The sequence below is a fragment of the Sulfuriferula multivorans genome (assembly GCF_003851125.1).
Classification (GTDB): Bacteria; Pseudomonadota; Gammaproteobacteria; order Burkholderiales; family Sulfuriferulaceae; genus Sulfuriferula; species Sulfuriferula multivorans.
In genome coordinates, this window is the sequence record NZ_BGOW01000010.1 from 1 (window position 1) to 57,671 (window position 57,671).

General features: G+C 56.1%; 46 protein-coding genes (1 of these 46 running past the window's edge). 25 read left to right on the plus strand and 21 right to left on the minus strand.

Annotation, left to right across the window (positions count from 1 at the left end):
* Window positions 1-120, plus strand: a 120-nt coding sequence (locus EI185_RS18430; protein WP_189836303.1) for an IS3 family transposase, incomplete at its 5' end; no start/stop codon positions are given.
* Between the two features lie 121 nt (window positions 121-241).
* Here EI185_RS18430 and prsT (EI185_RS05655) read toward each other — a convergent pair.
* From prsT (EI185_RS05655) to EI185_RS05685, 7 genes are all read right to left on the minus strand, one after another.
* Window positions 242-3,034 carry an XrtA/PEP-CTERM system TPR-repeat protein PrsT gene (prsT, locus tag EI185_RS05655; RefSeq protein ID WP_124704160.1) on the minus strand — a complete coding sequence of 931 codons (2,793 nt, stop codon included), beginning with the start codon at window positions 3,032-3,034 and terminating at the stop codon, window positions 242-244.
* Window positions 3,035-3,069: 35 nt separating this feature from the next.
* On the minus strand, window positions 3,070-5,853 hold the full coding sequence (gene prsT / locus EI185_RS05660; protein ID WP_189836304.1) for an XrtA/PEP-CTERM system TPR-repeat protein PrsT: 2,784 nt from the start codon (window positions 5,851-5,853) through the stop codon (window positions 3,070-3,072).
* 245 nt (window positions 5,854-6,098) lie between these two features.
* Window positions 6,099-7,451 carry a PEP-CTERM-box response regulator transcription factor gene (prsR, locus tag EI185_RS05665; protein WP_124704162.1) on the minus strand — a complete coding sequence of 451 codons (1,353 nt, stop codon included), beginning with the start codon at window positions 7,449-7,451 and terminating at the stop codon, window positions 6,099-6,101.
* On the minus strand, window positions 7,448-9,553 hold the full coding sequence (prsK, locus tag EI185_RS05670) for an XrtA/PEP-CTERM system histidine kinase PrsK (RefSeq protein ID WP_124704163.1): 2,106 nt from the start codon (window positions 9,551-9,553) through the stop codon (window positions 7,448-7,450). Before prsK ends, prsR begins: the two co-directional genes overlap by 4 nt.
* A gap of 19 nt (window positions 9,554-9,572) precedes the next feature.
* Window positions 9,573-10,919: a TIGR03013 family XrtA/PEP-CTERM system glycosyltransferase gene (locus tag EI185_RS05675; protein WP_223247695.1), complete on the minus strand. Its 1,347-nt coding sequence runs from the start codon at window positions 10,917-10,919 to the stop codon at window positions 9,573-9,575.
* Window positions 10,920-11,237: 318 nt separating this feature from the next.
* The gene (locus EI185_RS05680; RefSeq protein WP_124704165.1) at window positions 11,238-11,858 is read right to left on the minus strand and encodes a nucleotidyltransferase domain-containing protein; all 621 of its coding nucleotides are present in this window, start codon (window positions 11,856-11,858) and stop codon (window positions 11,238-11,240) included.
* 5 nt (window positions 11,859-11,863) lie between these two features.
* Window positions 11,864-14,209 carry a penicillin-binding protein 1A gene (locus tag EI185_RS05685; protein ID WP_124704166.1) on the minus strand — a complete coding sequence of 782 codons (2,346 nt, stop codon included), beginning with the start codon at window positions 14,207-14,209 and terminating at the stop codon, window positions 11,864-11,866.
* Between the two features lie 208 nt (window positions 14,210-14,417).
* On the opposite strand from EI185_RS05685, the gene EI185_RS05690 reads away from it, so the two are divergent.
* From EI185_RS05690 to EI185_RS05725, 8 genes are all read left to right on the plus strand, one after another.
* Window positions 14,418-15,494, plus strand: a complete 1,077-nt coding sequence (locus EI185_RS05690; protein ID WP_124704167.1) for a pilus assembly protein PilM — start codon at window positions 14,418-14,420, stop codon at window positions 15,492-15,494.
* Entirely contained in the window at window positions 15,491-16,075 is a 585-nt protein-coding gene (locus EI185_RS05695) for a PilN domain-containing protein (protein WP_124704168.1), read from the plus strand. Before EI185_RS05690 ends, EI185_RS05695 begins: the two co-directional genes overlap by 4 nt.
* Window positions 16,072-16,695, plus strand: a complete 624-nt coding sequence (locus EI185_RS05700; protein ID WP_124704169.1) for a type IV pilus inner membrane component PilO — start codon at window positions 16,072-16,074, stop codon at window positions 16,693-16,695. The genes EI185_RS05695 and EI185_RS05700 overlap by 4 nt, the downstream gene beginning before the upstream one ends.
* Window positions 16,692-17,195: a pilus assembly protein PilP gene (locus EI185_RS05705; protein ID WP_124704170.1), complete on the plus strand. Its 504-nt coding sequence runs from the start codon at window positions 16,692-16,694 to the stop codon at window positions 17,193-17,195. Before EI185_RS05700 ends, EI185_RS05705 begins: the two co-directional genes overlap by 4 nt.
* A 14-nt stretch (window positions 17,196-17,209) precedes the next feature.
* Window positions 17,210-19,432 (plus strand): type IV pilus secretin PilQ, encoded by a 2,223-nt coding sequence (locus tag EI185_RS05710; protein ID WP_124704171.1) that lies wholly within the window; start codon window positions 17,210-17,212, stop codon window positions 19,430-19,432.
* Between the two features lie 98 nt (window positions 19,433-19,530).
* The gene (locus EI185_RS05715) at window positions 19,531-20,058 is read left to right on the plus strand and encodes a shikimate kinase (RefSeq protein WP_124704172.1); all 528 of its coding nucleotides are present in this window, start codon (window positions 19,531-19,533) and stop codon (window positions 20,056-20,058) included.
* Between the two features lie 4 nt (window positions 20,059-20,062).
* A complete protein-coding gene (locus tag EI185_RS05720) occupies window positions 20,063-21,379 on the plus strand; it encodes a polysaccharide lyase domain-containing protein (protein ID WP_124704173.1) in 1,317 nt (438 codons plus the stop codon).
* 10 nt (window positions 21,380-21,389) lie between these two features.
* Window positions 21,390-24,677 carry a VanZ family protein gene (locus EI185_RS05725; protein WP_189836305.1) on the plus strand — a complete coding sequence of 1,096 codons (3,288 nt, stop codon included), beginning with the start codon at window positions 21,390-21,392 and terminating at the stop codon, window positions 24,675-24,677.
* Here EI185_RS05725 and EI185_RS05730 read toward each other — a convergent pair.
* Entirely contained in the window at window positions 24,633-25,718 is a 1,086-nt protein-coding gene (locus EI185_RS05730; RefSeq protein WP_124704175.1) for a VanZ family protein, read from the minus strand. The genes EI185_RS05725 and EI185_RS05730 overlap by 45 nt on opposite strands.
* Before the next feature lie 77 nt (window positions 25,719-25,795).
* On the opposite strand from EI185_RS05730, the gene EI185_RS05735 reads away from it, so the two are divergent.
* Both EI185_RS05735 and EI185_RS05740 read left to right on the plus strand, forming a co-directional pair.
* On the plus strand, window positions 25,796-26,761 hold the full coding sequence (locus EI185_RS05735; RefSeq protein ID WP_124704176.1) for an acetyltransferase: 966 nt from the start codon (window positions 25,796-25,798) through the stop codon (window positions 26,759-26,761).
* A 10-nt stretch (window positions 26,762-26,771) separates the two neighbouring features.
* Window positions 26,772-28,448 (plus strand): bifunctional sulfate adenylyltransferase/adenylylsulfate kinase, encoded by a 1,677-nt coding sequence (locus EI185_RS05740; RefSeq protein WP_124704177.1) that lies wholly within the window; start codon window positions 26,772-26,774, stop codon window positions 28,446-28,448.
* Between the two features lie 81 nt (window positions 28,449-28,529).
* Here the strand turns inward: EI185_RS05740 and EI185_RS05745 are convergent, their stop codons facing one another.
* From EI185_RS05745 to ubiE, 6 genes are all read right to left on the minus strand, one after another.
* Window positions 28,530-29,330 carry a PEP-CTERM sorting domain-containing protein gene (locus tag EI185_RS05745; protein ID WP_124704178.1) on the minus strand — a complete coding sequence of 267 codons (801 nt, stop codon included), beginning with the start codon at window positions 29,328-29,330 and terminating at the stop codon, window positions 28,530-28,532.
* A 487-nt stretch (window positions 29,331-29,817) separates the two neighbouring features.
* Window positions 29,818-30,600 (minus strand): PEP-CTERM sorting domain-containing protein, encoded by a 783-nt coding sequence (locus EI185_RS05750; protein WP_124704179.1) that lies wholly within the window; start codon window positions 30,598-30,600, stop codon window positions 29,818-29,820.
* A gap of 222 nt (window positions 30,601-30,822) precedes the next feature.
* Complete coding sequence (locus EI185_RS05755) at window positions 30,823-32,229, minus strand: high affinity choline transporter 1 (RefSeq protein WP_223247696.1); 1,407 nt, start codon at window positions 32,227-32,229, stop codon at window positions 30,823-30,825.
* Window positions 32,230-32,250: 21 nt separating this feature from the next.
* Window positions 32,251-33,774, minus strand: coding sequence for a ubiquinone biosynthesis regulatory protein kinase UbiB (gene ubiB / locus EI185_RS05760; RefSeq protein ID WP_124704181.1), 1,524 nt, complete (start codon window positions 33,772-33,774; stop codon window positions 32,251-32,253).
* Window positions 33,774-34,370 (minus strand): ubiquinone biosynthesis accessory factor UbiJ, encoded by a 597-nt coding sequence (locus EI185_RS05765; RefSeq protein ID WP_124704182.1) that lies wholly within the window; start codon window positions 34,368-34,370, stop codon window positions 33,774-33,776. The genes ubiB and EI185_RS05765 overlap by 1 nt, the downstream gene beginning before the upstream one ends.
* Window positions 34,370-35,104 (minus strand): bifunctional demethylmenaquinone methyltransferase/2-methoxy-6-polyprenyl-1,4-benzoquinol methylase UbiE, encoded by a 735-nt coding sequence (gene ubiE, locus EI185_RS05770; RefSeq protein WP_124704183.1) that lies wholly within the window; start codon window positions 35,102-35,104, stop codon window positions 34,370-34,372. The genes EI185_RS05765 and ubiE overlap by 1 nt, the downstream gene beginning before the upstream one ends.
* Window positions 35,105-35,250: 146 nt before the next feature.
* On the opposite strand from ubiE, the gene phoB reads away from it, so the two are divergent.
* Window positions 35,251-35,943 carry a phosphate regulon transcriptional regulator PhoB gene (gene phoB / locus EI185_RS05775; protein WP_124704184.1) on the plus strand — a complete coding sequence of 231 codons (693 nt, stop codon included), beginning with the start codon at window positions 35,251-35,253 and terminating at the stop codon, window positions 35,941-35,943.
* Between the two features lie 68 nt (window positions 35,944-36,011).
* Complete coding sequence (gene phoR / locus EI185_RS05780; protein WP_124704185.1) at window positions 36,012-37,319, plus strand: phosphate regulon sensor histidine kinase PhoR; 1,308 nt, start codon at window positions 36,012-36,014, stop codon at window positions 37,317-37,319.
* Window positions 37,320-37,361: 42 nt separating this feature from the next.
* On the opposite strand, the gene EI185_RS05785 is transcribed toward phoR, so the two are convergent.
* Window positions 37,362-37,772: an HIT family protein gene (locus EI185_RS05785; protein ID WP_124704266.1), complete on the minus strand. Its 411-nt coding sequence runs from the start codon at window positions 37,770-37,772 to the stop codon at window positions 37,362-37,364.
* A 281-nt stretch (window positions 37,773-38,053) separates the two neighbouring features.
* Between EI185_RS05785 and EI185_RS05790 the strand changes: the two genes are divergently transcribed.
* Entirely contained in the window at window positions 38,054-39,430 is a 1,377-nt protein-coding gene (locus EI185_RS05790) for an APC family permease (RefSeq protein WP_223247697.1), read from the plus strand.
* Window positions 39,431-39,446: 16 nt separating this feature from the next.
* On the opposite strand, the gene EI185_RS05795 is transcribed toward EI185_RS05790, so the two are convergent.
* A complete protein-coding gene (locus EI185_RS05795) occupies window positions 39,447-43,277 on the minus strand; it encodes a DUF3683 domain-containing protein (RefSeq protein ID WP_124704186.1) in 3,831 nt (1,276 codons plus the stop codon).
* A gap of 224 nt (window positions 43,278-43,501) precedes the next feature.
* On the opposite strand from EI185_RS05795, the gene EI185_RS05800 reads away from it, so the two are divergent.
* Together EI185_RS05800 and EI185_RS05805 are read left to right on the plus strand one after the other, a co-directional pair.
* Window positions 43,502-44,029, plus strand: a complete 528-nt coding sequence (locus tag EI185_RS05800; RefSeq protein ID WP_124704187.1) for a DinB family protein — start codon at window positions 43,502-43,504, stop codon at window positions 44,027-44,029.
* Window positions 44,026-44,421 (plus strand): carboxymuconolactone decarboxylase family protein, encoded by a 396-nt coding sequence (locus EI185_RS05805; protein ID WP_124704188.1) that lies wholly within the window; start codon window positions 44,026-44,028, stop codon window positions 44,419-44,421. Before EI185_RS05800 ends, EI185_RS05805 begins: the two co-directional genes overlap by 4 nt.
* A gap of 45 nt (window positions 44,422-44,466) precedes the next feature.
* Here the strand turns inward: EI185_RS05805 and EI185_RS05810 are convergent, their stop codons facing one another.
* Window positions 44,467-45,213: a type 1 glutamine amidotransferase domain-containing protein gene (locus EI185_RS05810; protein WP_124704189.1), complete on the minus strand. Its 747-nt coding sequence runs from the start codon at window positions 45,211-45,213 to the stop codon at window positions 44,467-44,469.
* Entirely contained in the window at window positions 45,213-45,398 is a 186-nt protein-coding gene (locus EI185_RS05815) for a hypothetical protein (protein WP_124704190.1), read from the minus strand. The genes EI185_RS05810 and EI185_RS05815 overlap by 1 nt, the downstream gene beginning before the upstream one ends.
* 41 nt (window positions 45,399-45,439) lie before the next feature.
* Here EI185_RS05815 and EI185_RS05820 point away from each other — a divergent pair, with 41 nt between their 5' ends.
* The 4 genes from EI185_RS05820 (at window position 45,440) to EI185_RS05835 (ending at window position 48,245) form a co-directional block, all read left to right on the plus strand.
* Window positions 45,440-45,952 (plus strand): TlpA disulfide reductase family protein, encoded by a 513-nt coding sequence (locus EI185_RS05820; protein ID WP_124704191.1) that lies wholly within the window; start codon window positions 45,440-45,442, stop codon window positions 45,950-45,952.
* A gap of 2 nt (window positions 45,953-45,954) precedes the next feature.
* Complete coding sequence (locus tag EI185_RS05825; protein WP_124704192.1) at window positions 45,955-46,533, plus strand: DinB family protein; 579 nt, start codon at window positions 45,955-45,957, stop codon at window positions 46,531-46,533.
* 147 nt (window positions 46,534-46,680) lie between these two features.
* Window positions 46,681-47,088: a CopD family protein gene (locus EI185_RS05830; protein WP_124704193.1), complete on the plus strand. Its 408-nt coding sequence runs from the start codon at window positions 46,681-46,683 to the stop codon at window positions 47,086-47,088.
* A gap of 5 nt (window positions 47,089-47,093) precedes the next feature.
* On the plus strand, window positions 47,094-48,245 hold the full coding sequence (locus tag EI185_RS05835; protein ID WP_124704194.1) for a THUMP domain-containing class I SAM-dependent RNA methyltransferase: 1,152 nt from the start codon (window positions 47,094-47,096) through the stop codon (window positions 48,243-48,245).
* 6 nt (window positions 48,246-48,251) lie between these two features.
* Here EI185_RS05835 and EI185_RS05840 read toward each other — a convergent pair whose 3' ends face one another.
* From EI185_RS05840 to EI185_RS05850, 3 genes are all read right to left on the minus strand, one after another.
* Window positions 48,252-51,047, minus strand: coding sequence for a bifunctional diguanylate cyclase/phosphodiesterase (locus EI185_RS05840; RefSeq protein WP_124704195.1), 2,796 nt, complete (start codon window positions 51,045-51,047; stop codon window positions 48,252-48,254).
* A gap of 245 nt (window positions 51,048-51,292) precedes the next feature.
* Complete coding sequence (locus EI185_RS05845) at window positions 51,293-52,420, minus strand: PilT/PilU family type 4a pilus ATPase (RefSeq protein ID WP_124704196.1); 1,128 nt, start codon at window positions 52,418-52,420, stop codon at window positions 51,293-51,295.
* Window positions 52,421-52,440: 20 nt separating this feature from the next.
* Window positions 52,441-53,484: a type IV pilus twitching motility protein PilT gene (locus EI185_RS05850; protein WP_124704197.1), complete on the minus strand. Its 1,044-nt coding sequence runs from the start codon at window positions 53,482-53,484 to the stop codon at window positions 52,441-52,443.
* Window positions 53,485-53,517: 33 nt separating this feature from the next.
* Between EI185_RS05850 and EI185_RS05855 the strand changes: the two genes are divergently transcribed.
* From EI185_RS05855 to EI185_RS05875, 5 genes are all read left to right on the plus strand, one after another.
* Complete coding sequence (locus EI185_RS05855; protein WP_124704198.1) at window positions 53,518-54,201, plus strand: YggS family pyridoxal phosphate-dependent enzyme; 684 nt, start codon at window positions 53,518-53,520, stop codon at window positions 54,199-54,201.
* A 16-nt stretch (window positions 54,202-54,217) separates the two neighbouring features.
* Window positions 54,218-55,024: a pyrroline-5-carboxylate reductase gene (gene proC, locus EI185_RS05860; protein ID WP_124704199.1), complete on the plus strand. Its 807-nt coding sequence runs from the start codon at window positions 54,218-54,220 to the stop codon at window positions 55,022-55,024.
* A 61-nt stretch (window positions 55,025-55,085) separates the two neighbouring features.
* Window positions 55,086-55,661, plus strand: a complete 576-nt coding sequence (locus EI185_RS05865; RefSeq protein WP_124704200.1) for a YggT family protein — start codon at window positions 55,086-55,088, stop codon at window positions 55,659-55,661.
* A 12-nt stretch (window positions 55,662-55,673) separates the two neighbouring features.
* Entirely contained in the window at window positions 55,674-55,973 is a 300-nt protein-coding gene (locus tag EI185_RS05870; RefSeq protein WP_124704201.1) for a DUF167 domain-containing protein, read from the plus strand.
* Window positions 55,974-55,975: 2 nt separating this feature from the next.
* Window positions 55,976-57,671: the 5' portion of a dynamin family protein gene (locus EI185_RS05875; protein WP_124704202.1), read on the plus strand. 272 nt of this gene lie beyond the right edge of the window; the window shows 1,696 of its 1,968 coding nt (coding positions 1-1,696); it begins with the start codon at window positions 55,976-55,978; its stop codon lies beyond the right edge, outside the window.

The following is a 57,671-nucleotide window of genomic DNA, read 5'->3' on the forward strand; positions in this document are numbered from 1 at the left end:
GGTCAGTGCTATGGCAGCCGCCGCCTGGTGCATGCGTTGCAGGCGCAGGGCATGACCATGGGTCGGCACCAGGTGAGCAGCCTGATGCGTGAAGGGTCCTTCCAGGCAATTTTGACTTAGCGGTCGAGGGGCTCGGATGCTATCGCATCTCGCCCACACGAGGGTTTAATCAAGCGTTGCACTTGGGATTTGAACTCGCGGGCTCTATCTGGGCGTGCTCCAGTTGGAAATCCAGGCCTGTTCAGAGACTCTTGAGCAACGCTTTGGCCGCTTCTGCCTCGGGGAATTTCTGGGTGTCGGCGAGTAATTGTTCCAATTCTTTCCGAGCCTGGGTCTTGTCTCCGGTACGGACCAGCGCTGCGGCGTGGTGGTAGCGGAAGGATGCCACTTTGGGTGCCTTGGCAACGGCTTTGCTCAGCAATTCCAGACCGCGCGGGGCTTGCCCCTGCTTTACCAGAATCCAGCCCAGGGTGTCCTGAATGGCTGGGCTGTCTGGGGCAAGTTTCAAGGCCTGCTCGGCCGTAGCCAGTGCTCTATTGTCTTGTTCGCGCTCGTATAAGCCAGCCAGGTTATTCAGAACGAGTGCGTTATTTGGGGACTGCCGCTGGATTTCCTGGTACTGGGCGATGGCCTCCTTATTTTGGCCACGAAAAATGTAGTACTCGGCAGCGTAGGCTCGCACCACGTTGTCGCTGGGATGCTGTTTGAGCCAGGCGTTGAGGAGTTGCCCGGCAAGCGCGTTTTTGCCAACAAGAACGTAGACACGGTTTAGCTTGATGAATTCGGTCGATCCGGCACCTTTATCCAGCGCTTGCTCATAAGCCTTGATTGCTTGAGGAAAATGTTTCTGGGCAGTCTGAATATCGCCTTCACGGTCGAATCCCAATGGGGATTTGGGTTGTAGAGTCTGAATTTGGCGGGCAATCTGCAAAGCTGCTTCGAGTTTGTTTTCGGTCAGATTCAAACGGAGCAGTGTATCCAGAGTTTGCGACCGGTTCGGTTGGAGTTGTAGAGCTTTCTGTAAGCTTGTTCTGGCATCTGTCAGGTTCTTGTTGGCAATTTGGGCAAACGCTAGATGCAAGTAGGCATCTGGAGATTGCTCGTCCATTCTCGTTAGCTTAGTGAAAGTAACGATGGCGTTGGTTATATCATTGGTAGTCAGTTGTGTGGCGCCCAGCAAATTGAGTGCCCCTGGATTGTTAGGATTAGCATTAACCGCCTCTTTTGCTAAGGCCAATGCTTTCTGGGGTTGATTCTTGGTCAGGTAATACTGGGTGAGTGCGGCACGGGGTGGGATGGCTTCGGGGTGTGCTTTGGAAGCTTTTTCCAACCAACCGACGTAGGCATTTTCCTGTTTATTGATGGAGGCCAGCTCTGCCAGGGCCATCATGGCTTGTAAGTTGTTTTTATCAATGCTCAGGATGCTTTCAAAGCGTTTGCGCGCTGCGGCAGGGTTGTTCGCCTGTATATCAAGTTGCGCTAAATTTTCTGCTGCAGGGAAGAAATCAGGTTTGATCACCAGTGCCTGTTCGAAACTCTTGCGCGCATTGACCACGTCATTTTTGCCCAGATAGGCGCCGCCACGCAAATTGTAGGTGGTCGGATTATTAGGTTGTTTTTTGTCCAGCGCTGCGATGGCTAGCAGTGCGCGATCATACTGTTTGTCGCGTATCAGGCTTAGGATCAGCAGCGTGTCTGCATCGCGTGCACCGGGGCCGGTGCCGCTATCCAGCGCAGCGGCGGATCCCAAGTCTGCTAACGCGCGTTCTGTTTCGCCGCTGGCTAGGAGACTTACTCCTAAACCGGTACGAATAGCAGCATTTTTTGGGTCAATTGCGGCGGCTTTCTCCAGGAGTTGTTTCGCTTTCGTGTATTCCTGTTCCTGTAGATAAATACCACTCACCAGCGCCAATAATTGTGGGTCATTTGACTGTTCTGGATTAAGCGGCTGCAAGGTAATGAGTGCTTGTTTGTTCTGGCCGAGTTTGGATTGCGTGACAGCTAGCAGCTTGAGGGCATATGCGTTGCCGGGTGTTCGTTCGAGGACTTTGCCAAGTTGGTTTGCAGTTTGTTCGTAAGAACCCAGAGCATAGTTCACAGCACTGGAAAGCAGCAGACTGGGTAGATGGTCCGGGGCGATTTGGAGCGCTTCTTGTAGTGCATCGCGTGCTTCCGGGTATTTATTTTGTTTAAAGGCCAATAAAGCTTGTGTGTATTTGGAAAGCAGCGAGTTTGGCGCTATCTTGCGTATGCTCTCAATATCTCTTCGAGCCGTGTCCAATTGTCCGAGCGTGATATTGATGAGGGCGCGGTTTTGTAGTGCTTCCAGATTATCCGGTTCGATTTTCAGCGCGCTGCTATAAGCAGTCAGCGCACCTTGCGTATTTTTATTGAGTTGTTCCAAATCACCAATAAATATCCAGGTCTTGGCCTGTCTGTCATTGATCTTGAGTGCGGTATCGAGCAAGGCTTTGGCTTTGCTCATGTCTTTATTTGCCACCGCGCATTGCGCTAGCCCCCAATAAGTCGATGGATTACTCGTATCGGTATCGAGTGATTGCTGAAACAGATTACACGCCTCCTGCAATTTTCCTGTCCTGAGCAAGGCTTCGCCGCGCATTTGATAAATGCGTGCCAGGTTGGGTTTGGAAGTTGTGTCGCCCGGTTGAATTTCGGCCAGTACTCGATCGTATTTTCCCATCAACATCAAGGCTTCGCCCAGAAGGGGTTTGATGGTTTCCTGGCGTACACCCAGTTTTTGAGCTTTTTGAAGTTCGTTTTCGGCTTCCGCACCCATGCCGGCTTTCAGGTAAATTTCTCCGAGTAGCAGCCTGGCTTGCGGGCTGTTGGGATTTTTCTGAAGTGCATTTTTCAGTTCAATCACGCCTGTCTTTAGATCGCCTTTGTCCTCAAAATCCTTTGCGCGCTGGATGAGTTGCTGCTCGGTCAGGTTGGCGTTATGGTCGCAGCCTTGCAAGGTGGACGTGGTTAATAATGCAAGGATCAAAGCCGACTGGAATGGTTTAAGTAACATGTTCGTTCCCTGAAAAGATTCTTGAATCTCGGTAGTTAATTTGTCTTGCCTTGCAGTTGCTTGAGTAGCGTACGCGCCTCAGACTCGTGTGAAAATGCGGCACCGCTAGCGAGCAGGCGTTCCAGTTCACTACGTGCACGAGCAGTGTCGCCGGATTTTGCCAGTGCCTGGATGTAGTGGTACTCGATTTCAGTGCTGTCAGGTGACTTCGACAACGCCTGCCGGAATAGTTGTATGGCGCGCCCGGTTTGCCCGCGGGTCATCAATATTTCGGCTAGTGTATCCATAACGGCGGTATTGTCGGGGGCAAGCTTGTAGGCGCGTTCGGCATAATCCAATGCTCTTGCGTCGCCGGCGCGCTGCAGGCTCCATGCGTAGTTGTTGAGGATCAAAATGTTGTTGGGGGATTTTTCCAGCAATGTGGCGTAGTTGGTATTGGCTAGTTTGTAGTTGCCGCGCTCCATGGCGCTCTGCGCTAAATAGGCGCGGCTTGCGGCATCATCGGGGTGCGCCTTGAGCCAGACAAGCAGCCCGGCATCCGCCTCAGCGGCTTTGCCGGAAAGCACTTTGGCGTTGTGGAGTTTAACGGCCAGCGGACCACTGTTTTGCAGGCGCCAGGCGGTTTCGTATTTTTGCAGTGCCAGTGCGGGCTGTTTTTGCATCAGCAGTGTATCGCCTTCCAACACCCAACCAACAGGGGCACGCGGCAGTTGCTGTTGTACCTTGTGTGCCATCTGGATGGCCTGATCGTAGTGTTTGCCCTGAATGTCGAGGGCAATCAGTGCGGTCTGGGCATCAAGGAAATCAGGCTTGATCTGGAGTGCACGATTGAGCGCAGCGCGCGCTTTATCGGTTTGTTTGAGCGCCAGCTGTGCATTGGCGATCCGAACCTGAACCGCGGGGGATTGCGGCGCCATTTCGGCCAGTTTCTGGAAGCTGGCGAGAGCGTTGTCTTTATCGCCTGCCGCCAGTTGGGCGTTGCCGAGCATATCCAGTGCGGCCGGGTTACCGGGATTGGCAGTGCGGGCTTCTCTGGCCAGCACCAGGGCTTTGGAGAAGTCGTTTTTACGCAGGTAGTAATCGGCCAGCAGCAGACGCGGCTGCAGCGCATCGGGCGCAGTCTTGGCAGCCCGTTCCAGCCAGCTCAGGTAGTCCTTTTCCTGTCCTGCCCGGGCGGATAGCTGGGCCAGTGCAAGCATAGCCTGGGCATTGTTGGCATCGTGCTGGAGCAGCGTCTCGAAGCGCTTGCGTGCGGCGGCTGGGTTGTTTGCCTGCAGGTCGAGTTGCGCAAGATTGGCAGCCGCCGGAAAAAAATCCGGATTGATTGCCAGCGCCTGCTCGAAACTCTTGCGTGCGTTGCTCAGGTCTTTTTTGCCCAGATACGCGCCGCCACGCAAATTGTAGGTGATTGGGCTGTTGGGCTGCTTTTTGTCCAGATCGGCGATGGCTTGCAGGGCGCGGTCGTACTTTTTGTCACGCATCAGCGTCAGGATCAGCAGCGTGTCGGCTTTGTGCGCGCCGGCTCCAGTATCCAGGGTCGCGGCGGATTCGAGGTCGGCCAGCGCGCGGTCGGTGTCGCCACTGGCGAGACGGCTCACGCCCAAGCCGGTGCGGATGGAGGCGCTCTTGGGGTCGATGGAGGCGGCTTTTTCCAGAAGCTGGTTGGCTTTGGTGAAATTATTGGTGTGCAGATAGAGGTCACCGGCCAGCGCCAGCAGCTGGGGGTCGTTCGATTCCTCCGGTTTGAGTGGTTGCAAGGTTGCCAGTGCCTGCGCACTCTGGCCCAGTTTGGCCTGGGTGGCGGCCAGCAACTTGCGCGCATAAGCGTTGGCAGGGGCTTTTTCCAGCACCTTGCCGAGCTGGCTTGCGGCCTGTTCGTAGGAGCCCTGCGCATAGTTGACTGCGGCAGACAGTAGCAGAGCAGGCGGGTATTCTGGCGCAGATTTCAGCACCTCCTGCAGGTTGTCGCGCGCTGCGTCGAGCTTGCCACCACGGAAATCCACCAGCGCCTGCATATAGCGCACGGAAAGGTTGTTGGGGTTGAGTTTGCGCGCCGCTTCGATTTCCTGCCGGGCTTCCGCGAATTTATTGCTCGCCAGATAAATGGAGGCAATGCTGAGGTGGGCAGCGGAGTTGGTTGGATCGCTTTTGATCGCCTCGCGGTAGGCAGCAAGCGCGGCTTCGGGTTGGTTTTTCAGGCGCAGCAGATCCGCTTTCATTAGCCAGGCGTCCCGGTCCGTGGGCGCCAGCTTCAAGGCATTCTCGATTTCGCCGAGGGCGCTATCCAGGCTGCCTTTGGCGGCGGCGATGCGTGCCAGTCCCAAATGCGCCGAAGCAGAGCTGGGTGCCGCTTTGAGCGCTTCGTTGAACAGTTTTCCGGCTTTGTCGGGTTCATTCAGACCCAATTCCGCGTTGCCGCGGGCAACGAGGATCTGCGCCTGGAGCGGCCCGGAAGCACCCTGAGGCAGGGTGATTTCCTCAATCACCCGCTGGTAAGCACCTTGTCCCTGCAGCGCTTCGGCCAGCGCAACCACTACCTTGTCCGGGGAGTACCCGGCGTCGCGCGCGCGACGCAGCTCTTTTTCCGCCGAGGCGTAATCGCCGCTGCGGTTATAGGCAGTACCCAGCAGATAGCGTGCCTCGGCGTTTTTGTCATCTTTTTGCAGGACGTTCTTGAGCTGAATGATGGCGGCTTTGTCGTCGCCCTTTGCTTGTAATTGTTTGGCCTCGGACAGGTATTTTGATGTGGAATCGCCGCAAGCTGCTGTAGCGAATAGGGTCAGCAGCAATGCAATATGAAGGCGGGATATAGAGGGCACGTCAATCTCCTGGGGTATTGTTTTTTTAACTATTGGTGGTGGGTATCATGGCGGCCGGCTGCAGGAATTGTCTGAATAGTGCAGCCAAATCAGCCGGCCTCAGTGTTGCGGTAAGACAAGGCGCATAAATAACAACAGCAAGTCCAGCCGCAACATATCCATGTTTCCCTTCAAGATTTGCAGATCATGCTACCACGCCGCAACAAATGGCGTTATCGGCCATCTGGTTGATAGTCACGGAAAATTTATTTCAGGCCGCAACGGTTGATCAAGTCATACAAGGTTGGCCGGCTAACGCCCAATAGCTCCGCAGCCTGCACGATATTGCCATTGGTACGCCCCAGGGCTCGGATCACTGCGCGACGATCGGCTTCTTCACGAACCTGGCGCAGGTTGAGCGGTTCGGATTCGGCGCCACCAGCTTTCAAGCCCAGATCCTGGGCGGTGATCTGCGTGCCCTCGGCCATGATGACTGCGCGCTTGATGACATTCTCCATTTCGCGTACGTTGCCTGGCCAGGGGTGGGCTTCGATGGTTTCAATGGCGTCGGCTGTGAAGCCTTTCAGGGTGCGGTTTTGCTGAGTGCTGAATTTTTCCAGGAAGGCATGGGCGAGCAGGGCGGCGTCACCCTGACGCTCCCGTAGTGGCGGGATCGTCACGCTGATTTCACTCAGGCGGTAGTATAAATCCTGGCGAAAGCTGCCTGCCTGGATCAGGTTTTCAAGATTCTGGTGGGTGGCCCCGATCACCCGCACATCGACCGGGATTTCGCCACGTCCGCCCAGGCGCTCGATGACGCGCTCCTGCAGGAAACGCAATAACTTGGCCTGCAGAGGTTGCGGCAAGTCGCCGATTTCATCGAGGAACAGGGTGCCTTTGCTGGCGTATTCGATTTTTCCGATAGTCTGTTTTGCAGCTCCGGTGAATGCGCCCTTTTCATAGCCGAACAGCTCGGATTCGAGTAAGGCCTCGGGTATGGCTGCGCAGTTGATGGCGACAAAACGTTCACTGGCCCGGTTGGAGAGCCGGTGCAAAGCACGTGCCAGCACTTCTTTGCCGGTACCGGATTCACCCAGCAGCAATACGGTTGCGTCGGAGGGGGCGACTTTTTCCACAGTACGACATACACGGACCATGACCGGTGCGCTGGTGATAATGCCGTGCATGACTTCGCCAGGCCTTTGTTGCTGGAGTACGCGGTTCTCTTGCTCCAGACCGTGCACGCGAAACGCGCGCGCAATGATCATGTCCAGAATTTGCGGATCGAATGGCTTCTGGTAAAAATCATAGGCGCCAAGGCTGATGGCTTTGACGGCATTGACGCGATCCTGATTGCCCGTTACAACGATTACCTTGGTGGAGGGTGCGATGGCTACGATTTGTTGCAAAGTAGCGAGTCCTTCCTCGGCACTGTCGGGAAACGGTGGCAGGCCGAGATCGAGCAATACCACGGCCGGCTCGAAGCGACGGATCTGATTGAGAGCGGCTTCACGGTCGGCCGCCAGTTGTATGTCATACCCATCCAGGCTCCAGCGTAGCTGCTTTTGCAACCCCGGGTCGTCCTCGACTACGAGTAGTGTGGGTTTGTTATCGCTCACGCGATTTCTCCTTGAGTCAAATTGCCTGTTTCTCGCCGCGTGTTTTCTGCGGGGATATGGATGTTGAAAGTAGTCCCCTGCCCGGGTGTGCTGGTCACGTCGATTCTGCCGCCCAGTTCGAGAATATATTCGCGGCATTCGTAGGCGCCAATGCCCATGCCGGAGCCTTTGGTGGAATCGAACGGGCGGAACAGGCGTTCGCGGATGAAGGCGTCATCCATACCGCAACCGGTATCGGTAATGTCTATCACCGCATCGTCGTCCTGGAGCGACAGATGTACCTCAATATGCCCATCGTAGGGGGTGGCCTCTAGCGCATTTTGCAGGATGTGGCCGAGCACGCGTTTGAGGCGTTCGTGATCGGCATTGACTTCGATGGAAGCGACATCTATCTGCAGCACGGGTTTAAGCCGGTAGACATGTTTCTCGCCAATAATTTCGGAAAGCAATCCGCCCAGCTCGATTTTCTGCTCGGTCAGCACTGCCGGCTGGCCGCCCTTGAGTTGTTGCAGCAGGCGATCCATGCGCGCCACCGAGCTTTCCACGGTGCTGATCATGTCGTCCACGAACTCCGGGTTGTGCTTGTATTTCCCGGCATTGGACACCAGCAGGGATTGCTGTGCGATGAGGTTTTTCAGGTCGTGCACGACAAACGCCGCCATGCGGTTGAACGATTCGAACTGACGCGCAACGGTAAGGGCTTCCGCGGCCTCCATCTGGGCCAGGTTGGCAGCGGCTTGGCGCGCGGCGGTCTTGATCAGATCGCTGACTTCCCAGTTGAATGGGATTTTTCCCAATGAGCGACCGATAATCATGAATCCGATCAGTTTGTCGCGCACCAGTAGTGGCGCTAGCAGCCAGGCATCAGGGATGGCATTGATCCAGGCAGGCAGCTGCAGGCCTTCGTAGAGCTCGGGCTGGCTGCGATATTCATCCAGATTGATTACCCATTCGCGCTGGGTAAGAAACTCAGCCAAGGCGCCATCGACAGGTTCTTCGCCATCGGCGTGGTGCAGATTCCAGCTAACTATGCGGGTGAAGCGATGAGGTTCGCGCGTTAGCCACAAGGCGCCCGACTGGCTCTCCACCAATCCCGCAACGGCCTGGATGGCGCGCGTGCATAGCTGTTCGCCGGGGTCACCCTGCGACAGGATGCGGGTGAAATTGAGCCATTCATCGCGATAGTCGTAGGTGTAACTAAAAAAATGCTTGCTCAAAAATACCCGCACCCGTGCCCGCAGTGTGCCGGAAAATAGAACCGACAGCAGGATCACGAACGCACCGAACAGGAATGCCGCCTGCAGGATACTGCTCCATTCTCCGCCAAAGGTGCGGATGTAATAGCCTGCGCCTGCCATGATCAGCAGGTATACGCCTGCACCGAGCAGGGCTGCCGTATGGAAAAACAGTCGTCGGGATACGGTGACGCGCAGATCCCAGTTGGGATTGCGTTTGGCGGAAATGGCGATCAGCGGCACCGACAATGCATTCACAATTCCGCGTCCAGCCCAGATTTCCGCGTCAATATGTTGAAACAGCATGGCGTCGGAGTATAGGTAAAAGTCATAGACCAGCATGCCGCCCAGACCAAAGCACAGGTATTTGATGCCCCAGCGGTCCTCGCTGCGGGTACTGCGGAATAGCTGTTCCACCAATGCCATGCCAAGCACTGCCAGGATAACCCGGCTTACTGCGCCGCCGAGTAGTGTATCCAGTATCGGTAGATCAACGAGGCCCGGAAAAATACTCAACGAATCCGCCACGATACGTACTATTAGCAGCGCGCAGTATGCCAGCATGACATAGCCGGCCACGCGCAGAATGGACATGGTTTTAGGCTGCATGCCCTGGCGCTGGTTCACCAGGTCAAGAAGGAAATAAAGCCATGCGGCATCGCGCAACAGTTCTGTAATTGCGGTGAGCGAGGAGATGTGCTGGCCATGGTAAGCGTCCAGCGCTGCGAGTCCAGCCCACAATGCGCTTATCACGCTGGCAGCCATAAACATGCCGGTGCGATTGGCTCCGCGTCTCGATACTGCCATCGCGCTCAGTGCTACAAACGCAACCGATGCAAAACCGTAGCTGATCAGGGTGGCATTCATGTGGGCGACAGCGGCGGGTTTACTGACCTTTGCCCCAGAGTACAACCTGTACTGTCTGAAACAGGACCATCATGTCAAGGAACAGGGTATGGTTTTTGACATAGTACAAATCATATTGCAGCTTTTCCACCGCATCCTCAACGCTGGCGCCATACGCGTAACACACCTGCGCCCAGCCGGTAATGCCGGGTTTGACGGTGTGACGGCTGTTGTAATAGGGAATCTGCCGGGTCAATTCATCGACGAAATAGGGACGCTCGGGCCGCGGGCCAACAAAGCTCATATGTCCCATGAATACGTTAAATAGTTGCGGCAGTTCATCAAGACGCACGCGCCGAATAAAACGTCCGGTACGTGTGGTGCGATCGTCATCCTTGTTCGCCCAACGCGGTTTGCCGTCCTGTTCTGCATCGGGACGCATGCTGCGAAATTTCAAGATGGTGAATGGCTTGCCATGTTGACCTACGCGTTCCTGACGATAGAGTACCGGGCCGCCGCTTTCCAGATAAATTGCCAGTGCAGTCAGTGCCATGGCGGGCAGTGAAATCAGCATGATGACGAGACTCACCACCAGATCGAAAATGCGTTTGATGGTGTCGCGCGCGAGTCCCTGCTTGAAGCCTTCGGATAGGATGATCCAGCTGGCGTTAAGTGATTCCAGTTGCAGTTGACCATTTTCGCGCTCGAAGAATGAGGATAGCTCAATGACATTGATGCCGCGCAACTTGCATTCCAGTAATTCGCTCACTGGCAGACCGCCATCACGGCGGTCGCGTACCGCAATGACGATTTCATGGATATTGTATTTGGTGACGATTTCGCCGAGGCTGGTGGTGTCATGCAATACGCGCGCATGCTCTACATAATGGTGGTTGCCCTGCAAGGGGAGATAACCCACTATTTGCAGGCTGCGGGCCGATGACATCGACTTGATCAGTTGATCCACCTTGGCGGCACGGCTGCCACTCCCCAGCACCAGGACACGTTTCTTGAAGGTGTCGAGATTAGACCATTTAACGAATGCAATGCGGGTAAGCGTTATACCGATCAGGGCAAACAGCAGAGAAAACAGGAATGCGCCGCGTCCCAGCAGCATGTCCGGGAACAAATAAAACAGCAGGCTCATGACCACGAAACCCATTGCGAAACTGGCAATCATGCGGACGGCAACGGCACGCGCACCCGCCATCCATTCGCCGCTATACATGCCGAATACGGTCATGATCAACATCATCACCAGGGCAAACGAGCTGGCTTTAGGGAATATCGGGCCGAGTGAAGCAGGCAGGTCGCCGCTGTTCTCGATGAAACGCACGGAGATGCCTAGATAGATCGAAGCGACCATGACGGCAAGGTCCAGCCCCATTATTAATATCAAATGGGCGGGTATGTAATGTCGGAAAAATCGAATCATGTTGTGCTTGTCACCTTTGGGTTGTCCCGTTTGTATTGTGAGGTGCCGATTGTTTATTGGTTATATTGTTTTTTCAGAATGGCTACGCAGGATACGTGCCAGTTGTAAAAAATGGCGAATTGTTTTGCCCAGGCACGGTGTTTAGGAAACTCAAACAATCCCTTCGGGGCAAGAGTCTAGCGGTGCGGCGTCGTGATCTCAACTGTATGTCGGATTTCTTGACATGTTTTGTGAGGGGGGCGTCTGAATACGGGAATGCCCAATATTGGGCTATTCAATGGCGGGTAAAGCGGGCGTTACGTCGTCTAACAGTGCCTGTACTTGTGACAATTTGGCGCGTTTTGGCGTACGGCCGTCAGCTTGACCGCGGGGAACACTGCGCAACTCGTCTTCAGGATAAATGGCGATTTCCACATCCGCCGTATCCAGGTTAAGTGTGAAACTGGGGATGTTTTTTGCCCCCCCCTGCCGGTGTATCTGACGTTGTCCCTGTTTAAAGGGGATGTTGCGTTGCATCAGATACAGCTCGAATTCTTTTTCGTTGTCGGTATAGAGCTGAAGATTGATATCAGAGTGCGGTCCGGCCGTGCCATTGAGCACCGAACCGGTTAAATAGGGATGATAATCGGTGAGCATGCGCATGGTATCCAGCGCGATCTCACGCAACTCCCGTAGCCGCGCCGGGTGGGATTCGCTATGGTAGAGCGCCTGGTACGATTTGAGCGCCAGTTCGATTTCCTGATTGCCTGGCAAGTTATAGCCATCTTCCACGCCCAGCTGACGCGCAGCCTTGCGTTTGGCCAGCCCGTAATCCTGAATGCCATGCTCGGCCATTAATTGCGCAGCAAGTTGCGCCAGGCGCTCACGCAATTGATTGCGTCGATTACTCATGATGTCTAAAACACCGGGCTGGAGTCAGGTTGTGGGGTGTCCGGTTGAGGGGGCTCCGGTGTAGCAGGCACTGCCTCTGGAATGGCAGGGGCGGTGGTGAGCACTGGTACGGTCTCCTGATAAAAATATTCGTTGTAGCCCGTCTCGCCGTTCGCGACTGGCAGACCAGTGAGCGGATTGATGGTGGCGGTGACAATGCCACTGGGCACCGCGTAACCGGTTTGTGGTACATCACGCAATACCGTTCCCATGTATTTCATCCAGATCGGCAGCGCGGCCTGGGCCCCGGTTTCACCTCTGCCGAGAGTACGTGGTTGGTCAAAGCCGATCCAGGCAACCCCCACTACGCTGGGTTGGTAGCCGCTAAACCATGCATCGACCTGATCGTTGGTGGTGCCCGTTTTACCCGCCAGATCGGTACGTCCCAGCTGCATGGCGCGTGCTGCAGTGCCACGCCGCACCACACTTTGCATCAGACTGGTCATGATAAATGCGTTGCGCGGGTCGATCACCTGGTGCGGTTTTTCCGGCACGGTCTGGCTTAGTATCCGCCCTTGCTGATCTACAACGCGGGTAATCAGATAGGGGGTGGCTAAGCGTCCGCCATTGGCAAACGCGGTATAGCCCCTCGCCATCTGTAGTGGCGTGACCGAACCGGCGCCGAGCGCCAGGGTGAGATAAGGGGGCTGGCGCGCAGGGTCGAAACCGAAACGTTTTGTGTAGTCGCGCGCGTAATTAGGACCGATCGCCTGCAGGATTCGAATGGTAGGTAGATTAAGGGATTTGGTCAGCGCCTGACGTACGCTGACTATGCCGGAATAGGTATCTTCGTAGTCTTTTGGAGACCACTCCACGCCGCCGGCCTGCGCAGCCGGGATTGTAAGGGGTGCATCATCCACCAGGGTGGCGGCGGTAAAGCCTTTTTCCAGTGCGGCAGAGTAAATGAAGGGTTTGAAACTGGAGCCAGGCTGGCGCCATGCCTGGGTAACGTGGTTGAACTTATTAAGGTTGTAGTCGAAGCCTCCGACCAGTGACAGAATCGCGCCGGTTTTTGGATCGATAGAGATAAATGCGGCCTCCACGGTGGGTATCTGAACAATCCGCCAGGCGTTGGTCTTGGCATCTTTCTCTACCCGGATCAATGCCCCGCGTCGGATATCAAGCTTGGACGGGAGACCGCCAGTAAGTGCGCGCTGGGCAAATTTGAGTCCGGCGCCGGTGATGGTAATCATGCCGGAATCCTTGCTGTAAGCGCGTACCAGTTTGGGGCTCGCTTCCAGCACCACAGCGGGTTGCAAATTATGGATGACAACCGAATTCTGCAAGGCATCATCCAGCGTGGTTTCAATATTCTGGTTGTCTTCGGGTATCTGGACAGTCCCCTCCACACCGCGATAGCCGTGGCGTTGATCGTAATCCATTACGCCCTGCCACAACGCCTGGTCGGCGGCATCCTGATCGCGTTTGCGTATTGTCGTATAAACCTTCATTCCGCTGGTGTAGATGGCATCCTGGTAGCGATCGTACATGGCCTGTCGCACCATCTCGGCCACATAATCTGCGCTGACGTTTTTTGTACTCAGCGGCCCGCTGCGGATCACCAGATGCTGGTTTTTGGCTTGCTCGTATTGGGCGTCATCAATATATTTGAGTACATGCATACGGTTAAGTACGTACAACTGACGCTGACGCGCACGCTCAAAGTTGACCACCGGGTTGTAGCGTGACGGCGCCTTGGGCAATCCGGCCAGCATCGCCGCCTCGGCAATAGTGACTTTCTGCAATGGTTTGCCGAAATAGGCATAGGAAGCGGCGCCAAAACCATAGGCACGCTGACCAAGGTAAATCTGATTGATATACAGAGTGAGAATCTGATCCTTGGACAAGGCATGCTCAATCTTGATTGAGAGCAGCGCCTCATTCAATTTACGGGCGAAAGTTTTTTCGCGAGTCAGAAAGAAATTTCGTGCCACCTGCATGGTGATGGTGGAAGCTCCTTCTTTCGCGCCGCCCGACATCACGTTACTTAACGCTGCGCGCAAAATGCCTAAGGTATCCACGCCGCCGTGCTGATAAAAACGCTCATCTTCTGCAGCCAGAATGGCCTGCGGGACAAAATGAGGAATATTGGAGAGGCTGACCACGGCGCGCCGCTCCTCGCCGAATTCGGCAATCAGAGAATTATCCGCAGTGTAGACCCGCATCGGCACTTTGGGGCGGTAATCGGTAAGGCTATCCAGGCTGGGTAAGTTGGGATAAATCAATACTGCAGCAAGGACTCCCAAAGCGGCGATGAGCAGAAAAAAAGTAACCAGTGCAGCAATGAGATAGTGCCAACGAGATTTGAACATTTTGGTATCAGTAAAAAATCTTGGGTGAGGAATCTAAAGTTCCCGACATTATAGGCGTTATCAGTAGGCAAGTTAAAACACGCTTGTCGTGGGCCTGGTGTGGATTGTGGAAAGTGTAAAAACCTTTACAGCATATAAACTTGTTGTTAGCATTTAACGTGAATTGTGTATTTAGTTCCTAACTATTACATTAAAAAAGGGATTTCCATTGCAGTTCGATTTCTTCAAAGCGAAGTCTCCCCCTCTGATTGGCGTTGATATCAGCACCAGCGCCATTAAGATGGTGGAAGTCAGCGATGCAGGGAGGGGTCTGTATCGTATCGAGCGCTATACGATTGAGCCATTGCCCAAAGATGCTGTGGTCGATGGGAATATCGCCAAGCTTGACGAAGTGGCTGATGCTATCCGGCGCGCCTGGAAAGACATGGGTAGCCGCGCAAAACATGTTGCGCTTGCGCTGCCCGCTGCTGCAGTCATTACCAAGAAAATTATCCTGCCCGCAGACCTGCCCGAGCAAGAACTGGAATCGCAGGTTGAAGCTGAAGCCAACCAGTCCATTCCGTTCGCGCTGGATGAGGTGAATCTGGATTTCCAGATACTGGGCTCGGCACCGAATAATCCGGGCGAGGTGGAAGTGTTGCTTGCCGCCAGCCGCAAGGAAAAGGTAGAGGATCGCGTGGCCGCAGCTGAAGCTGCCGGGCTGAAAGTGCTGGTAATGGATATGGAATCCAATGCCAGCCAGACAGCGTACGAAGCCATGACGCACATGTTGCCCGACGAAGGGCGCGGGCAAACTGTTGCGCTGATCGATATCGGTGCGGCAACCATGCATATCATGGTATTTGTGGATGGGCAAATGATGTACCAGCGCGAACAATCATTTGGCGGTAATCAGCTGACACAGGAAATCCAGCGCCGCTATGGCATGTCAATTGAAGAAGCAGAAAAAGCCAAGCGTGGTGGTAACTTGCCGGAAAGTTATGAGCCAGAAGTGCTGGAGCCGTTTACCGATACTGTAGCGCTGGAAATCAGCCGCGCGCTGCAGTTATTCTTTACTTCCACACCGTATAGCAAGGTTGATCACATAGTCCTTGCAGGCGGTTGTGCAGCCATCCCCGGTCTGGATGAAAAGGTTGCCGGGCGTACCCAGGCCAGCACCATGGTCGCCAATCCATTTGCCAATATGGCTGTTTCAAACAAAGTACAGCCGGGCCGGCTTGCGCTCGACGCGCCTGCACTGATAGTTGCCTGCGGGCTGGCGATGAGGAGGTTTGACCCAGCATGATACGCATCAACCTTCTCCCGCATCGTGAAGTCAAGCGCGCGGCACGCCAACGCCAGTTCAATCTGTTGCTGGGGTCAGTCGCCCTGTTTGGTATCGCCATCGTTATTTTGGGTTATCTGGCGCTGGATGCTCGCCAACAGACCCAGGCAAAGCGTAATGAATATTTGAAAGTCGAAATCGCCAAACTCGACAAGGATATTGTTGAGATCAAGGGGCTCAAGGAGCAGACGCAGTCGTTGCTTGCCCGAAAGCAGGCGGTAGAGACTTTGCAAACCAACAGATCCAACGAAGTGCATTTGCTTGACCAGTTGGTGCGGTTATTGCCAGAGGGGCTTTACCTGAAATCCATCAAGCAGACCGGTAATACCATCAATCTGCAAGGGTATGCCCAGTCCAGTGCGCGCGTTTCCAGCCTGATGCGCAATCTGGAGTCATCGCCATGGCTGGAATCGCCGGCATTGATTGAAATTCATGCCGCGACCGTACAAGGTTTGCGTGCCAATGAATTCAACCTCAATGTGCAGCAGAAACAGCCACAGAGCAGCGCCGATGCCCAAGCAAAAAATGGCGGTAAATCATGACTCTAGATGACCTGAATAATCTCAACCTGAAGGATCTTGCCAATGCGCAGATGAGCGTTAAGGCGGTTCTTCTGGCGGTGCTGTTTGTGGCGATTGTTTTCGCCGGCTACTGGTTTGGCTGGAGTGGGCAACTCGATGCATTAAATACTGCCAAGCAGGAAGAGATGTCCCTGCGCGACACTTACATGAACAAAAAGCGTCAGGCTATTAACCTTGATGCTTACAAACAGCAACTCAAGGACATAGAGCGCTCGTTCGGCGCGCTGCTCAAACAGTTACCCAACAAGTCCGAGATGGATGCGCTACTGACCGACATTAACCAGGCAGGGCTGGGGCGTGGCCTGCAATTTGAGTTATTCAAGCCGGGCACAGAAAAAATCGGTGATTTCTACGCCGAATTACCAATCAGTGTGCGCCTTACCGGCAGTTATCATGATCTTGGCGCCTTTGCCAGCGACATCGCGCAACTACCGCGTATCGTTACCTTGCATGATATTGAAATCAGTCCGGAAAAAGACGGTGCCTTATCCATGAATGCCGTCGTGAAAACCTATCGTTATCTGGACGATGACGAAATTGCGGCGCAAAAAAAAGGCGCCAAGGGAGCAGCTAAAAAATGAAACGGCTCGTTTCCATTATCCTGTTATTGAGCCTCGCCGCATGCGGCGGTAATGGCTATGAAGACCTGGAACAGTTTGTCAAAAACTCGGGCAACAATCTGCGCGGCAAGGTTGAGCCATTGCCTGAGGTCAAGCCTTATCAGCCGTTTACCTATGCGGCATTTGACCTTCCCGACCCGTTCAAGCCGCGCAAACTCAAGCTATCTCAAGGTGGCGGCGGACTGCAGCCGGATATGAATCGTCCCAAAGAGCCACTTGAAGCTTACGCATTGGAAAGCCTGAAAATGGTAGGGGTACTCAAGCAAAAAGGCCAGACATTTGCAATTATCAAGGCGCCGGACAACGCAATTTACCGGGTTCATAGCGGCAACCACATGGGGCAAAATTTTGGTCTGGTTACCGCAGTGAATGACACCACCGTGAAAATAAAAGAAATCGTGCAGGACAGCGCAGGCGACTGGGCAGAGCGCGAAAGCAACCTTACCCTGCAGGAACAGTAAACATGAGGTCTACCATGAAAAACAAACTGGCTCATTTATACCAACAATTACTTGCATGTATCGCCGTCGCCTTATTCCTGGCCATGGGTATGCAGACAGTACGTGCCGCGGGAAGCGACGCCAACAGCGTACAGTCGCTTGATTATTCCACGCTGGAAGATGGCAAGCTTCTGATTAAGGTGGGTTTAAAGCAGCCCCTTAAAGCCAGTCCTGCTGGCTTTGCCATCAACAACCCGCCGCGTGTCGTGCTTGATCTGGCCGGAGCCAGCAATGGTCTTGGTAAAAATACCGTCAATGTCGGACAGGGCGCGCTGCGCGATATCAATATCGTGCAAGCTGGAGACCGTACTCGCCTGGTGTTGAACCTGTCCAAGGCTGCCCAATACACCACACGCATGGAGGGTAATGATCTGTTCATCACCCTGCAAGCATCCAATAATCAGATTACCAGCAATGAAACGCCGCGTTTCGCTGAAGGCTCGCCAAGCGCCGCCAAGCATAGTGTGCGCGACATTGACTTTCACCGTGGGTCAAGCGGAGAAGGGCGCATCGTCGCGACATTATCCGACACCACCACCGGCATCGATATTCGCAAGCAGGGTCAACAGCTGGTTGTGGATTTCCTTAATACAGACGCGCCGCGCAGCCTGCAACGCCGTCTTGATGTCAATGATTTCGCAACACCCGTAAAATATATTGAAACCCAGAGCAACGGTGGCAATGTGCGCATGGTAGTGGAGCCCAAAGGCGACTACGAGTACTCCGCTTATCAGGCCGACAACCAGTTCACCATCGAAGTACGTGCCAAACAGGAAGAATCCGGTAAAACCGGCTCAGGCAAGCCCAAGTATACCGGCGACAAGCTTTCCCTCAACTTCCAGAACGTTGAGGTGCGCTCGGTGCTGCAAGTGATTGCCGATTTTACCGGGCTTAACATCATCACCAGTGACACGGTGAACGGTAACCTTACCCTGCGCCTGAAAGACGTGCCCTGGGATCAGGCTCTCGACATCATCATGCAAAGCAAAGGTCTGGACAAGCGCGTCAATGGTAATGTGATCTGGATCGCGCCCAAGGATGAGCTGGTTGCCAAAGAAAAAGCCGAACTGGAGTCGCGTCAGGCTACCCAGGCACTGGAACCGCTGGTAGTGCGCAGCTACGAGCTGAACTACATGCGTGCCGAGCAAGCTGCCCGGGTATTGCAAGGGCAGGCCGCGGCACCGGGCGATAACGGAGAAGATGTGTCATGTTCGGCGCAAGCTCAAGGCGTCAAGGCAACCCCAGTGACAACTACGGCCGCACCAACCACAGCACCTGGTTCAGCGGGCGGAGTGAGCCGGATACTTTCCGCTCGTGGTAGCGCCTCATCCGAGCCGCAGACCAACAGTCTGATAGTCAGTGATACGCCCAGCAAACAGGATGAAGTACGCGAATTGCTCAAATTGATCGATATTCCTGCCAAACAGGTGATGATCGAAGCGCGTGTGGTGGTGGCGGATGACGGGTTCAGCCGTCAATTGGGCGTGCGCTTTGGTGTCCAGCATGGCCGCCCAGGCGACAGCGTGGGTGTTTCCAATAGCGCAGCTAACGCGGCGAATGGAATAACCTCCGGTGTAAATGGCGCGGCGCCATTTAATTTTAATTTTCCTAATGTGAATCTGCCGGGTGCGGCTGGTGTGACTGGCACGCTTGGGCTGTCGCTGATCAATCTGGGCAGCGGCAATTTGGTGAGCCTCGAGTTGTCCGCACTGGAAGCGGACAATCGCGGCAAGATCATCTCCAATCCGCGTGTAGTGACTTCCAACCAGAGACCTGCGGTCATCCTGCAGGGCACGCAGATTCCCTACATTACCCCTGGCACCGCGAACTCCCCGCCCACAGTGACATTTAAGGATGCTTTTCTGTGTCTGCTGGTTAACCCCCAAATCCTGAACAACGATTCAGTGATCTTGAATGTCGAAGTGCAGAAAGATGCTCAGGGGATCAGCGTGGCGGGGCAGCCTGCCATAGATACCAAACGGGTTAAAACGCAGGTGCGCTTGAAGAACGGTGAAACGGCAGTTCTGGGAGGTATCTTCGAACAAACTACCCGGAATGATACCAATAAGGTGCCATTGCTGGGAGATATTCCGGTATTAGGGAATTTGTTCAAAACGACGAACAAGCAGAATAGCAAAATGGAATTGCTGATATTCCTCACTCCACGCATTATCAAGGATAATATGGAATTGCGTTAAAATCTCATCCATTAAAAAAAGCGGGCATAGCCCGCTTTTTTTCGTCCGTTCAAATGGCCAGACTAGGTAGCAGCGTCAGCTTTCGCTACAATCCTGCCATGACTGATAAACATACCAATATTATTCTGGTCGGCCTGATGGGTGCCGGAAAAACGACAGTAGGCAAGTTGCTGGCCAGACACCTCGATAAATGCTTTTATGATTCCGACCATGAGCTGGTACGCCGCAATGGCGTAACGATTCCGGTGATATTCGAAGTAGAAGGTGAGGCGGGTTTTCGCAGGCGTGAAGAAGCTGTCATTGACGAATTGAGCAGCCTCGACAACGTGGTGTTGGCCACAGGGGGTGGAGCAGTATTGAGTGCGCAAACCCGAGCCTTGTTGAAGTCGCGCGGCACGGTCGTATATCTGCGCGGTGCGGTGGAGGAATTATGGCAACGTACGCGCCATGACCGCAATCGTCCGTTATTGCAAACGGCCGACCCCAAGGCGCGCTTGCGCGAGTTGTACACCGAGCGCGACCCGTTGTATCGCGAAGTGGCCGACGTGGTAATCGACACCAGCCGGCAGAACGTCAATGCCCTGGTACGCCAGCTTGAACAGAAACTTGCCGGCTTGCCGGATTAACATCGTGAAGACGGCCTGGCGCTTTGTGTGGCAGGTGATATTCATCCTCTGGGTTGGGAGCGGCGTTACGGCTGAAGCACGAATAATCAGCGCCAATCCTGCCAATTATCACGCACTGATACAGACCCTGAAGCCTGGCGATCGGCTGCAACTCGCAGCAGGCGATTATACGAACGGTCTGCCGGTACATCAGCTGGTCGGCCTGCCCAACCGTCCCATTGTCATTGCCGGGCCAGTTGCACCGGCGCGCGCGGTGTTTCATGCCCGTTCCGGCGCCAACACAGTGAGCATCGTGGATTCTGCTTATGTTGAAATCCGTGATCTGGTCCTCGACGGCGGTAACCTGCCGGTGGACGGCGTGCGAGCCGAAGGTCATGCGCATTTTGCGCATCATATTACGCTGACCAACTTGCTGATTCAGGGGCATGGCAATAACCAGCAAACCGTAGGCATCTCCACCAAATGTCCGGCGTGGGACTGGGTGATTCGCGACAATGTGATTCTCGGCGCGGGTACTGGAATGTACCTCGGCAATTCGGATGGCAGCGACGCGTTTGTCGGCGGTGTGATCGAATATAACTATATCGCCGACACGCTAGGCTACAACCTGCAAATCAAACACCAGATCGTCCGCGCCAGCGTGCCCGGAATGCCTGCCACAGCCCGGCAGACCATTATCCGCCACAACGTGTTCAGCAAGGCAAAGAATGCCAGTAGTGGCCAGTTGGCGCGCCCCAATGTGCTGGTTGGGCATTGGCCGCTTACGGGCAACGGCGTAAATGATCGCTACCTGATTTACGCCAATTTTTTCTATGACAACCCGACCGAAGCCCTGTTTCAGGGGGAAGGCAATATTGCGCTGTACAACAATATCTTCGTCAACCCGGCGGGCGACGCAGTGCATATCCAGCCGCATCACGACATTCCGAAAAATATCGTGATTGCCTACAACACCATTGTCGCCAGCGGTGACGGCGTACGCTTGCTGCATCTGCCGGATACGCCGGTGGCAGAACTGACATTCACGCATAATTTGATCTTCGCTGGCCGGGCCGTGGCAGGCCTCGTAGATGCAGGTAATCTGGCGCAGGACTATGCCAGTGCCGAGCTGTATCTGCGGCGCCCGGACGCAGCGCCGCCTGAGTTGGATGTCACGCCAATACGCCGGCTGCGTGTGTCTGCTGCACGCCTGGCCGCGCTACCCGAATTGACGCGCGACTATGCCGGACAACGCCGCAATCCGGAGGATGTGGGCGCACTGTCGAGCGCGCAGCCGTCTGCCAGCGTGCCGCTGCTGCTGGCACGGCCACGCCGAAAATAATGGAGGATTCATGAACAACAAGCCCGCGCGCAGCATATCGGTCACATATGCGGCACTGGCCTACCTGTGCTTCGTGATCTACGGCAGTCTGGTACCGCTGGATTTTCATGATGTGCCATGGGATCAGGCATTACAGCATTTCGGTGCGATTCCCTGGCTGGCGATGGATACTATTTCACGCGCTGACTGGGTCGCAAACCTGGTGCTGTATATGCCACTGGCGTTCCTGCTGATGTGGGCACAGCGTCCGCGTAGCAGTGCAGGTTATTGGGCGGCGAGCATCGTTGCCCTGACGGTATGCATAGCATTGGCGGTGGGTATTGAATTTACTCAAATGTACTTTCCGCCGCGTACTGTTTCGCTCAATGACATCGTCGCTGAAGTTATTGGCAGCGTGCTGGGTACGGGGTTATGGTTGCTGGCCGGCGAGGCCATTGCACACCGTTTCTCGCGTCTGAGTGAAGGGGGGGATGCGGCGTTGACCGCGGCGTTTGTGTTGTATCTGCTCAGCTATCTGGCGCTGAGTCTGTTCCCATACGATTTTGTGATAGCGTCGAATGAACTCGCCACGCGGCTTGCCACGGGCCGTGACAGTTGGTTCGTGTCACCTGTTGTGTGCAGTGACGCACTGCGCTGTGTTGCCAGATTGGCGGAGGAAGCCCTCGTCGTGGCGCCGCTTGGCGCATTGATGGCGCGTTGGCTGCGCGGGCCGAAGGCAGCGCGGGTGCTGGTCGCGATGAGCGCGGGTGCACTGCTGGGTATGCTGATCGAGATTACGCAATTGTTTCTGGAGTCGGGTATCTCGCAAGGCGCGTCGGTATTGACCCGCGCGCTGGGCATGGGGCTGGGGGCAGTCGTGTACCAGCGCCTGCTGGCGCATGCTTTCACCGCCCAGGTACGGCTGCAGATTCGATGGTTGGCAGCGCTCGCGTTGCCGTTTTATCTGATCGCCGTGGTGGTCCTGCAAAACGATCATCTTTCCGGCTGGCTGGGCTGGCATAATGGTTTGGCGCGGCTGCCCGAAGTGCACTTCCTGCCGTTCTATTATCACTATTACACTTCAGAGGCTCTGGCACTCTCCAGTTTGCTGATGGTACTGGCCGCTTATTCACCGCTCGGTGTGCTGGCATTTTTATGGCAATTAGGAGCGGTGCGCCGGATGGGGGCAACGGTACCGGCATTGCTTGCCGCACTGATCGCAGCGGCTGTTGAATTCAGCAAGCTGTTCCAGTCCACGCAACACTCCGACCCGACCAATGTCATGTTGGCCGCGCTGGCAGCGGCGGCAGGGTATCGCGTGCTGGTCTGGATGAACGCCTTGAACACAACTGCCCGGCACCGTACCGCGCGGCAACAGACACATGCTGCGCCAACAGCAGACAACACCCACCCAGAATCGCTCGCTCAATATCCAGATAGTCGCGGAGGCATCAATCCATTGGCCCTGGTGAGTGTCGGCATTCTGGTATGGGTGGTATTGCGCTATCCCTTGGGCAGCCTCTGGCTGGGTGGCGCCCTGCTGGCGTATGCAGCATTGTTGTGGCGCTGGCCGCGGGCTTGGTTGGTAGCGGTGCCGGCGATGCTGCCGGTGCTTGATTTGGCACCCTTCACAGGCCGGTTTTTCTTCGATGAGTTTGATTGCCTGATACTTGTCACGTTTGCTGTGGTGGGCTGGCGCCGCAATAGCGGCAGACTGGTATGGAACCTGAGTGCCGCCGCATGGTTGCTACTGGCATTGTTTACGCTATCGGTGGTGACTGCGGCGCTTGTTGGTATGTATCCATTTCCCGCGCTGGATGCCAATTCATTCAGCAATTACAACAGCCACTACAATGCGTTGCGCGTCGCCAAAGGCCTGCTGTGGATATTGCTATTGTTGCCATTGCTGCGTATGGGATTGAATCAGAATGCCGTACGAAGTCAGCGCTTGCTCACGTTGGGTGTGACGCTGGGCGTGCTGGCCGGTGGAATTTCGGTGCTTTGGGAACGCGCCGCATTTACCGGGTTGCTCAATTTCAGTGGCGACTATCGCGTGGCGGGCATGTTCTCCGGGATGCACATCGGGGGCGCATATATTGAAGCTTACTTCGCCACCGCGCTGCCGTTCGTGGTGTGGTGGACTTTGCGCAGCCGGCGTGCGCTGTCGCGCTTGTTCGGTGTGGGCGTGTTTGCGCTGGGTGTGTATGCGCTGCTGGTGACTTACGCCCGCGGCGGCTATGTGGCACTGGCACTGAGCATGGCGGTACTGGGCTTGGGATTATTGATGCGCCGTAAGGCATCCGTGCGTAGCAGTCAGATTCTGGGTGGGTTGGCACTGCTGCTGGTGCTGGGCGGGATTGCCTGGCCGGTGCTGGAAGGCCGCTTCATGCAGAGTCGCTTAGCCGTCACGCAGCAGGATGCCGGCATCCGCGCTGCGCATTGGCAAGAAGCGATCGATATGATGGATAGCGGCATCGGCACGCAGCTATTCGGCATGGGATTGGGACGCTACCCGGAGACCTATTTTTGGCGCAATGAGCAGAACGTGCGGCCTTCGAACTATCAGTTTGTTACGCAAAAAGACAATACCTGGCTGGAACTGAGCGGGGGCGATGCGTTGTATTTTGAACAAATCGTCGCCGTGCGCGCGGATCGGCATTATCGATTGAGTTTTGCCGCACGTTCACGTCAGGATCGGGCGGATTTGAACGTGCCGGTGTGCGAGAAATGGATGCAAAATTCAGCTGCTTGTGTATGGCAGAGCGTGCATGTCGGCAATACCGGCGGACAATGGCGGCACTTTGTACTGGAGGTGGATACTGCCAAATTCTCCAGGCATCCCTGGTATGCACAACGCAGTGTAAAAATGAGTTTTTACAACCCGAACCCTGGCACGCTGCTGGATGTTGATGATGTGTCCCTGCGCGACGAGGCCGGACACGAATTGGTGAAAAACGGCAGCTTTAGTGCTGGCATGGACCACTGGTTTTTTGCCGCCGACAACCATTTACGCTGGCATTTCATGGATTTGTGGCTGCAACTGTATTTCGAGCAGGGAGGACTTGGACTCGCGCTGTTTGCTGCGATGGTGATTTATGCCTGCGTTGCATTAGTGCGGCGCTGGCGCGAACCCGAGTTTCCGGCACCCGCGTTGGCAGCGGCGTTGGTGGCATTCCTGACTGTGGGTGTAGCGGACAGCCTGTTTGATGCACCGCGAATGACGTTATTGTTTTTCCTGCTGTGGGCCTGGATAGCAGTGCGCGAGAGGCCCCATTTACGGCACTCTGCGCGCAAGCGGCCTCGGGTGCAGCCACAGTAGTATCAATACCAATGCCGGCCACACCAGTGCAACCCAGGCTGCAAGCGCGGTAATGTTGAGGGGGATGGCCCCGCTGCCGCCAGAAAAAGCGCGCATTGCGTTGCTGTGCAGCAGGAACTGCAATGCCCCGGCCAGCGTCAGCAGCAAGGCCAAAAACTGCGCATGTAAACCAGCGGGTTCGCGCCTTGCCCAGAAAATCAGCAGCGCCGCCAGCACCATGCCGCTCACCATCTCGGCAGACAAGAGTCGCGGCAGTACCCAGCCTTTTAACAGCAGCGCTGCGGCGAGCAATTTGCACACCAGGACAAATCCAAAAATTGCGGCCCATCCGGATAGTTTCCTGGGCGGATGGCGCATCAGGCTGGCAATTAGCAAGCTCGCCAGAGCCCCTTCCAAGCCAAATATCAGCGCATGTAATAAATGAAACCGGTAGCCATCATTTCCGGGAATCTCCCAAAATGGCACAAAATGGGTTTTCAGATTGCCCGCCACCAATGAGGGAACATCCAGGCTCAGTTGCGATAATCCCCATAGTGCCAGCATGAGCAGACCGAAATTGCTCCACAGTCCAGGCGCCAGCCAGCGTCCGCGCCAGCCGGGCAGCAGATGCCCCGGCCATTTGCTTTCCTGCAGCAGACGGTAAAGCATCACGCCTACCATGGCACCCGTCACATTGGCCGCAATGTCCTGTGTTGCTGCGATGCGGCCAGGCAGGAAAGTCTGCGACCATTCCATCAGCAGGCTGAACAGCGAGGTGGCCAGGATTGCCCATAACACGGTGCGCCAGCGCGACAGATACAGGCGTAGCCAGGCTGCGAGCAGGTAACCCAATGGCAGATAGGCCAGGATGTTGGTAATCAGGTCGGTACGGGTAATATGGTGCGGCCAGGGTGCTGACAGGAACGCCAAGCTGCCATTCAGAGACGCACGCCAGCCGCTGAATGGATAGAGGCTGCCGTAACCAATCAGCAGCACATATAGCAGCAGCGCACCGAGCCGCATCAGGCGGGTCAAGCTTGAAGGTGAAGTGGTGTGAGACATGAGGTGATGGTAGCAGAAGCAGGTATGATATAGCGCTGCTGTAACGGTTCCAGAATAAGCCAGGGGGACGGCAAAACGTGACACAGTATTTTGATGTATTCAATGGTGATGCGGACGGCATTTGTGCTTTGCACCAGTTGCGTTTGGCACAGCCGCTGGAGGCCACCCTGATTAGCGGGGTGAAGCGCGATATCGGGCTGCTTGCGCAGGTGAGCGCGGCGGCAGGTGATGAGATTACCGTGCTCGATATTGCCATGAGCAAAAACCATGCGGCGCTTGTTGCCCTGCTCGCAACGGGCGCGCATGTGCGCTATTTCGACCACCATATTCCCGGCGACATCCCCCAGCATCCGCATCTGGATGCGTATATCGATACCGACGCCAATGTTTGTACCAGTCTACTGGTGAACCGCTATCTGGGCGGTAGTCAGTTGATCTGGGCGTTGGTTGCAGCGTTTGGCGACAACATGGCCGGCGCCGCGCGTGCAGCGGCCGCCCCGCTGAATTTGAGCGAAGCACAGCTGGATGACCTGCGCAGTCTGGGTGAATGCATCAACTACAACGGCTACGGCGACACACTGGCGGATTTGTTTTACGCGCCGATAGAGCTTTATCGTATCGTGCATACATACACCGATCCATTCGAGCTTATCCAGACTGAACCCGCTTACCAGGTACTGCGTGATGGGTACGCCGAGGACATGGCCCGAGCCCACGCCGTGCAGCCAATTCAAGTTCGCAGTAGCGGTGCCGTTTACTTGTTACCCGATGCGACCTGGAGCCGACGCGTATCCGGTGTGTTCGGTAACCGTCTGGCAACCGATTATCCCGAACGCGCCCATGCCGTGTTGACCCACAAACCCGGTGGCGGCTATGTGGTGAGCGTACGTGCACCGCAGACGACCAAGGCTTGCGCGGGTGTGCTATGCAGTAGCTTTGCCACGGGCGGGGGGCGTCGCGGTGCGGCGGGTATTAACCACCTGCCCGAAGTGGAACTGGAAGTGTTTGTAAATCGCTTTTATACGATATTCGAAAAGAATTGAGGGAGATGCTGTGGAGCAGTTGATCACGCCTTACGGCGGCGAGTTGGTGAATTTGTTGGTGAGCAGCACGCGTGCCCTGGAGCTCAAGCGTGATGCGTTCCACCTGCCGTCACTGGATTTGAACTGGCGTCAACAATGCGATCTGGAATTGTTGCTGAATGGGGGCTATGCGCCGCTTACCGGCTATCTCGGGCAAGCCGATTATCTGAGCGTGCTGCACTCCATGCGCCTTGCCGATGGCCGTGCCTGGGCACTCCCGGTTGTATTGCAAATCCACGAGACGCTGGCGCGCAGCCTGAAACTCGGAGAACCACTGGCATTGCGCGACCCTGAAGGCTTCATGCTGGCAGTGGTCATGGTGAACGAGATCTGGCAGGCGGATATCGAGCTTGAAGCCGAGCAGTTGGGCCGCGCCGCCGATGCCCCGCCAAAATGGTATGTTGGCGGTGCGGTCGAAGGTCTGTCGTTGCCGCTGCGCCACGATTTCATGGCATTGCGTCTCACCCCGGCCGAATTGCGAGCCGGCTTCACGCGGCTTGGCTGGCGCAATGTGATTGCTTATCCCGCGCGTACTCAATTGCAGCGTGCCCAGTACGAGTTTATTTTGCGTGCTGCAGTACAGAATGAGGCCAACCTGCTGATCCATCCCATGGCAGGCGGCGATCCGGTAGAGAGCGCGGATTATTTTGCCTTGGTGCGGAGCTATCAGGCCGTGATCGGCCGTTTTCCTTCGGCCACCAGCCAGTTGGCATTGTCGCCGGTGTATGTCCGCGACGGCGGTGTGCGCGATACCCTCGCGCGCGCCATCATCCAGCGCAATTACGGCTGCTCGCATCTGATTGTGGGCGGTGAACACGACGCACACGGGCAGCATCGGCGTGGTACCGACATCGTGCAGCACGAGGACTATCAGCGCGTCGCCGACCACATCACTGAAATCGGCGTGGGTCTGATCCCGTTTCCGCGCATGGTGTACGTGGAAGAGCGCGCCCAGTTCATGCCTCTGGAAGAACTCCCCAAAGGCGCGCGTGCGCTGACCCTGACCGGCGCAGAAATTCAGCGCAGGTTGCAAGCGGGCGTGAACATTCCGGATTGGTACACCTTCCCCGAAGTATTGGCAGAGATGCGCCGTAGTTACCCGCCGCGTGACCGTCAGGGCTTCACCGTGTTTTTCACCGGCCTGTCCGGAGCGGGAAAATCCACCATCGCGCGTGCACTGGGCACGCGCCTGATGGAAATGGGCGGGCGTTCGGTCACCCTGCTGGATGGCGATATCGTGCGTCGTCATCTGTCAGCTGAGCTTGGCTTCTCGCGCGAGCATCGCAACATCAATGTGCTCCGCATCGGTTACGTGGCGTCGGAAATCACCAAGAACCGCGGTATCGCCATCTGCGCGCCGATTGCACCTTATCGCAATACGCGCCGCGATGTGCGCGCCATGATTGAACCCCTGGGCGGCTTCCTGGAAGTCTTTGTCGCCACGCCTATCGAAACCTGTGAATTGCGCGACCGCAAGGGACTATATGCCAAAGCGCGGGCGGGGTTGATCAAGGAATTCACCGGGGTGTCCGACCCCTATGAGGTTCCCGAGCGGCCAGAGTTGTCGATCGATACCACGGACTTGAGTGTGGACGAAGCGGTGCAGCGGATTTTGCTCAAGCTGGAGCATGAGGGGTATTTGCGTTAATCGGGTAGCGGGTGTGATGTCATACGGGCAATAAAAAACGGCGGCCAAGGCCGCCGTTTTGCTGTCAAGGAATCTGACAGATTAAGCAGCTTGTTTGCGACGACGCGCGGCTGCAAGACCGGCCAAGCCGATGCCGAGAAGTGCCAAGGAAGCGGGTTCGGGGACGGTACCATTACCAACAGAGCCTTTCGGTACGGAGGCAAAGCGCAGGGTGCCGCCAGCAACCAAGTACTCGCCGAAACCATCACCAAAGAAGGTTACCTTGGAGAAGAAGCCGGACGAGTCGATTGCGCCGATGAAATTGTTGTAGCCATCTCCCGCAGGAATCCCGGGGTTGTCATTAGCACTCAGGGCGTTGGCTGGCAAAGTGGCAGCACCCCCGTCAAACGCAATCCACAGACCCGAGCCGGTCGCCGGTACGCCATAGGTGGACACTACATTGGCATCACGGACGGTGCCAGTACAGCAAGTTGCCCAGTCGCCAATTTCAAAGCCAAACGCGTTTACTGGCGAGCTGAAAGTAAAGGTTAAACCAGAGTTAAAACCGGGAATCGGATCAGCGCCTGTAGCGGATGGACTAATGTCCCAGATAGCTCCGGAAAGAATGCCGTAGCTTCCGGATGGAATTGCAGCCGAACCATTACTGGTACGGGTAACCGAGACGGTTGCCGCATTGCCGTTTTTATCAGTGTAGTTGTACGAGCTTTGGCCACTGACGACTTGCGAAGTCGTGACTGTTGACCCGGTGCCTGTGATCACGCTGTCAAAAGCACTGGAAATATTGCTGATCGCGCTGTTGACAATAAGCGGGGCTGCGCTGGCGCTTGCTACCATGAACATGGCCGATGCGGCAAGTGCGCTGGCTAGTACGGTTTTTCTCATAATGTAGCTCCTGAAATTAAAATTAATGGGGTCAGACACGATTACTAGCATTTCCCTAATTGCTATCGTGCTGCTTACGGTCACTGTAAAGCATTACCCATGCCAACAGAGAGGATAGTTATAAAATACCATTTAACTACAGCATGTTAAATATTAACGGTGTGGGCTCCAGCAACTAGTCTGTAAAGTTCCTAAGCGAGACTGTAAAAGTTACTGACAAACTTCTGACGACCAAGTGCGACGCTTCGGGCTTATCGAAGCCCTCACCGCACGCAAGGCAGTCCCCTACCCAATTAGGCAATTTTCAATAGCGATCAAAGATTGCACGTTGGTGTGCTGGTAAATGACACGTCACCAGTATTGGCGTGTTTCCAAGAGAGATTTAATGCAGAAAAAGGAAACGAATGGGAGAGTTGTTGCTTGGGAGGGTACCGAAAATAGAAACGGCGGCCAAGGCCGCCGTTTTGCAGTCAAGTAATCCGACAGGTCAAGCCATCTGTTTGCGACGGCGCATTACACCCAGACCGGCAAGGCCGATACCCAGCAGCGCCAGTGAGGCAGGTTCGGGAACCGAAGAAGAGATAGGCGGTGGACAAGTCGGATTGCACGTCCCTGCCACATTGTCCAGGAAGAGGGCCGAATCCAGAATTGTGTCCTTGTCATTTGTAGTAACAAATGCGATTTTATACGCGCCAGTCTGTGTCAGGGTTTTGCTATAGGTTTGCCAGCCTGAATGGCCAGAAGTGCCAACAGCAATACCTAGACCGTGAATGCTGGCCAGCACGTCGATCACGGGCGTCCCGTCCGGGTTGATGATGATCGCAAAGGACGGGTCGTTGTAAGGAATATAGTCGCGCGCTACATAATCCCAAGCCATCCCAATGCTGTCACCACTGTTGGCGTTGAAACCTTGATAGATCGCTGCTCCGTCCGTCAGGGAACCGCCACTCGAATTGGTGTTGTATGCATTAAGTGAGCCGCTAGCGAGGCCCAAAGCGGCCTCAATGCTGGATATCCCGGCACCATTGCTATTGAGTTGGGCCATTGTGGTGCCGGCGGCACCGATAGTCCAGACTGTACCGTCATACGTCGTCACACTTGTGGACGGGGTCGCAAAGACACTCCCTAGGGCTGTCCAGCCGCTTAGGGTGCCAGTTTCGAAATTTTGGTTCGCTAGCGAGATAACCGTAGCAGATGCGCTCCCTGCCGCAAACATACAAGTTGCCAATGCAACCGAAGCGGCCAGATTGTAAATTTTCAGATTTTTCATGACAAACTCCCTGCCAAATTATTAAAAGAATTAATTTTGAGTCAGGCACGAATTGCGTTGTGCAGCTCTCGCTTATACGTCAAGCATTATTCATGCCTCAATTAATTAGAAATTAAATCTTGTTTAACTACATAATGTTAATGGTTAACAATGTTAGCTCCAGTTGCTATTCTGGCAAGTATCCACGCGAGACTGTAAAAACTCCTGACAAATCCCTGACGCTCAAACGCGGCGCTTATGGCTGATCAAAGACCCCGCCAGCATTCCCGCCAAACTCATCAGCAAGCCCAATAATTGCGGCGGCCACAGGCCGTCCGGGTGGAAGATTTCCAGCAGCAGCCACGACGACACGCCCAGCGCGATGGCGAATAGCGCGCCCTGGGTGTTGGCACGTTTCCAGTACAGGCCGAACACCAGCGGGACGAAGGCTGCTACCAGGGTGACCTTGTAGGCGTTCTCTACCATCTTGTAGATGCTGGCGTTGGAGTTGAGCGCGAATAGCGTGACGATGCAGGCAAAGCCGACCACTACGGCACGCATTGCCCACAGCAGGTGGCGGTCGCTGAGATGGTCGATAAAGGGTTTGATGATGTTCTCTGTAAAAGTTACCGACGGCGCCAGCAAGGTGCCGCTGGCGGTGCTCATGATCGCGGACAGCAGCGCGCCGAAGAACATGACCTGGGCGAACACCGGCGTGTGGTTGAGGATCAGGTCGGGCAGGATGTGCTGCGGGTCTGTGCCCAGCAGTGCGTTGACCGAAGCCGGGTCAATCAGCAGTGCGGAGTAGGCCAGGAAGATGGGGATAAAGGCGAACAGGAAATACAGGCTGCCGCCCAGCACCGCCCCCGTCACCGCGATGTTTTCCGATTTGGCCGACATCACGCGCTGGAATACGTCCTGTTGCGGAATCGAGCCGAACATCATAGTCACCCAGGCGGCGACGAAAGCCAGTATGTCGCGCGTTTCCAGCCTGGGCCAGAACTGGAATTTGCCCGCCTCCTGCGCGTGGCTGACCACGTTGCCGGCGCCGCCAGCGTAGCCGCTTACCACCCAGCCGATGTAAAGCATGCCGACAACGATGATGATCATCTGGAAAAAATCGGTGAGGGCCACCGACCACATGCCGCCGAACAGGGTGTACACCAGCACGATGCCGGCGCCGATGATCATGCCGTCGTGCGCGCTGATGCTGCCGTGGCTGAGCAGCGAGAACACCAGCCCCAATGCGGTGATCTGCGCCGAAACCCAGCCCAGGTAAGACGCCACAATCGCCAGACTGGTCAGCAGTTCGACCGTCCTGCCATACCGCTGGCGGTAATAATCGCCGATGGTGAGCAGGTTCATGCGGTACAGCTTGCGTGCAAAAAACAGTCCGACCAGCACCAGACACATGCTGGCGCCGAACGGGTCGGCGACGATACCTCTGAGGCCATCCTGCAGGAAGGTGGCGGAGGTGCCGAGCACCGTTTCCGAGCCGAACCAGGTGGCAAACACGGTGGCGGTGACGATATACAGCGGCAGCGAGCGTCCGGCGACGGCATAGTCCTTGGCGCTATGCACGCGGGTTGCGGCGTACAGGCCGATGCCGATGGAGATGAGTAGGTACAGCATTACAAACCAGATCAGCATGACGTTAATTCCGCGCTCAGTTTAATGCGATAACAGGATATAACCGACCAGAGCGGCCAAAATAACAAGCAGCAGCGTGATAACGGCCAGAAGATTGCCCAAACGGATCTGTACCTTGGCCAGTTGGTGCGAGAGCGCTTCAATGGAGCTATCGCCGCGCGAAAGATAGGCGTGTGCGAGCCGAGGCAGTTGCGGCAGCAACACGGCCCAGCGCGGCCCTTCCTGACGTAATGCTTTGATCGCACCGCGCCAGCCGATCTGCTCGCTCATCCAGCGTTCCAGAAACGGTTTGGCGGTTTTCCACAAATCCAGGTCAGGGTCGAGCTGGCGCCCCAGGCCTTCGATGTTGAGCAGGGTTTTCTGTAGCAGCACCAACTGCGGCTGGATTTCCATATTGAAACGGCGCGAGGTCTGGAACAGACGCAGCAGCACCTTGCCGAAGGAGATTTCCTTCAATGGCCGGTCGAATACCGGCTCGCACACAGCGCGGATGGCGGCTTCGAATTCGTCCACGCGGGTGTCGGAGGGGGTCCAGCCTGCGTCCACATGAGCCTGTGCCACGGCACGATAGTCGCGCTGGAAAAATGCCAGAAAGTTTTGCGCCAGATAGTTTTTATCGACTTCGGTGAGCGTGCCCATAATGCCGAAATCAAGCGCGATATATTGTCCGCGCGCATTGACCTGGATATTGCCGGGATGCATGTCGGCATGGAAAAAGGCGTCACGAAATACCTGGGTGAAAAAGATTTCCACCCCTGCCATAGCGAGCTTGGGGATGACCACGCCCATCGCGCGCAGCGTGTCGATCTGGCTGATGGGCACGCCTTTCATGCGCTCCATCACCATCACCTCGGGCTCGCAATAATCCCAATAAACTTCCGGCACGATGAGCAGCTCGGAGTCTTCGAAATTGCGCCGCAACTGCGAGCAGTTGGAGGCCTCGCGCATCAGGTCGAGCTCGTCGGTGAGGGTTTTGCGGAACTCCCCCACCACTTCGCGCGGGTGCAGGCGCGGGCCATCGGCGAAGAGTTTTTCCACCAGCAGGGCGCCGGCTTCCAGCAGGCCGAGGTCGTGCTCGATCACCGCGCCGATGCCGGGACGCAGCACTTTGACGGCGGCCTCGGTGCCGTCCTGCAACACTGCAAAATGCACCTGCGCCATAGAGGCGCTCGCCACCGGCTCGGCCTCGAATTGCGCGAACACCTGCTCCACCGGCCTGCCGTAGACGCGTTGCAAAGTAGTGCGGACCTCCTCGGCAGGGAAGGGCGGCACACGGTCCTGCAGGCGCGCCAGTTCATCGGCAATGTCCGGCGGCATCAGGTCGCGGCGGGTGGACAGCATCTGGCCGAATTTAACGAAAATCGGACCGAGCGCTTCCAGCGCGCGGCGCAGCCGCACCGCGCGCGGTTCGGACAGGTTGCGCCAGAACAACGTGGTTTTGACCAGCCAGCGCAGTGCACGTACGCGCTCGTGGCCGAGAAAAAACTCGTCCAGGCCAAAGCGCAGCGCGACCCAGATGATGGTAATCAGTCGTAAAATTCGCATTAGTTTACGTTGCGGCGCGCGGCGAACAGTTGCAAGCGTTTTTCCAGACGCGCGGTGTCGTCACGCACTGCATCGACGTCATCAATAAAAGTAGCGATGTGACGGCGTTTAGCGAGCAGCGGGCGTTCCTCGGTGGCATATTCGACCAGTGATTGTTGCGCGCTATCCATGGCGTGACGTTGCCACGCATGCAGGCTGCGTGCGCTATGCACAAGGCGATGTGCGGCAACGTCGCCCACCACACGCGCCATATCCGCCTCCGCATCCCAATCCAGTTCTCGGAAAATGCTGCCCAGGGTCGCGGCAAACTGCGCATCACCATCAATGACCACGTTGCGGAACGCTGCCGGATCTTTCATTGCCAGGCGTGCCGCCTGCACTGGGCTAAGCTCGATATGGGCGTCGGGCGCTGCGTCGGCCTCGGCCGCAGCGAACGTACCCGCTGCTGTGACTGTCAGAGTGAGGCGTAGCGGGAATAGCTTGATGCTGACGGTATGGCCGGCCCAGGCCAGCAGGCGCTGGCGCGCCCAAGGTGCACCGTGCAACAGGTGGTTGAGCAGCGGCAAGCCCGCACTGGCAGCCAGGCTGGATAGCATTAAAACTTGTAGCCTTTGTGCAAGGCGACCACACCGCCGCTCAGGTTGTAGTAGTCAACTTTGGCAAATCCGGCGTGTTCCATCATGGCCTTGAGTTCCTCCTGACCAGGATGCATGCGGATGGATTCAGCCAGATATTGGTAGCTGTCTACGTCTTTGGCGACCAGCTTGCCCATGAACGGCAGCAGCTTGAACGAGTAGGCGTCGTAAAGCGGCGCCAGCGGTTTCCATATCTTGGAGAATTCCAGCACAAGCAGCCGTCCGCCCGGGCGCAGCACACGATACATGTCGGCCAGCGCGAGGTCTTTGTGGGTCATGTTGCGCAGACCGAACGCTACGCTTACGCAGTCGAAATAGTTGTCCGGGAACGGCAGTTTTTCGCCGTCGCACTGTGCCACCGGTACCGCCTGTCCTTCGTCCAGCATGCGGTCGCGCCCCACGCTGAGCATCGAACTGTTGATGTCGGTGAGCCAGACCTGGCCTGAACTACCCACTTTTTTCAAAAATAGCCGGGTAAGGTCGGCGGTACCGCCTGCCACGTCAAGTACGCGATTGCCTGGCCTGACGCCTGAAGTCTCGACAGTGAAACGCTTCCAGGCCCGATGCAGCCCAACCGACATCAGGTCGTTCATGACGTCGTAACGCTGCGCGACGGAATGAAAAACATCGGCGACCTTGGTGGCCTTATCGGATTCGGCAACCGTCTTGAAACCAAAGTGGGTGGAGTTGTCCATGGCGCGAAAACAATCAGAGAAAACAGCCAGAATCATAACCGACACGGGGGTGAAACAAAAGGCGATGCGTTATCCGGTATTGTCACGAGTTTGTCACAGAGCTGTCATAACATGCATTACTATTGAATAATCAAATGGGAGCGAACATGGCTGCGACGATATTGCTGGTGGAGGACGAGCCCGGAATTCAAGAACTGGTAAAATTCAATCTGACACAGGCCGGTCATAGCGTGCTGTGCGCGGATTCGGCCGAGATGGCGACAGGTATGGTGAAGCACAGCTTGCCTGATCTGGTGCTGCTGGACTGGATGCTACCCGGCATGAGCGGGATCGACCTCGCCCGAAAATTTCGCGCGGACGGGCGCATGAAAAATGTGCCCATCATCATGCTCACTGCCCGTGGCGAAGAGCGCGACAAAGTGCTCGGCCTGGAAACCGGCGCCGACGACTACATTACCAAGCCGTTTTCACCGCGCGAATTGTCGGCGCGTATCAAGGCCGTGTTGCGCCGCCGCGCGCCGCAGATGACCGAGGACAAAGTGGAGATACGGGGGCTGAGCCTGGATCCGGTGAGTCATCGCGTCACCGGCAACGGAACCCCGGTAGAACTGGGCCCGACCGAATTTCGCCTGTTGCACTTTTTGATGACCCATCCGGAACGCGTGTACTCGCGTTCACAGTTGCTCGATCAGGTATGGGGCGACCATGTGTTTGTGGAGGAGCGCACTGTGGATGTTCATATCCGCCGTTTGCGTCTGGCATTGGAGCCTACCCGGCATGAAACCTTGATCGATACGGTGCGCGGGGCAGGCTATCGCCTGTCAGCGCAGCCTGCGTGATTTTATTGCACGCCCTGCCGTACATGATTTCAAGCATAATTAACCCCCTTTAAGCGGCGGGGATCCCCTTGTTTGATTTCTGGTGGCGTCCAGCCCTGATGCTGGGCGGAATCCTTTTTGCAGCCTTGCTGGCTGCGCTATTATTCAACGTATCGACGGGTATTGCCCTGCTCGTGCTGGGCGTGCTCGGTTATCTGGTGTACAACTTGCGGCAGATGGCTGCGTTGATCCGCTGGCTGGAGCGGGGAGAACGCGGCGGTATCCCCCGGGCGTATGGCGCGTGGGATGATATCTTCTACGGCCTGGAGCGCCTGCTGCGCCGGCAAAAACGCAGCACCACCAAATTGTCTGCGCTGCTCGATCGTTTCGAGCATGCCGCACAGGCCATCCCGGACGGTATCGTAATGCTGAACGATACTGATCAGATCGATTGGTTCAACCCTGCAGCCAGCAAGCATTTCAGCCTGGATAATGCGGCCGACCGCGGTCAGTTCATTGGCTACCTGATTCGGCAGGCCCCGTTTCATGAATATCTGGCGGGACACGATTACAGCGAACCACTCATCATGAAATCGCCTGCCAGTCGCGATGTGACGCTATCGGTTCAACTGGTGCCGTTTGGCGACAAGCGCAAGATGCTGATTTCCAGAGACATTACACAGATCGAACTGGTCGACTCGATGCGCCGTGATTTTGTCGCCAACGTGTCGCACGAACTGCGCACACCGCTCACCGTGGTAGGTGGTTTCCTGGAAACCTTCGCCGACATGGAGCACATCAATCCGGTGGATTTCCGCCGCTACAGCGATTTGATGCAGCAACAGACCGAGCGCATGCGCATGCTGGTGGAAGATCTGCTTACCCTGTCGCGCCTGGAGAGTCCGCAAAACCGTCTGCAGGAAACACCCATCAATGTGCCCGCGCTGGCGCAGTCATTATTTCAGGATGCACAGAGCCTGAGCGGCGAACGCCACCATATCGAGCTGTTCATCGATATTGACCGCTGGGTTATGGGTAACCCCGACGAACTGCGCAGCGCTTTCGGCAATCTGGTCAGCAATGCGGTGCGTTATACCCCCAAGGATGGCAATATCACCTTGCGCTGGGCTGCGCGCGGCGGTGAAGTATGTTTCAGCGTGACCGATACCGGAGACGGTATTGAACCGCACCATATCCCGCGCCTTACCGAGCGCTTCTATCGAGTCGACCGTGGCCGCTCGCGTGAAACGGGTGGCACCGGTCTTGGTCTGGCTATCGTCAAGCATGTGCTTACCCGCCATCAGGCGCGCCTGATGATTGACAGCCAGGTTGGTAAAGGCAGCTGTTTTGCTGCGTGTTTTCCATCCAGTCGAGTGATGGCGCCGCCAGCGGCTTGATGGTTGTTTTCCCGCGCTGCCAGCGGGGGGTGTTTTGGCCGGTTACAGACGCTGCGCCAAAGCGGATTTCAAAATGCCGGCGATCAGATTGAGTTGGCCCTGTGGACGCGACTCGCGTTGCGGCACCCCCCAGATCGGGTTGGGAAAATGACGGTCGCTGGTAAAGCGCGGAATGACGTGCCAATGCAGGTGCGGTGTCATGTTACCCAGACTGGCGAGATTGATCTTGGCGGGCTTGAGCGTTTCGCGCAGCGCGGATTCGGTAGCAAGCACCACGCGTAACAGCCGCAGCTGCTGCGCTTCGGTAAGGTCGGTCATTTCCTTGACATGGGCATTCAGGATCACCCGGCAAAAGCCGGGATAGTCCACGTCGTCGATCAGTACCACACGGCAAAAATCATCGCGCCACAACAACTCGCCACCAGGCTGGGTGCATAGCTCGCAATTTTCCATTGTATTCATTCCTGAGTAGTAATTCCAATTCGCAATAAAAACGATAACCGCGTTGGCTTCGTCTTCGGCTCCTAGCCGTACTGATTGTACTGTCTTCGTCGCCTCATCCTCGCCGCCTTGATCTCCTTTCTATTGCGAATTGGAATAAGCGGAGGCGCCTGCCGGGCGAGTTAGTATCTGGCGTGTCAACCATATCCGGCCGGTTTGCGTTCTCTTGTAGGGCCATAATCCCCATGTACGGACAGGTTGAATATTTTTATCATTTTACGCTTTGGAGGCACATGAACGCAGCATCCGGTCTCGAAAAAAACGCACTGGGTCTGGCGGAATCCACCATCATGGGTGTGGCGGGTACCGCGCCGGTATTTTCCATTGCCGCCACCAGCGCGACGCTGATCGCTGCGGTAGGCATCCTGTCGCCAGCCAGCCTGTTGTATTGTGGGCTGATCATGTTCGGCGTGACGTTTGCCTATATGTATCTGAACCGCCTGGATACCAATGCCGGCGCGTCCTATGCCTGGCTCAGCAGTGTCTTTAATCCGATACTGGGATTTCTTTCCGGTTGGGCACTGCTGGTTGCATCGGCCGTGTTCATGGTATCCGGTACCATCCCCGCAGCCACTGCCACATTGGCGCTGCTCGCGCCCAATCTGGCAAACAGCACGGGCAGCGTAACGCTGGTTGCTGCTGCCTGGCTGGTGGTGGTTAGCGCCGTGATTATCAAAGGCATCAAACTGACCAGCTATGTGCAGGTGGTGATGACGCTGGTGGAACTGGGCATCGTGCTGGTTATTTTAATCGCGGCGTGGCTGCAATACGGTGGCCACCCCGCGCATCATCTATCGCTGACATCATTCAGCCCGGCTGGCTTCACTCCCCACCTTTTCACCCTGGGCGCATTGACGGCGCTATTCTTTTTTTGGGGCTGGGACGTGACCGTCAATCTCAATGAAGAAACGCGCAATGGTTCACGGGTGGCGGGACTGAGTTCGCTGCTGGCCATGCTGGTGGTGCTGGCGCTGTTTATCCTGTTTGCCATGGCAACACTCCTGGTGTTGAGCGATCAGGAAATCCAGGCATCGGGCACGAATGTGGTGCTTGCCATTGCCGAAAAACTGTTTCCCAAACCCTGGAGCTACATAGCGGTGCTGGCGGTCATGTTGAGTACCGTGGGCACGCTGGAAACTTCCATACTGCAGTTCAGCCGTACGCTGTTCGCGCAAAGCCGCGACTACATGCTGCACCCGCGTTATGCGCGTCTGCATCCGTCCTGGAATACGCCGTGGATAGCCACCCTGGTGATTGCCGGTTTTGGCCTGTTGCTGCTGTTGCTGGCTTCGGGCATACCCAGCGTCAACCAGATCATTCAGGATTCGGTCAATGCCATCGGCTTTCAGGCGGCTTTTTATTACGGGCTGGCGTGTTTTGCGTGCGCCTGGCATGTGTGGAGCAATCAGCCAAAAAATGCTTACAACCTGACCTTCCTGGTGTTCTGGCCATTAACCAGCGCAGGCTTTCTCTGGTTTGTCGGGATAGACAGTCTGCCGGCTTTCAATACCACCAGCAGAGTGGTGGCGGTGGGTGGCATACTGCTTGGCCTGATACCGCTCTGGCTCAATCGTCACCTGCGCAGGGCTGCGCTTGCCACGCAGTCCTGACACCGCCGGATCAGGATTACAGCAACACCCGTTCGATGCCGCCGTTGCTGGCTTTCTCTATGTAACTCTCCATCCAGTCCGGCCCCAGCAGGTGTCTGGCCATTTCCACCACGATGTAGTCTGCCGAGGTGGCAGCGTCGTCATCGTAGCGGGACAAGCCCTGCAGGCACGACGGACATGAGGTGAGGATTTTCACCGCAGCAGCTTCACCCGATTCGGTGCGCAGTTGTCCGGCCACCTTGCGGATTTCTTCTTCCTTGCGGAAGCGGATTTGAGTGGAAATATCCGGGCGCGACACCGCCAGCGTGCCGGATTCGCCACAGCAGCGCTCGCTCAGCTTCACCTCTTCACCCATTAACTGGTTCACTACTTTCAGCGGCTGATAGGTCTTCATCGGCGTGTGGCACGGGTCGTGGTACATGTAGCGCGTGCCGTTCACGCCTTCCAGTTTTACACCCTTCTCCAGCAGGTATTCGTGGATGTCCAGCAAGCGGCAACCGGGGAAGATTTTCTCGAACTGGTACTTCAGCAACTGATCCATGCAGGTGCCGCAGGACACGATCACGGTCTTGATGTCGAGGTAGTTGAGGGTATTGGCCACACGATGGAACAGTACGCGGTTTTCCGTGGTGATGGCGTCGCCCTTGTCCGCCTGCCCGCTGGAGGTCTGTGGATATCCGCAGCACAGATAGCCGGGCGGCAACACGGTTTGCGTGCCGAGTTCGAACAGCATGGCCTGCGTCGCCAGTCCCACTTGCGAGAACAGCCGCTCCGAGCCGCAACCCGGGAAGTAGAACACCGCGTCGGAATCCTCGCTGAGTTTGGCCGGGTTGCGGATTACCGGCACGATGCTGGCGTCTTCCAGTCCCAGTAGCGCGCGCGAGGTTTTTTTGGGCAGGCCGCCAGGCATGGGTTTGTTGATAAAGTGGATGACCTGTGCACGAACCGGGGCGGTGCCCAGAGTGGAGGGGGGATGGCTGGTTTGTGTCTTGATCAGGCCAAGTTTTTTCGCGCCCTGGTAAGCCCAGCGCTGCGCCTGATAACCCCAGGCTATCATCACCTTGCGGGTGAGTTTGATGGTAGCCGGATCGGTGGCGTTGAGGAAGAACATCGACGCCGTCGTGCCGGGGTTGAACTTTTTCTTGCCCTGCTTGCGCAGGAAGTTGCGCATGGCGATGGAAACGTCGCCGAAGTCGATGTTGACCGGGCAAGGGTTCAGGCACTTGTGGCATACGGTGCAGTGGTCGGCCACATCGCCGAATTCGTCGAAGTGCTGGATGGAAACGCCGCGCCGGGTCTGCTCTTCATACAGGAAAGCCTCGATCAGCAGCGAAGTCGCAAGAATCTTGTTGCGCGGGCTATACAGCAGATTGGCGCGCGGAATATGCGTGTTGCATACCGGCTTGCACTTGCCGCAGCGCAGGCAGTCCTTGATCGAGTCGGCGATCTCACCGATCTCGGATTGCTCCATGATCAGCGACTCGGTTTCCAGCAGCGAGAAGCTGGGAGTGTAAGCGTTGCGAAGATCCGCGCCGGGCATCAGCTTGCCCTTGTTGAAGCGGCCTTCCGGATCAATTTTGTGCTTGTAGCGCACGAAACTCTGGATCGCTTCGTCTTCCAGATATTCCAGCTTGGTGAGACCGATGCCGTGCTCGCCCGAAATCACGCCGCCCAGGTCCCGCGCCAGATGCATGATGCGCGCCACAGCGGCGTTGGCTTCCTGCAACATGGTGTAGTCGTCGGAATTGACCGGCAGGTTGGTGTGCACGTTGCCGTCTCCGGCATGCATGTGCAGCGCCACGAACACGCGGCTTTTCAGGATTTGTTTGTGCAGGCGGTCGCTGGCATCCAGTATCGGCTGGTATTCGCGGCCGACAAAAATGCGCTGCAGTTCCTTGCGCACTTCGCGTTTCCACGACACGCGCAGGGTGTGGTCCTGCAAGGCCTGGAACACCGTGGCGTGACCGTTGGATGCGACCAGATCGGTATTGATGATGGCGAGACCCGCGCTGGCGGGCGGCGCGTCCAGATGGTCCAGCAGCCAGCGCCAGCGCATACGGGTTTTTTCCAGCAAGGCCAGCGCGCGGCTGCGGCGTTCCTCGGTCATTTGCGAGTCGGCCACCGTATCCTCATCCTGGAACAGCGGCAGTTCGGCGCGGAAAAACGGTTCCAGTGCATCCAGCAATTTCAGCTTGTTGGCAATGGAAAGCTCGATGTTGATGCGTTCCACGCCGTCGGAATAATCCGCCAGCCGGTGCAGCGGAATCACCACGTCCTCGTTGATCTTGAAGGCGTTGGTGTGGGCGGCGATGGCGGCGGTGCGGGCGCGATCCAGCCAGAATTTCTTGCGCGCTTCGGCAGTCACGGCGATGAAACCCTCGCCGCCGCGCGTATTGGCGAGCTGGACAATGTGCGAAGCCGCTTCGCCGCAAGCGGCCTCGTCATCCGACACCACGTCGGCCAGCAGGATCATTTTCGGGCGTTCGTGGCGGTGGGCCTTGGTGGCGTAGCCGACTGCCTTGATGTAACGCGCGTCCAGATGTTCCAGTCCGGCGAGGATGGCGTGAGGGTGGGCGTCCAGATAATTTTTGACTTCGACGATGGCAGGCACGGCATCGCGCACCTGGCCGAAAAACTCCAGGCACACCGTGCGCGTGAAAGCGGGCAGCTTGTGCAGGATGAAGCGGGCGGAAGTGATGATGCCGTCGCAGCCTTCCTTCTGGATGCCGGGCAGACCGGCCAGGAACTTGTCGGTGACGTCCTTGCCCAGCCCCACCTTGCGGAAGTGCTGGCCGGGGATTTCCAGGATTTCCGGTCTGGCGATCTCGGCTGTGCCGTCAATGTCGTAGCGCCGGATCTCGAAACGCGCCGTCGCGGCATCGTGAATCTTGCCCAGGTTGTGATCGAGGCGGGTGACTTCCAGCCATTCCGCATCCGGTGTCACCATGCGCCACGACACCAGATTGTCCAGCGCCGTGCCCCACAGCACGGCCTTCTTGCCGCCGGCGTTCATCGCCACGTTGCCGCCGATGCAGGAGGCGTCGGCCGAGGTCGGGTCGACCGCGAACACGAAGCCCGCCGCATCCGCCGCATCCATCACCCGCCGTGTCACCACCCCGGCGCCGCAGTGGAGGGTGGCGTAGTCACGATCCACGCCGGGCAGGCGCGTCATTTCGACCGTGGACAAAGCCTCCAGTTTTTCCGTGTTGATGACAGCAGAATCAGGCGTGAGCGGAATCGCGCCGCCGGTGTAGCCGGTGCCGCCGCCGCGCGGGATGATGGTCAGCCCCAGTTCGATGCAGCCTTTGACCAGATGGGCGATTTCCGCTTCGCTGTCCGGGTTGAGAACAACGAAGGGATATTCCACGCGCCAGTCGGTGGCGTCGGTGACGTGGGAAACGCGTGCCAGGCCGTCGAACTGGATGTTGTCCTTGCGCGTGTGGCGGCTCAGTTTTTTCAGTGTGTCGCGGCGCAACTGGCGCGTATGGGCAAAATCCGACTGGAAATTGGCCACGGCCCGGCGTGCGGCGTCCAGCAGCGGCGCAACCAGTGGATTGTCCTGCCGGCGCATGTCGATTTCATTCAAGCGATGATTCAGCGCATCGATCAATGCCGCCTGGCGTTTGGGGTTGGCAAGCAGGTCATCCTGCAAATAGGGGTTGCGCGACACCACCCAGATATCGCCCAGTACCTCGAATAGCATGCGCGCCGAGCGTCCGGTACGGCGTTCGCCGCGCAATTGGTTGAGGATCTCCCAGGCTTCTTTTCCCAGCAGACGGATGACAATTTCGCGGTCGGAAAACGAAGTGTAGTTGTAGGGAATTTCGCGAAGGCGGGGGGTATCCATGAGCAGCACGGCGATTGCTAAAGCGCCATTTTATCAGTAACCAGGCGGCCAAATAACCCTTTACTTTTTCCGGCTTTCTTAAAGTTACGCGTGGCTTGGCTGCGCTTTCTTCCAGACGGAGATATGAAACTATTCGAACATCGATAGAGTCGGACTTACAACCATGGGCTTTGGCAAACGTATTTTTCAGGGCATTACGTGGTATTTATTACTGGAGGTTCGTCATGAATGAATTAAAACGTTTTATATCCTTATTCGATCAGGAAGTTATCCATACTTTTGATTATCTGGGCATGCTGAGCGACGCGCAGTGGAGCGCTATACCCATCGACTCTGAAACACTTTTTCTTGGCACCCGGATCAATAAAATCACCATCAGCGCTCTGGCGAGGCATCTGATCAATGCCGAGAGTCATTGGTTTGGGCAATTGGCGAGCCTGCCGGCTACGGCCACCATGCCATTGCCGGGCAAGTCCAGCACATTGGAAAACATGCCCGATGGCCCTGCGCTGATTGATGCTTATCGTGCCACGCACGCCGTTAATCTGGAAAATCTGCATGCCTTGACGCCAGCGGTGCTGGAAAAAGAATTCGTCTTTACCGGCAGGCACTATACCGGCATCGGTTTTTTGTGGTCTGTATTGGGGCATCATACCTACCATCTCGGGCAGATCGACCTGCTGATGCGTCAGCAAGGCCTCGTAGCGCCGGAATATATGGAATGGCAGGAAACAGGACGGGTACTGGGATGAGTGCCACAGAAATCGAAAAACGCTATCGCGACCTGCTCGGTTTTGTCCCGGATAACGTCAGGAAACGTAGCGCGCTGGCCAAACTCGCCGGCCGTGAAGCCTCAATCGACGCCGTTGAATCCCTTCGTGCATCGCTCATCCATGACAATCCACTCGATCGGAAGACCCAGCAGCTGGTGCATTTCGCCATGCTGCTGGCACTGGGGCACACGCAAGCCGCCCAGCTGCATGTGCGGGGTGCATTGAAGGCGGGAGCAGGGCCGGGCGAGTTATATGGCGTATGCGAGACGGCGGCGATCGTCGGCGGCATGCCGGTGTTCAGCAATGCCGTGGAGATTGTTTATGATGCGTTACACGAAGCGGGATTGATCAAGGGGGATGCCTTGGAATAATGCCTGTCCAGGCTGGCGCAGCGGGAGAATTAAACGCAATTTGAATCAGGAGCACGGGGTGCCGCAAGCATCTTTGTCCAGGCTGCCCATTTTTTTGAGTCGTCGCGCCATGGCAAAAGCCAGTTTTTCGACTGAAGCCGGGTTCTGGCCGGTATGGAGCTGGCGGTCGATGACGACATGCTCGCTGTCCGGTGCGCCAAAATACAATTCCCCGCCCAGCCTGGCGAGGCGTTCAGGCAGCAATTCGGGCAGCGTGTCGGCGAGTCCGGCGAGCTGTTCTTCCTGTGGGCTGAAGCAGGTCATCTGATAACCTGCAAATAACCAGTTTCCACCCTGTTGTGCCATGACCAACCCTGCTGGCCCATGGCTTACTGCGCCGATCAGGCCGCCGCTGGCCAGGATGCGTTTGACCAGGTTGCCTGCGGCTTCGGAACAAATCAAATCGGCCATCGGACCATATCCGCCGGGGAAAAATAGCGCATCATATTTGGCGCCTGCCAGCGCCAGTCGTTCCAGCGATAATGGAGTGTGCCAAGCCTCGATCTCGGACAATTGTTCGCGCAGGTTGGCGATACGGCCGGTGTCGTGGTGGTGAAATGCCGGTGCAAAACAGTTTTCATCCAGCGCGGCAGGTTTTCCCCTGGGGGTGGCAATGTCGATCGTATGCCCGTGTTCGAGAAAAATATGGTGCGGCGGAACAAATTCCTGCGCCCAGAAACCGGTCGGGATACGATCACCGTTTTTGAGTGTGAGCTCGTTGGCGGCGGTGAGTATGAACAGGACTTTTGCCATCAGTATGCCGCCATCCCGTTGGGTCGATTATTTATAGAACCGCGGGTTTTGCAGGACTGGTTTACGCAATTCATGGAACCTTGCGCCAGCGTTTTTTTCAAACTGCTGCTGGCTTGGCTGTCGGTACGGCCAATCAGCTTGTTTGCTGCAGCGATGGTGCTAATGACAAGGGCAGCGAAAAACATGACAATCCTGTGCATGACGATTTCTGGATGGAAAGAGGCAGATGAGCAATAAACGATATCACAAGTATGTGTTGATTACTGTAGTGCTCGGCGCACTTGCAGCCGCACTGTACCTCGGATTGACGCAAAAAACTCCGGCGCCGCAAGTGACATTTACCGACCTCACCGGCAAGAAGATATCCATGCAAAGCCTGCATGGGAAAATGGTGCTGGTAAATTTCTGGGCGACCACTTGCCCTGGTTGCGTGGAAGAAATGCCGCATATCGTGGAAACCTACAATCAATATCATGACAAGGGTTTCGAAGTGATCGCGGTCGCCATGAGTTACGACCCGCCCAGTTATGTGCTCCGGTTCAAGCAGCAGCGCGGCTTGCCGTTTCCGGTGGCGCTGGATGTGCAGGGTAATCTGGCGCATCAGTTTGAGGATGTAAAGCTTACCCCTACCTCATATTTGATCGACAAAGATGGAAATATTGTTGAACAAACCATCGGTTCACTCGATTTCGTCAAGCTGCGCAGTCGTCTGGATAAGGCACTCATCAAAAAAGGTTGATCATGCAAAATCGGTATTCGTGGAAAAGCTATTTCGGGGTGCTGTCGGATTACCAGCAGTGGGCGAATGATCGTTTGTTCGCGGCATTGGGCGGTATTGACCGCGCCTTGCTGCAAAGCCCGCAAGGCCTGTTTTTCGGCACTATCCACCACACGGTGGATCACATCATGCTGGTCAACCGGTTGTGGCTGGCGCGGTTGCGCGGAGAAGTTGTGGCAGTCGATTTCCGGCAACTCACGTATCCGGACTGGGACCAGTTGATCGAGGCTACCCAGCGCCAAGCCGAAGAACTCACGCTGTGGCTGGAGGGCTGTCCGGAGGACTGGTTTGATGGCCAGCTGGATTATGTGTCATCCGAAGGCGAGGCACGCTCGATGTGGATGCGCGATGTGCTCACCCACATGATGAATCACCAGACCCATCATCGCGGCCAGATTTCCGCGGTCATCACCCGCCTGGGTGGTGCGGCACCGGAGATGGACTATGTTTACTACAAACGCGAGATGGAAGGCTATATGGAAATCATCCGCGATGACCAATCCTTGAGCGGCGGTGCCACCAGTCCTTCCAGCCTGGAGTAATATACCTGGCTGCTGATTTTCTGGGGCATCACTCCATGCTTGTATGATGAACGCTTCGGGCACGGTGCCGATCCAGTCAAATGCCCGCCGTGTTTCGGCAAAGACAATGCCGGCGGGATTCAGATTCATTTTCATTCGGATAGATACATGCTGTGGATTAAGGCATTGCACATCATTTTTGTGACCAGCTGGTTTGCCGGACTGTTTTACTTGCCGAGATTATTCGTCAACCATGCCATGGTTAGTGACACCGCCACGTCGGAGCGCTTCAAGCTGATGGAGCGCAAACTGTATCGCTTCATGACGCCGCTTGGCGTACTGGCGCTGCTATTCGGCACATGGCTCTGGCTGGGTTACGGTTTTGCGGGTACCTGGCTGGAAATCAAGCTTGCTCTGGTGGCTGTGCTGGTTGTCTATCACCTGTATTGCGGCCATCTGGTCAAAGTGTTTGCCGAAAACCGCAACCGGTTGAGCCATGTCTTCTATCGCTGGTTCAATGAAGTACCGGTGCTAATCCTGTTTATTGTGGTGTTTTTAGTGGTACTGAAACCTTGAGCGTTATGGACAAGAAAAACCAACGATTTTTCGCCCCTTGCCCACGCGGCCTGGAAGCTTTGCTGGCCCAGGAATTAACCGGGCTGGGCGCGCAGGATGTTGCCGGTGGATACGGGGGCGTCGCCTTTGCCGGCGATTTCACGCTGTGCTATCGCGTCAACCTGCATTCGCGTATTGCCAGCCGGGTGCTGTGGCGAGTAGGCGGCGGCGAGTACCGCGATGAAGAAGACGTCTACCAGGGCGCGCTGTCCTTCAACTGGCCGGATTTTTTCAGCGTGGACCGCACCATCGTGGTGAAAATGACAGCGCAGAAATCACCGCTGAAAAGTCTGGAATTCACTACCCTGCGCATCAAGGATGCGGTATGCGATCGTTTCCGCGAGGCCACCGGCGAGCGCCCCAACGTCGATATCCGTGAACCCGATGTGCGCATTTATGCCTTTTTGACCAGCGATACCTGCACCCTTTATCTGGACACGTCGGGCGATTCTCTGTTCAAGCGCGGCCTGCGTAAGCAGGCGGGTGCTGCACCGCTGAACGAGAATCTGGCGGCAGGCATGCTGATGTTGTCCGGCTGGCAACCCGGCACGCCATTGTTCGACCCGATGTGCGGCAGTGGCACCATCCTGATGGAGGCCGCGTTGATGGCATTGAATATCGCGCCGGGCAGCCGACGCAGCTTCGGCTTCATGAAGCTCAGCAATTTCGATGCAGTGGTCTGGAACAAGTTGCGCGACGCTGCCGTCGCGGCGCAGCGCCCGGCAGAGCCGCAAGCGATTTTCGGTCGTGACCTGTTCGGCGATTCGCTGCGCGATGCACAGGTCAACCTCGAAGCAGCCGGGCTCTCCGGTGTGGTACAGCTGAAGCAGGGCAACGTGCTGGAAGTCCCGGCTCCGGCTGAATCCGGGACCATCGTCACCAATCCACCGTACGGTGTCCGTATCGGTGAACAGGCCGAGTTGGCGGAATTTTATCCCAAGCTGGGCGACTGGCTGAAACGCAAATGCGCCGGCTGGAATGCGTACATCCTGTCAGCCGACATGCAGCTGCCCAAACTGATCCGGCTCGCGGCGAGCAAGCGCACGCCGTTGTTCAACGGCGCGCTGGAGTGCCGCCTGTTTGAATATAAAGTGGTAGCTGGATCGGCGCGCAAATAAGCGGGATTAGCCGGACAGGCGCCGTTCCTCACGCAGCAGTTTTTCCAGTTCCGCGGCCTCCAGCGGTTTGCTGAAATAATAGCCCTGCATTTCATCGCATTTCATCTCACGCAATAACGCTAGTTGTTGCGCGGTTTCCACGCCCTCGGCAATTATCCGTAATTTCAGGCTGTGTCCCAAAGTGACGATGGTGGAGGCAATGGCTGCATCGTCGGCATCCGTGGTGATGTCGCGGACAAAGGACTGGTCGATTTTGAGCGTATTGATCGGAAAGCGTTTCAGATAGCTCAGGCTGGAATAACCGGTGCCGAAATCGTCAATGGAAAGTCGAACCCCCATTGCATGGAGTTTGTTGAGCGTGCTGATGGTTCCTTCCAGGTCTTTCATGACGACGCTTTCGGTCACTTCCAGTTCCAGGCTGTCTGAATTGGGATCAAGGCCGGCATCTTCCATGGCTTTGGCCACGACCGTCAGCAGATGAGGCTGCCGGAACTGGCGTGCAGACAGGTTCACCGCCATGCGGATATGCGGCAGTCCCATATTCTGCCAGGCTTTGTTTTGCCGGCAGGCAGTGCGTAATACCCATTCTCCGATGGGCACGATAAGTCCGCTTTCTTCCGCGACCGGTATGAATTTGTCGGGCGGGATCAGGCCCTTTTCAGGATGCGCCCAGCGCACCAGCGCCTCCACGGCGATCATTTTTCCGCTCGCAATATCCACCTGTGGCTGGTAGTGCAACACCAGTTCGCCCTTTGCCAGTGCATGGCGCAGCCCGTTTTCGATTTCCATGCGATCATGGACGACCGCGTTCATTGCCGCTGTGTAAAACTGGAAATTGTTTTTGCCGTTTTCCTTGGCGTGATACATGGCGGTGTCGGCGTTGCGTAACAGACTCTGGATGTCGGTGTCGTCAAACGGAAATATGGTGATGCCGATGCTCGCCGTCACATGCATTTCATGGCTGTCTACAATGAAGGGACGGGAAACCGCGGCAAGTATTTTCTCCGCGATCTGGATAATGTTATCCACGACCGAGATGCCTTGCAGCAGGATGGTGAATTCGTCCCCGCCCTGGCGGGCGATCAGGTCATCGTCGCGCGCCACCAGATCATCCTTGCGCAGCGTCGCGGTCAACCGCTGCGCAATTTCCTTCAGTAGCATGTCGCCGTATTCATGGCCGAGGTTGTCGTTAATGTTTTTGAACCCATCCAGATCGAGAAACAGCACCGCCAGCAGCTTTTCCGTGCGCAGGGCATGCGCCATGGCATGAGCCAGGATGTCGTGGAACAGGATGCGGTTGGGCAGGCTGGTGAGCGAATCATGGGTCGCCTGGTGTAATATTTGCGTCTCGAATTGTTTGCGCTCGCTGACGTCGCGTACTGCGCTAATCACAAAATAGCCATTTTCCGTTTTTAAAGAGCCCAGGCTGATTTCTGTCGGAAATTCGGTACCGTCCTTTCTTCGGGCGAACAGTTCCCGCCTTTCCCCCATTGCTCTTACGCCGGGTGCCGCCGTCGCCATATACGCGCCGCGGTGAACGGTGTGACCGGCGCGCAAGCGTTCCGGTACCAGGATTTCGATCGCTTGGCCTATCATCTCATCACGGTTATAGCCGAAAAGCCTTTCGGTCTGAGCATTGGCCATCACGATTTTTCCGCTGCTGTTGGAGACAATGATGGCCTCCGGAGTAACCTCCATGATGTGTTGGCTTTGCTGGAACAGCAGCTCCAGTGATTGGGCCATGTTGTCGAAGACACTGGCCAATTCGCTTAATTCGTCTGTGCCCTGGGCGAGTTGCGTGCGGGCGCTGAAATCCCCCTGCGCAATCCGCTTGGCGGATTGGATCAGCGCCTTCATTTTGCGCAGCACCAGAATGTCGGTACCAAACCATGTCAGGATGAATATCAGCGCAATTGTCAACCCAAGAATGCCCAGATCTCTTGCAAATACGCGGCCACTTTTGGCAAACAGGATATCCGTGGGGGTGGTGACGCTGACGTAAATTGAGCCCATCTTGGGATTTTCGAGCAAACGATGGTAGGCAAATAGCCGGGTGATGCCGTCGGCTCCCTTGGCCCGGCCGAGGCCTTCTTTTTTCTGTGCCAGAATGCCCTGAACCAGTGGCGCCAATGGATTAAGCTTGCCAATGTACTTTTCCACATCCGGGTGTTGCGCCATAATGATGCCATTGACGTCCATCACGCTGACGGTCGTACCTTCCGGCAGATTGAGCTGTTTCAGTGCGTGCTGAAACCATTCGATATTGATGGACGTCCATGCAACCCGCATCACCGTACCATTTTCATTGAATATTGGCTGGGCGATGACGAGAACGGTTTTCCCGGTGATCCGCCCGATCATTAGGCTGCTGATGAATAATTGCCGGGTTTTAAGTGCTTGCTGGAACCAGTCGCGATCGCCGAACCAGTGCGATCCCTGGGTTGCGAGAGCATCGCACAGCAATGTGCCACGTGCGTCTAGTACACCGATATTGGTATAGTGCTGGTCGCCCTCGAACATGCCGGAAAGGCGTTGCTGGCAAACAGTCGGCGCACCATTCTTGATTTCCGGCAAAGTGGATAATGCCTGCAGCAGCGCGCTGGAATGGGTAATGGTTTCCCTCTGCTCGAAGGAAACAAGGCGCGCCAGTCGTAGAGTATTTTCCTGCGCTGCGTCAATCGCAACGCCGCGTTCTTCAATGGCATGATAAATGGTGATCGCCAGCCATGGCGCAACTGCCAGGGCCACCAGGAGCAGTACGCGTGCCCGAACGCCGGAAAACGTAAATTTTCCCAATGCCAATGTGATGATTCCTTATTCGTCGTGCAAAGCCTGAAGCATTAAAAATTGCCCGTTAATCCTTGGATATTCTGCCAGGTCTTGTATTGCAGCATTTCGCTTGTATGAAGCACCTGGGTTGCCGCACGATTTGTGGCAAATATTTGTTATAGCAGGCTACCAATGCCCGCCTTTGGCAGCAATACCCATGAATGGCGAGGTAGTATCGCCGCAAAAACCTGCTGCGAGGGATTGAAAACCGCGGCTGGCTATACGATATCGAGGTGATCCAGTCCCGACATGATGTCGCGCTCTCTGGATTCCTGACCTTGCAGTTTGATCTTCAACCTGAGGTCATTGAGGGAGTCGGCGTTGCGCAGCGCATCCTCATAGCTGATCATGCCCGCTTCGTAGAGGTCGAACAGCGAGTGATCGAAAGTCTGCATGCCCAATTCGCGCGACTTTGACATGATCTCCTTGATCTCGTGAACCTCGCCTTTGAAAATCAGTTCTGAAATCAACGGGGAGTTGAGCAAAATCTCGACCGCTGCGACACGCCCCGGGGTACCTTTTTTGGCGATCAGGCGTTGTGAGATAAACGACTTGAGATTCAGCGACAAATCCATCAGCAATTGCTGGCGGCGATCATCCGGGAAGAAGTTGATGATACGGTCCAGCGCCTGGTTGGCGCTGTTGGCGTGCAGCGTGGTCAGGCACAGGTGGCCGGTTTCAGCGAAAGCAATGGCATATTCCATGGTTTCCCGGTCACGCACCTCACCGATCAGGATCACGTCGGGCGCCTGACGCAGAGTGTTTTTCAATGCCGAAAACCAGTTATCGGTATCCACGCCGACCTCACGCTGGGTGATGATGGATTTCTTGTGTTCGTGAACATACTCCACCGGGTCTTCGATGGTAATGATGTGATCCTGGGCGTTCTCATTGCGGTAGCCGACCATCGCCGCGAGCGAAGTGGATTTGCCCGAACCGGTGCCGCCGACAAAAATCACCAGGCCGCGCTTGACCATGGCCACATCCTTGAGTACCGGCGGCAGGTTGAGTTCCTCGAACTTGGGAATCCTGGTGGTGATAGTCCGCAACACCAGGCCAACACGTGCCTGCTGGACAAATGCATTGACACGAAAACGGCCGATTTCCGGCGGGGAAATGGCAAAGTTGCTTTCGTGGGTTGCTTCAAAGTCCGCCCACTGGCGATCATTCATCAATGCCCGTGCAAACTCGCGTGTATGCGCGGGGGTAAGGGTCTGGTTGGATACGGGCGCTATCTTGCCGTCCACCTTGATGGCGGGAGGAAAGCCCGCGGTGATGAATAAATCCGAGGCTTTTTTGCTGAGCATCAGGCGCAGCAGATCGTGCAAGGCTTTGAGGGCGTCCATAAATTTATATCCAGGGTTGTTTATCCGGCAAACATGTCTTTGTTCGAGGCGCGGGAACGCGCTTCACCTACTGAAACCGTGTTGCGCCGTACCAGATCCTGCAGGCACTGATCGAGAGTTTGCATGCCGACGTTTTGCCCGGTCTGGATGGAGGAATACATCTGCGCAATCTTGTTCTCGCGGATCAGGTTGCGGATGGCGGGGGTGCCGATCATGATTTCATGCGCAGCCACACGGCCATTGCCATCCTTGGTTTTGAGCAGGGTTTGCGCGATGACCGCGCGGATCGATTCGGACAGCATGGAACGCACCATTTCTTTTTCTGCTGCCGGAAACACGTCCACAATACGGTCGATGGTTTTGGCTGCAGAACTGGTATGCAGCGTACCGAACACCAGGTGCCCGGTCTCGGCAGCGGTGAGCGCCAGACGGATGGTTTCCAGGTCACGCATCTCGCCCACCAGGATCACGTCCGGATCTTCGCGCAGCGCCGAGCGCAGGGCGTTGGAGAAGCTATGCGTGTGCGGCCCTACTTCACGCTGGTTGATCACGCATTTTTTGCTCTGGTGGACAAATTCAATCGGGTCCTCGACGGTCAGGATATGGCCGAACTGGGTTTCATTGACGTAGTCCACCATGGCAGCAAGCGTGGTGGATTTGCCCGAACCGGTGGGACCGGTGACCAGCACGATGCCGCGCGGCTGGTCGGAAATTTCCTTGAAAATTTTGGGTGCGTTAAGTTCTTCCAGTGTCAGTACCTTGCTGGGAATGGTACGGAACACGGCACCCGAGCCCCGGTTCTGGTTGAAAGCGTTGACGCGAAAGCGTGCCAATGTAGGGACTTCGAAGGAAAAGTCCACCTCCAGCGATTCTTCATAGGTTTTGCGCTGGCCATCGTTCATGATGTCGTACACCATGTCGTGCACCGTATTGTGATCCAGGGCTGGCAGATTGATGCGGCGGATGTCGCCGTGTACCCGTATCATCGGCGGCAGGCCGGCTGACAGATGCAGATCGGAGGCTTTGTTCTTGACAGCAAAGGCGAGCAGTTCGGAGATTTCCATTTGTTATAATTCCGCGATGATTTTCGAGCCATTATGGACACACTAAAAAGCGCTTTGCAAGCCGTGCACGCACGGATTGCCGCGGCGGCATGCGCTGCCGGGCGGAAGCCGGATACGGTCGAATTGCTGGCAGTCAGCAAAACTTTCGGCATCGACGCGATACGCGCAGCGGCAGCTGCCGGGCAGCAGGCGTTCGGTGAGAGCTACGTACAGGAAGCGCTAGTCAAAATAGCGGCACTGGCTGACTTATCTTTAACCTGGCATTTCATCGGGCCATTGCAACGCAATAAAACACGTGCGGTGGCTGAGCATTTTGATTGGGTGCACAGCGTGGATCGTGCCATCATTGCACAGCGTCTGAACGATGCCCGGATTGCTATGCAGCCTCCGCTGAATGTGTGCGTACAAGTAAATGTCAGTGGCGAACCCAGCAAAAGCGGCGTATCACCGGCGGATTTGCCGGCACTCGTGCATGCGGTAGCGCAACTGCCGCGCCTGCATTTGCGTGGTCTGATGGCGATTCCGGCACCCAGTAAAAGCGCGGATCAGCAACATGCACAGTTCCGCTTGCTGCGACAATTGCGGGATGGCCTGGATGTTCCGCTCGATACGCTATCCATGGGCATGTCGGACGATATGGAAGCCGCCATAGCCGAAGGAGCAACCCTGGTGCGTGTGGGTTCAGCTATTTTTGGCGGGCGTCAGATAATAAATTAACTTATCGGGAGTGGGAATGCGCATTACGTTTATTGGCGGCGGCAACATGGCCACCGCTCTGATCGCGGGCCTGTTGCGTCAAGGACACTCAGCTCGGCAGATATCGGTGGTCGAACACAATGCCGAGGCGCGCGCGCGGTTGGCGGCTGATTATCAGGTGAGCACCTATGCAGAGTTGGGCCCGGAAGCCGTCATTGCGGATACCGTGGTACTGGCAGTCAAGCCACAACAGCTCAAAGGGGTGGCGCAGGCATTGTCGCCTTTGCTCGCCACGCAGCTGGTGGTGTCGATTGCCGCCGGGGTGCGTGCACGCACTTTATCGGCGTGGCTAATGGGTTACTCCAATGTGGTGCGCACCATGCCGAATACTCCAGCCATGATCGGGGCGGGTGTCACGGCTTTGTACGCTTTGCCTGCAGTGCAGTCGCCTCAGCGCCAGATGGCAGAAGACATTCTTAAATCTGCAGGCAGTGTGTTGTGGGTGGAAGATGAAGCGTTGATGGATGCGGTCACAGCGGTTTCCGGCAGTGGCCCGGCCTATGTATTTTATTTTATCGAAGCCATGCAACAGGCAGCGCTGGAACTCGGACTGAGCAGTGCTGCCGCACGCCAGCTGGCACTGGAAACCATGCTGGGGTCTGCGCAGCTGGCTGCCGGGAGCCCGGAAGATGCTGCGACGCTGCGTGCACGCGTCACTTCCAAGGCAGGTACCACCGAGCGCGCCTTGCAGCGTATGGATGAAGCAGGAGTCAAGGCTGCCATTATCAGCGCTATCCATGCTGCCGCCGAGCGATCTATCGAGCTGGGCGATGCCCTGCAATAATAAGCCGCCGCAGGCGTTTGGAAAATGTAACAATAACAGCGTGTTTTCACGGTAAATGACTATGTTGAACCAAGCCTTGCAGTTTTTGCTGCAAAACCTTGTGAATCTGTTTTTGATCGCCCTATTGCTGCGTTTTTATATGCAATGGGTGCGTGTTCCATTCCATAACCCGTTTGCCCAGTTCGTGATCAAGCTCACCGATTTTGCCGTACGTCCGTTGCGGCGGGTCATCCCAGGCTTGTTCGGAGTGGACATGGGCACACTGCTGCTGGCTCTGGTGCTGGAATTTATATTGCTGCTGGCGCTATATGGCCTGGACGGCTACCCGTTCCTGGTGGCAGGAAGCAAAGTGTTGCCGGCGTTCCTGTTGTTGGCGGTCGTGCGTTTGGCTAGTCTGGGTATCTATACCCTGATTGGCCTGGTGTTGGTGATGGCTGTATTGTCCATGGTGAATCCCTTATCGCCCTTGATGCCGGTATTTGCGGCGCTGGCAGCACCGCTGCTGCGTCCGTTCCGTCGCCTGATTCCACCGATTGCCAATTTTGATCTTTCCCCGCTGGCTTTTCTGCTGGTGTGTCAGCTTATCATCATGCTGCCGCTCGCCTGGCTGGAAGGCGTGGCGCGTAGCATGATGTAACGGCGCGATGCCGTGCTTCCGACCTGGTTGAAAATAAGTGGTGAATCGGCACAGATTTTGCTGCATGTTCAACCAGGAGCAAAAACCACGGAAATTGCAGGTATTCATGATAATGCGCTCAAGGTTCGCGTTGCCGCAGCCGCTATTGACGGAAAGGCAAATGCTGCCCTGTGCGCATTTATTGCCAAAACACTCGATATATCAGTGAGGAACGTCCAGATTCAGGGTGGAGAAAAGAGCCGCCGAAAAATACTGAAAATTGCGGCGCTGGATGACGAGACCATTCAAAAACTAGAACAAATGGGAATGTAGACATGGCAAATCGGCTTGAGCAGGAAGTCGTGAATTATCAACAACGTCGCGCGGCGATACTCGGTTCATTGGACGCTTACCGCGGCTGGCTGGACCGCTATGCAGATATCGATGCAGAGCAGACCTTGCGCCTCTATGATCTGGCGGAGTCCCTGAAGCAGGACCGGCTGGTGCTGGCATTTGTGGCCGAATTTTCGCGGGGTAAATCGGAACTCATCAACGCGCTTTTTTTTGCCGACCTCAAACAGCGCCTTTTGCCCTCGGATGCGGGCCGCACCACCATGTGCCCGACGGAAATCTTCCACGATGCCGACAGCAAGCCGTATGTGCGCTTGTTGCCAATCGAGACGCGCTTGCGCGATGACAGCATCGCCACGCTCAAACGATTGCCCATAGAGTGGAGCACGATCAGCCTCGATCCTTCCAACGCCATGCAGCTGAGTGCAGCCTTGCGCTCGCTGGCGGAAGTCAAACGCGTGCCGATCCCCGAGGCGCGTGCCATGGGCTTATGCGATAAAGATGATGCCGAGCTGGCACGCACGGGTGCGTCTGACGGCAAGGTGGAAGTGCCGGCCTGGCGTTATGCCCAGATCAATTTCCCGCATCCGCTGTTACAAGGTGGGCTGACTATTCTGGATACGCCAGGCCTTAATGCGTTGGGCAGCGAACCCGAATTGACCCTTAGCGCGATTCCTAATGCTCACGGCGTGTTTTTCTTGCTGGCCACCGATACTGGGGTGACACGTTCCGATCTGGATATCTGGGAAAACACGGTGTATCGCCGTGTGCACCACCATATCGCGGTACTCAACAAGATTGACATGCTTTGGGACGAGCTCAAATCGGAAGCTGAAATCGACGCCATCATCCAGCGCCAGATAGACCAAACCGCCGAGCAGCTTAGAATTCCACGCCATCAAGTATTTGCGGTTTCCGCGCAGAAAGCGCTGGTTGGAAAAATTCGCGATGATCAGGTGCTTCTGGAGCGTTCCGGAATTGCCAGGCTGGAGGCTTTACTTGCCGACAAAATCATACCCTCGCGTCAGGCACTGCTGCACCAGTCGGTGAATCGCGAGGTGCAGACCATGCTGGAGGCCTCGCGTGATGGGGTATTGTCCAGACTTAAATCGGTTAAAAGCGATGCTGAGCAACTGAGTGGTTTCACCGGGAAAAACCGCGAAGTGGTCACCAAGCTGCGCGACAAACTGGTAATTGAAAAGCGCGGTTATGATGCGGTAGCGCTGAATTTCAAGATTACCCGTAACCTGGTACAGCAACAGGGGCGTGCATTATTGTCCGAGCTATCCGGTGATGTGTTAAATGCCATGCTGGAAAAAAGCCGCGAAAATCTGGATGAAAGCTGGACCACCGTCAGCCTTACCCGGGGGATGAATAATCTGTTCGGACGCATCAACACGCAATTTGCCAAAGTAGACAAAGCCGCCGCCACTATTCTGGAATTACTTGACTCGGCCTACCGGCGTTTTGAGGAGCAGCATGGATTCCCGCAATTGAATCCGCCCAAACTGGATATGGATCGGCATCGCCAGCGTCTGGCGAGTCTGGCCCAGAGTACCGAGATGTTTTGCCGTGACCCCCTTAATTTGATGCTGGAAAAGCGTTTTATGGTGAGCAAGTTTTATCAAAGCCTGGTGTCCGAGGCACGCACCGTATTCGAGATGGCGCGCCTGGAAGCCG

Excerpts from the sequence above, each read along its gene's own strand:
- prsK (WP_124704163.1), bottom strand. The coding sequence starts at position 9,553 with ATGAATGCCACCCTGATCAGCTACGGTTTTGCATCGGTTGCGTTTGTA.
- EI185_RS05700 (WP_124704169.1), top strand. The coding sequence starts at position 16,072 with ATGACTCTAGATGACCTGAATAATCTCAACCTGAAGGATCTTGCCAAT.
- EI185_RS05830 (WP_124704193.1), top strand. The coding sequence starts at position 46,681 with ATGCTGTGGATTAAGGCATTGCACATCATTTTTGTGACCAGCTGGTTT.
- EI185_RS05850 (WP_124704197.1), bottom strand. The coding sequence starts at position 53,484 with ATGGAAATCTCCGAACTGCTCGCCTTTGCTGTCAAGAACAAAGCCTCC.
- EI185_RS05800 (WP_124704187.1), top strand. The coding sequence starts at position 43,502 with ATGAATGAATTAAAACGTTTTATATCCTTATTCGATCAGGAAGTTATC.
- EI185_RS05835 (WP_124704194.1), top strand. The coding sequence starts at position 47,094 with ATGGACAAGAAAAACCAACGATTTTTCGCCCCTTGCCCACGCGGCCTG.
- EI185_RS05805 (WP_124704188.1), top strand. The coding sequence starts at position 44,026 with ATGAGTGCCACAGAAATCGAAAAACGCTATCGCGACCTGCTCGGTTTT.
- EI185_RS05685 (WP_124704166.1), bottom strand. The coding sequence starts at position 14,209 with ATGTTCAAATCTCGTTGGCACTATCTCATTGCTGCACTGGTTACTTTT.
- EI185_RS05675 (WP_223247695.1), bottom strand. The coding sequence starts at position 10,919 with ATGGGGCTGGACCTTGCCGTCATGGTCGCTTCGATCTATCTAGGCATC.
- ubiE (WP_124704183.1), bottom strand. The coding sequence starts at position 35,104 with ATGGACAACTCCACCCACTTTGGTTTCAAGACGGTTGCCGAATCCGAT.
- EI185_RS05705 (WP_124704170.1), top strand. The coding sequence starts at position 16,692 with ATGAAACGGCTCGTTTCCATTATCCTGTTATTGAGCCTCGCCGCATGC.
- EI185_RS05790 (WP_223247697.1), top strand. The coding sequence starts at position 38,054 with ATGAACGCAGCATCCGGTCTCGAAAAAAACGCACTGGGTCTGGCGGAA.
- EI185_RS05795 (WP_124704186.1), bottom strand. The coding sequence starts at position 43,277 with ATGGATACCCCCCGCCTTCGCGAAATTCCCTACAACTACACTTCGTTT.
- EI185_RS05750 (WP_124704179.1), bottom strand. The coding sequence starts at position 30,600 with ATGAAAAATCTGAAAATTTACAATCTGGCCGCTTCGGTTGCATTGGCA.
- EI185_RS05745 (WP_124704178.1), bottom strand. The coding sequence starts at position 29,330 with ATGAGAAAAACCGTACTAGCCAGCGCACTTGCCGCATCGGCCATGTTC.
- EI185_RS05725 (WP_189836305.1), top strand. The coding sequence starts at position 21,390 with ATGAACAACAAGCCCGCGCGCAGCATATCGGTCACATATGCGGCACTG.
- EI185_RS05710 (WP_124704171.1), top strand. The coding sequence starts at position 17,210 with ATGAAAAACAAACTGGCTCATTTATACCAACAATTACTTGCATGTATC.
- EI185_RS05825 (WP_124704192.1), top strand. The coding sequence starts at position 45,955 with ATGCAAAATCGGTATTCGTGGAAAAGCTATTTCGGGGTGCTGTCGGAT.
- EI185_RS05865 (WP_124704200.1), top strand. The coding sequence starts at position 55,086 with ATGTTGAACCAAGCCTTGCAGTTTTTGCTGCAAAACCTTGTGAATCTG.
- ubiB (WP_124704181.1), bottom strand. The coding sequence starts at position 33,774 with ATGCGAATTTTACGACTGATTACCATCATCTGGGTCGCGCTGCGCTTT.
- EI185_RS05855 (WP_124704198.1), top strand. The coding sequence starts at position 53,518 with ATGGACACACTAAAAAGCGCTTTGCAAGCCGTGCACGCACGGATTGCC.
- EI185_RS05820 (WP_124704191.1), top strand. The coding sequence starts at position 45,440 with ATGAGCAATAAACGATATCACAAGTATGTGTTGATTACTGTAGTGCTC.
- EI185_RS05730 (WP_124704175.1), bottom strand. The coding sequence starts at position 25,718 with ATGTCTCACACCACTTCACCTTCAAGCTTGACCCGCCTGATGCGGCTC.
- EI185_RS05715 (WP_124704172.1), top strand. The coding sequence starts at position 19,531 with ATGACTGATAAACATACCAATATTATTCTGGTCGGCCTGATGGGTGCC.
- EI185_RS05845 (WP_124704196.1), bottom strand. The coding sequence starts at position 52,420 with ATGGACGCCCTCAAAGCCTTGCACGATCTGCTGCGCCTGATGCTCAGC.
- EI185_RS05785 (WP_124704266.1), bottom strand. The coding sequence starts at position 37,772 with ATGGAAAATTGCGAGCTATGCACCCAGCCTGGTGGCGAGTTGTTGTGG.
- phoB (WP_124704184.1), top strand. The coding sequence starts at position 35,251 with ATGGCTGCGACGATATTGCTGGTGGAGGACGAGCCCGGAATTCAAGAA.
- prsT (WP_124704160.1), bottom strand. The coding sequence starts at position 3,034 with ATGTTACTTAAACCATTCCAGTCGGCTTTGATCCTTGCATTATTAACC.
- EI185_RS05810 (WP_124704189.1), bottom strand. The coding sequence starts at position 45,213 with ATGGCAAAAGTCCTGTTCATACTCACCGCCGCCAACGAGCTCACACTC.
- EI185_RS05755 (WP_223247696.1), bottom strand. The coding sequence starts at position 32,229 with ATGCTGATCTGGTTTGTAATGCTGTACCTACTCATCTCCATCGGCATC.
- EI185_RS05680 (WP_124704165.1), bottom strand. The coding sequence starts at position 11,858 with ATGAGTAATCGACGCAATCAATTGCGTGAGCGCCTGGCGCAACTTGCT.
- EI185_RS05815 (WP_124704190.1), bottom strand. The coding sequence starts at position 45,398 with ATGTTTTTCGCTGCCCTTGTCATTAGCACCATCGCTGCAGCAAACAAG.
- EI185_RS05695 (WP_124704168.1), top strand. The coding sequence starts at position 15,491 with ATGATACGCATCAACCTTCTCCCGCATCGTGAAGTCAAGCGCGCGGCA.
- proC (WP_124704199.1), top strand. The coding sequence starts at position 54,218 with ATGCGCATTACGTTTATTGGCGGCGGCAACATGGCCACCGCTCTGATC.
- EI185_RS05765 (WP_124704182.1), bottom strand. The coding sequence starts at position 34,370 with ATGCTATCCAGCCTGGCTGCCAGTGCGGGCTTGCCGCTGCTCAACCAC.